50 protein-coding genes (1 of these 50 cut by a window edge) are annotated in these 57671 nt (G+C 45.8%); all 50 read left to right on the forward strand.

Features of this window, described 5'->3' with window-relative positions; genetic code table 11:
• On the forward strand, positions 1-581 hold a 581-nt coding region (locus QZL64_RS04690), incomplete at its 5' end, for an ABC transporter permease (protein WP_296309327.1).
• The gene (locus tag QZL64_RS04695; RefSeq protein WP_021840841.1) at positions 578-1708 is read left to right on the forward strand and encodes an ABC transporter ATP-binding protein; all 1131 of its coding nucleotides are present in this window, start codon (positions 578-580) and stop codon (positions 1706-1708) included. The genes QZL64_RS04690 and QZL64_RS04695, both read left to right, overlap by 4 nt.
• Positions 1705-2664 carry an ABC transporter ATP-binding protein gene (locus QZL64_RS04700; RefSeq protein ID WP_021840842.1) on the forward strand — a complete coding sequence of 320 codons (960 nt, stop codon included), beginning with the start codon at positions 1705-1707 and terminating at the stop codon, positions 2662-2664. The genes QZL64_RS04695 and QZL64_RS04700 overlap by 4 nt, the downstream gene beginning before the upstream one ends.
• A gap of 12 nt (positions 2665-2676) precedes the next feature.
• On the forward strand, positions 2677-3495 hold the full coding sequence (locus tag QZL64_RS04705; protein ID WP_021840843.1) for a serine hydrolase: 819 nt from the start codon (positions 2677-2679) through the stop codon (positions 3493-3495).
• Between the two features lie 21 nt (positions 3496-3516).
• Complete coding sequence (locus QZL64_RS04710) at positions 3517-5115, forward strand: peptide ABC transporter substrate-binding protein (protein ID WP_021840844.1); 1599 nt, start codon at positions 3517-3519, stop codon at positions 5113-5115.
• Positions 5116-5193: 78 nt separating this feature from the next.
• The gene (locus QZL64_RS04715) at positions 5194-7443 is read left to right on the forward strand and encodes an LD-carboxypeptidase (protein WP_021840845.1); all 2250 of its coding nucleotides are present in this window, start codon (positions 5194-5196) and stop codon (positions 7441-7443) included.
• A gap of 84 nt (positions 7444-7527) precedes the next feature.
• On the forward strand, positions 7528-9084 hold the full coding sequence (locus tag QZL64_RS04720; RefSeq protein WP_021840846.1) for an ABC-F family ATP-binding cassette domain-containing protein: 1557 nt from the start codon (positions 7528-7530) through the stop codon (positions 9082-9084).
• Positions 9085-9095: 11 nt separating this feature from the next.
• Positions 9096-9677: a GTP cyclohydrolase I gene (folE, locus tag QZL64_RS04725; protein ID WP_021840847.1), complete on the forward strand. Its 582-nt coding sequence runs from the start codon at positions 9096-9098 to the stop codon at positions 9675-9677.
• Positions 9655-10494: a dihydropteroate synthase gene (gene folP, locus QZL64_RS04730; RefSeq protein ID WP_021840848.1), complete on the forward strand. Its 840-nt coding sequence runs from the start codon at positions 9655-9657 to the stop codon at positions 10492-10494. Before folE ends, folP begins: the two co-directional genes overlap by 23 nt.
• Positions 10494-10856: a dihydroneopterin aldolase gene (gene folB / locus QZL64_RS04735; protein WP_021840849.1), complete on the forward strand. Its 363-nt coding sequence runs from the start codon at positions 10494-10496 to the stop codon at positions 10854-10856. The genes folP and folB overlap by 1 nt, the downstream gene beginning before the upstream one ends.
• Positions 10857-10869: 13 nt before the next feature.
• A complete protein-coding gene (gene folK / locus QZL64_RS04740; RefSeq protein WP_021840850.1) occupies positions 10870-11346 on the forward strand; it encodes a 2-amino-4-hydroxy-6-hydroxymethyldihydropteridine diphosphokinase in 477 nt (158 codons plus the stop codon).
• A 166-nt stretch (positions 11347-11512) separates the two neighbouring features.
• Complete coding sequence (locus QZL64_RS04745) at positions 11513-11821, forward strand: FtsB family cell division protein (RefSeq protein WP_021840851.1); 309 nt, start codon at positions 11513-11515, stop codon at positions 11819-11821.
• Between the two features lie 189 nt (positions 11822-12010).
• The gene (locus QZL64_RS04750; protein ID WP_021840852.1) at positions 12011-12502 is read left to right on the forward strand and encodes a S1 domain-containing RNA-binding protein; all 492 of its coding nucleotides are present in this window, start codon (positions 12011-12013) and stop codon (positions 12500-12502) included.
• Between the two features lie 170 nt (positions 12503-12672).
• On the forward strand, positions 12673-13569 hold the full coding sequence (locus QZL64_RS04755) for a Ppx/GppA phosphatase family protein (RefSeq protein WP_021840853.1): 897 nt from the start codon (positions 12673-12675) through the stop codon (positions 13567-13569).
• Positions 13570-13610: 41 nt separating this feature from the next.
• A complete protein-coding gene (tilS, locus tag QZL64_RS04760) occupies positions 13611-15023 on the forward strand; it encodes a tRNA lysidine(34) synthetase TilS (RefSeq protein WP_021840854.1) in 1413 nt (470 codons plus the stop codon).
• Positions 15024-15566, forward strand: coding sequence for a hypoxanthine phosphoribosyltransferase (gene hpt / locus QZL64_RS04765; RefSeq protein WP_021840855.1), 543 nt, complete (start codon positions 15024-15026; stop codon positions 15564-15566).
• Positions 15567-15716: 150 nt separating this feature from the next.
• Positions 15717-17642: an ATP-dependent zinc metalloprotease FtsH gene (ftsH, locus tag QZL64_RS04770; RefSeq protein ID WP_021840856.1), complete on the forward strand. Its 1926-nt coding sequence runs from the start codon at positions 15717-15719 to the stop codon at positions 17640-17642.
• 73 nt (positions 17643-17715) lie between these two features.
• A complete protein-coding gene (locus QZL64_RS04775; protein ID WP_021840857.1) occupies positions 17716-18702 on the forward strand; it encodes a biotin--[acetyl-CoA-carboxylase] ligase in 987 nt (328 codons plus the stop codon).
• Between the two features lie 7 nt (positions 18703-18709).
• The gene (locus QZL64_RS04780; protein ID WP_021840858.1) at positions 18710-19477 is read left to right on the forward strand and encodes a type III pantothenate kinase; all 768 of its coding nucleotides are present in this window, start codon (positions 18710-18712) and stop codon (positions 19475-19477) included.
• Positions 19461-20456 (forward strand): tRNA dihydrouridine synthase DusB, encoded by a 996-nt coding sequence (gene dusB, locus QZL64_RS04785; protein ID WP_021840859.1) that lies wholly within the window; start codon positions 19461-19463, stop codon positions 20454-20456. The genes QZL64_RS04780 and dusB overlap by 17 nt, the downstream gene beginning before the upstream one ends.
• Positions 20457-20613: 157 nt before the next feature.
• Positions 20614-21087 carry a transcription elongation factor GreA gene (gene greA / locus QZL64_RS04790; protein ID WP_021840860.1) on the forward strand — a complete coding sequence of 158 codons (474 nt, stop codon included), beginning with the start codon at positions 20614-20616 and terminating at the stop codon, positions 21085-21087.
• Between the two features lie 117 nt (positions 21088-21204).
• On the forward strand, positions 21205-22743 hold the full coding sequence (gene lysS, locus QZL64_RS04795) for a lysine--tRNA ligase (RefSeq protein WP_021840861.1): 1539 nt from the start codon (positions 21205-21207) through the stop codon (positions 22741-22743).
• A gap of 157 nt (positions 22744-22900) precedes the next feature.
• Positions 22901-24181, forward strand: a complete 1281-nt coding sequence (serS, locus tag QZL64_RS04800) for a serine--tRNA ligase (RefSeq protein WP_021840862.1) — start codon at positions 22901-22903, stop codon at positions 24179-24181.
• Between the two features lie 158 nt (positions 24182-24339).
• Positions 24340-24984, forward strand: coding sequence for a fructose-6-phosphate aldolase (fsa, locus tag QZL64_RS04805; RefSeq protein ID WP_021840863.1), 645 nt, complete (start codon positions 24340-24342; stop codon positions 24982-24984).
• 55 nt (positions 24985-25039) lie between these two features.
• A complete protein-coding gene (glpX, locus tag QZL64_RS04810; protein WP_021840864.1) occupies positions 25040-26005 on the forward strand; it encodes a class II fructose-bisphosphatase in 966 nt (321 codons plus the stop codon).
• A 380-nt stretch (positions 26006-26385) separates the two neighbouring features.
• Positions 26386-27648 carry a UDP-N-acetylglucosamine 1-carboxyvinyltransferase gene (murA, locus tag QZL64_RS04815; RefSeq protein ID WP_127058437.1) on the forward strand — a complete coding sequence of 421 codons (1263 nt, stop codon included), beginning with the start codon at positions 26386-26388 and terminating at the stop codon, positions 27646-27648.
• Positions 27620-28798 carry a rod shape-determining protein gene (locus tag QZL64_RS04820; protein WP_021840866.1) on the forward strand — a complete coding sequence of 393 codons (1179 nt, stop codon included), beginning with the start codon at positions 27620-27622 and terminating at the stop codon, positions 28796-28798. The genes murA and QZL64_RS04820 overlap by 29 nt, the downstream gene beginning before the upstream one ends.
• Before the next feature lie 241 nt (positions 28799-29039).
• Positions 29040-30437 (forward strand): AMIN domain-containing protein, encoded by a 1398-nt coding sequence (locus QZL64_RS04825; protein WP_021840867.1) that lies wholly within the window; start codon positions 29040-29042, stop codon positions 30435-30437.
• 111 nt (positions 30438-30548) lie between these two features.
• A complete protein-coding gene (locus tag QZL64_RS04830) occupies positions 30549-30851 on the forward strand; it encodes a hypothetical protein (RefSeq protein ID WP_021840868.1) in 303 nt (100 codons plus the stop codon).
• A gap of 66 nt (positions 30852-30917) precedes the next feature.
• On the forward strand, positions 30918-32801 hold the full coding sequence (locus QZL64_RS04835; RefSeq protein ID WP_021840869.1) for a SpoIVB peptidase S55 domain-containing protein: 1884 nt from the start codon (positions 30918-30920) through the stop codon (positions 32799-32801).
• Positions 32802-33047: 246 nt separating this feature from the next.
• Complete coding sequence (locus QZL64_RS04840; RefSeq protein ID WP_021840870.1) at positions 33048-33809, forward strand: MlaE family ABC transporter permease; 762 nt, start codon at positions 33048-33050, stop codon at positions 33807-33809.
• A gap of 181 nt (positions 33810-33990) precedes the next feature.
• Positions 33991-34758: an ABC transporter ATP-binding protein gene (locus tag QZL64_RS04845; RefSeq protein ID WP_021840871.1), complete on the forward strand. Its 768-nt coding sequence runs from the start codon at positions 33991-33993 to the stop codon at positions 34756-34758.
• Positions 34748-36052 carry an MlaD family protein gene (locus tag QZL64_RS04850; RefSeq protein ID WP_021840872.1) on the forward strand — a complete coding sequence of 435 codons (1305 nt, stop codon included), beginning with the start codon at positions 34748-34750 and terminating at the stop codon, positions 36050-36052. Before QZL64_RS04845 ends, QZL64_RS04850 begins: the two co-directional genes overlap by 11 nt.
• Before the next feature lie 53 nt (positions 36053-36105).
• The gene (locus tag QZL64_RS04855; protein ID WP_441351088.1) at positions 36106-37509 is read left to right on the forward strand and encodes a TolC family protein; all 1404 of its coding nucleotides are present in this window, start codon (positions 36106-36108) and stop codon (positions 37507-37509) included.
• A gap of 137 nt (positions 37510-37646) precedes the next feature.
• On the forward strand, positions 37647-41957 hold the full coding sequence (locus QZL64_RS04860; RefSeq protein ID WP_021840874.1) for a translocation/assembly module TamB domain-containing protein: 4311 nt from the start codon (positions 37647-37649) through the stop codon (positions 41955-41957).
• Positions 41958-41976: 19 nt separating this feature from the next.
• The gene (locus QZL64_RS04865; RefSeq protein WP_021840875.1) at positions 41977-42609 is read left to right on the forward strand and encodes a sigma-70 family RNA polymerase sigma factor; all 633 of its coding nucleotides are present in this window, start codon (positions 41977-41979) and stop codon (positions 42607-42609) included.
• A 397-nt stretch (positions 42610-43006) separates the two neighbouring features.
• Positions 43007-43633 carry a hypothetical protein gene (locus tag QZL64_RS04870; protein ID WP_021840876.1) on the forward strand — a complete coding sequence of 209 codons (627 nt, stop codon included), beginning with the start codon at positions 43007-43009 and terminating at the stop codon, positions 43631-43633.
• 138 nt (positions 43634-43771) lie between these two features.
• Complete coding sequence (locus tag QZL64_RS04875) at positions 43772-45898, forward strand: BamA/OMP85 family outer membrane protein (protein WP_021840877.1); 2127 nt, start codon at positions 43772-43774, stop codon at positions 45896-45898.
• A 2-nt stretch (positions 45899-45900) separates the two neighbouring features.
• Positions 45901-47175: a hypothetical protein gene (locus QZL64_RS04880; protein WP_021840878.1), complete on the forward strand. Its 1275-nt coding sequence runs from the start codon at positions 45901-45903 to the stop codon at positions 47173-47175.
• A gap of 82 nt (positions 47176-47257) precedes the next feature.
• Positions 47258-47767 (forward strand): OmpH family outer membrane protein, encoded by a 510-nt coding sequence (locus QZL64_RS04885; RefSeq protein ID WP_021840879.1) that lies wholly within the window; start codon positions 47258-47260, stop codon positions 47765-47767.
• 43 nt (positions 47768-47810) lie between these two features.
• Positions 47811-48794 (forward strand): hypothetical protein, encoded by a 984-nt coding sequence (locus QZL64_RS04890; protein ID WP_021840880.1) that lies wholly within the window; start codon positions 47811-47813, stop codon positions 48792-48794.
• A gap of 15 nt (positions 48795-48809) precedes the next feature.
• The gene (locus QZL64_RS04895; RefSeq protein ID WP_021840881.1) at positions 48810-49331 is read left to right on the forward strand and encodes an OmpH family outer membrane protein; all 522 of its coding nucleotides are present in this window, start codon (positions 48810-48812) and stop codon (positions 49329-49331) included.
• A 37-nt stretch (positions 49332-49368) separates the two neighbouring features.
• Entirely contained in the window at positions 49369-50400 is a 1032-nt protein-coding gene (gene lpxD / locus QZL64_RS04900; protein ID WP_021840882.1) for a UDP-3-O-(3-hydroxymyristoyl)glucosamine N-acyltransferase, read from the forward strand.
• Between the two features lie 8 nt (positions 50401-50408).
• Positions 50409-51314: a lysophospholipid acyltransferase family protein gene (locus tag QZL64_RS04905; RefSeq protein ID WP_021840883.1), complete on the forward strand. Its 906-nt coding sequence runs from the start codon at positions 50409-50411 to the stop codon at positions 51312-51314.
• A gap of 141 nt (positions 51315-51455) precedes the next feature.
• A complete protein-coding gene (lpxC, locus tag QZL64_RS04910; RefSeq protein WP_021840884.1) occupies positions 51456-52289 on the forward strand; it encodes a UDP-3-O-acyl-N-acetylglucosamine deacetylase in 834 nt (277 codons plus the stop codon).
• A gap of 1 nt (position 52290) precedes the next feature.
• Positions 52291-52722: a 3-hydroxyacyl-ACP dehydratase FabZ gene (fabZ, locus tag QZL64_RS04915; protein WP_021840885.1), complete on the forward strand. Its 432-nt coding sequence runs from the start codon at positions 52291-52293 to the stop codon at positions 52720-52722.
• 190 nt (positions 52723-52912) lie between these two features.
• The gene (gene lpxA, locus QZL64_RS04920) at positions 52913-53725 is read left to right on the forward strand and encodes an acyl-ACP--UDP-N-acetylglucosamine O-acyltransferase (protein WP_021840886.1); all 813 of its coding nucleotides are present in this window, start codon (positions 52913-52915) and stop codon (positions 53723-53725) included.
• A 138-nt stretch (positions 53726-53863) separates the two neighbouring features.
• Positions 53864-54685 (forward strand): LpxI family protein, encoded by an 822-nt coding sequence (locus QZL64_RS04925; protein WP_021840887.1) that lies wholly within the window; start codon positions 53864-53866, stop codon positions 54683-54685.
• Between the two features lie 87 nt (positions 54686-54772).
• Entirely contained in the window at positions 54773-56014 is a 1242-nt protein-coding gene (gene lpxB, locus QZL64_RS04930) for a lipid-A-disaccharide synthase (RefSeq protein WP_021840888.1), read from the forward strand.
• Between the two features lie 18 nt (positions 56015-56032).
• Positions 56033-57671: the 5' portion of a lipid A export permease/ATP-binding protein MsbA gene (msbA, locus tag QZL64_RS04935; protein ID WP_021840889.1), read on the forward strand. The gene runs 92 nt beyond the window's last position; the window shows 1639 of its 1731 coding nt (coding positions 1-1639); it begins with the start codon at positions 56033-56035; its stop codon lies off the right edge, out of view.

Here is a 57671-nt window from a genome sequence, read left to right on the forward strand (position 1 = left end):
CTATTACCCTCGCTATCGGCGTTATTTACGGCGGCGTAGCGGGCTTCTTCGGCGGCAAAGTAGACAGACTCATGATGAGTTTTGTAGATATTTTGTACGGTATTCCGCTGTTATTATATGTAATTTTGCTCATGGTGGTCTTATCGCCGGGTTTAACCTCCATATTTATCGCCCTTGGTATCGCGTATTGGCTCACTATGGCGCGTATTGTGCGCAGCCGCATTGTGACGCTAAAGAATGAAGAATATGTGCTCGCAGCGCGTTCTATGGGCGTGCCGGCATCGCGTATTTTATTCCGTCATATGTTGCCGAACTGTGTGGGACCGATCATCATTACTATGACCTTGGCCATTCCGGAAGCCATTTTTACGGAAGCCTTTTTAAGCTTTATCGGTCTCGGTGTCAGTGCCCCTATGGCGAGCTGGGGGGGGCTTGCGGCGGAAGGGATTAACTCCATTCGTTCCTATCCGTTCCAATTGGTGGCGCCGGCCTTGGCCATTGCCATTACCATGCTTGGCTTTACATTCTTTGGGGACGGCCTTCGTAATGCCTTGGATCCGAAAGGAGAGGTGAAACGATGAGTTTAGTTACTATGGAAAATTTACGCGTAACCTTTCATACCTTTGCCGGTGATGTAGAGGTTGTACGCGATGTATCGCTTAAGTTAGAGGCCGGGGAAGTGCTGGGCATCGTAGGTGAATCGGGGTGCGGTAAGTCTGTTACGGTACAGGCTTTAATGGGCTTATTGCCGCGAGATATTACTACGGTGAAGGCCGAGGCGCTTCAAGTGGCCGATACGGATTGTAAAGATTTCGGTGAAGCGTCATGGCGCCATTTGCGTGGCTCTTCTGTAGCTATGGTGTTTCAAGATCCTATGACGGCGCTGAATCCTATTTTATCTGTCGGCACGCAGCTGATTGAATCTATTAAGTTACGGGCCAAACGAAGCGGGGAAACTTTGGGCGATGTGAAGGCGGAAGCGGCAGCATTACTCCAAAAAGTAGGCATTTCCGATCCGGACCGCCGTTTAGCACAGTATCCCCATGAACTTAGTGGCGGCATGCGGCAACGTGTTGTCATTGCCATGGCCTTAGCGGGCAAGCCGCGCCTATTACTGGCCGATGAGCCGACGACGGCCCTCGATGTGACGACGGAGGCACAAATTTTATTGCTTCTAAAAGAGTTAATAAAAACGGAACACATGGGGCTTATTATTATTTCCCATAATTTGCGGGTCATTGCTCAAATGTGTGACCGTATGGCCGTTATGTATGCCGGTCAGATTGTGGAAGAAGGTACGGTGGAAGCTTTATTGGGAAATCCGCGTCATCCGTATTTACAAGGCCTTTTACAATCACTGCCGACTATGGCCACGACTAAATTGCAGGCTATCGGCGGTCAGCCGCCGGATTTATACAGTTTGCCGATGGGGTGTTCTTTCCATCCCCGTTGTCCTAAAGCAATGCGAATTTGCGCCCGGGAAATGCCACGATTGGAAAATAATTTACGCTGTTGGCTGGCTAAGGCTAAAATTACGCCGTGTCCTACGGTGTCGGGCGAATTACTGGAGAAATGTGATGCTTATTGTAATCGCTTAGCCGCTGCGAATGATGCCGAAGGGCAATCAGTTGAGGGCGAGCCGGCGACTGCAACGGCGCCTCTTGGGGCGACAAATAATACCAACGCAGAAGGGACGGTGAAGTCATGAATATTTGGGAAACCCATGATTTAACGAAGCATTTTACCGTTCGACGCGGTTTTTTAAAACAAAATAGTCAATTGGTGCGCGCGTTGGAAGGTGTGTCGCTGTCACAGGCTGAAGGCGAAACATTAGGCCTGGTAGGGGAATCGGGCTGCGGTAAATCCACTTTCGGGCGTACGCTCATGGGCCTCTATCCGAAAACATCGGGCCGCATTGTTGTGGCGGGCCGTGAAATTGAGAGTCCCGCCGATCAAGAACATGTATTGCAGCATATTCAAATGGTGTTCCAGGATCCCTATGCGTCCTTGAATCCGCGTATGACGGTGCGGCAAAGCCTCTTGGAACCGTTAACGGTGCGGACTACCGGTCATGTGTCGCTCAGTGAAGCCGACAAATTAGCGAAAGTGGATGCCGTCTTGGAACAGGTGGGACTCACAAAGGCGCAGGGCGAACGATATCCGCACGAATTCAGTGGCGGCCAGCGTCAGCGTATCGGCATCGGTCGAGCCCTTATCAGTGAGCCGCAGTGTATAATCTGCGATGAACCGATTTCCGCCTTGGACGTGTCTATTCAGGTACAAATTGTGTCGCTTCTGGAGCACTTGCAGGCGGAGCGCCGTATCAGTTACGTATTCATTTCCCATGATTTGAACATGGTTCGTTATATCAGTCAGCGGATTGCGGTTATGTATTTGGGCGCTGTGGTGGAAGAAGGGCCGACGAAGGCCGTTTATGAAAACCCGCTCCACCCGTATACACAGGCCTTGATTCAGTTAAATGCGCCGTTGGCGCCGCATATGAGTATCGGACCGGTGCTGGCCGGTGAAGTACCGAGCCCGCTGGCTAATATTACAGGCTGTCCTTTTGCATCGCGTTGCCCGGAAGTGACAAGTCAATGCAAGGAAGCCAAACCGCCGCTCGTTATGCGTGAAGGGCGCAAGGTAGCCTGTTGGCGGCGTTAGGAGGTTTTTAGTATGGAAAAAATTCTTGCCGGCAAAGGGCTTGGCATAGAGTTGGATGAATTAATTCAGGACATGGCACCGGACGGGGAAATTTCCTATTTGGTGGCCCGTCTTGATGATGAAAAAGATATGGCTGAAATTGCCGGTCGCGGTATTACGATGGTTCATGCCAGCGCCAGTATGATTAAAGTGCTTATTATGGCCGCTTTGTTTAAAAAAGTGGCAGACGGCGATTTAGCTTTGGATATGACCATGAGTCTTAAAGAGTCGCCACGCGTTTTGGGTGGCGGGGCCCTGCAGGAACTCGATTTAAACCATCGTTTTTCCTATTTGGAACTGTGCCGACTCATGATGGTACTTAGCGATAATTGGGCGACCAATTTGTTGATTAAAAAACTCGGCATGGCGACGGTTAACGAATTCGCTGAGTCTATAGGCCTACAGGCTACGCGTCTTAAGCGCTATATGATGGACAGCAAGGCACGAGCGGAGGGCCGTGAAAATGTTATGACCGTCTTGGACCTCATGACTTTATATGAGTACATTTACGTTCAGCGTGAATCGGGGCCTTTAGGTCACGAAATGTGGCAACTACTGGGCCGTCAGCAGTTTCGCGATAAGCTGCCGTTTTACTGGGGAGAAGACGTGGTGTTTCACCATAAAACGGGCGTTCTCGACGATGTGGAACATGATGGCGGTTTGTTGCCCCTCGTTAAAGGTACCTTCGGTATCATTGTGTTTATTTCGAAGGTGCCCAACACGGAAGGCATACTGTTGGGGGCACGAATGGGCCGCTGTATTAAAGAGTTTTTAGAAAATAAATTGCCTTAATCGGCACATAAGGAGTCGCGTATGAAACGATATGTGATGTACAGTGTATTGCTTATACTAATAATGGGGCTGGTACTCATGACGGGGTGCAGTCGCAGCGGCGAGGCGATTCCGCCGGACACCTTGCGCTATGCCTTGGAGCAGGAACCGTCCACTTTGGACCCGGCTAAATCGTCAACCTTGCCGGAGTCTTCCGTGGAGCTGGCCGTGTTTGAAGGCCTTACCCGATTAAATGCTAAAGATGTACCGGAACCGGCGGTGGCCAAGTCGTGGACAATTTCACCGGATGGGTTGACCTATATTTTCTATCTTCGTCCCGAAGCTACCTGGTCCGATGGCAAGCCCGTAACGGCTCATGATTTTGAGTATGCGTGGAAACGGGCGTTAAATCCCGAAGTAGCGGCTAACAATGCGTTTATGCTCTATGTTTTGAAAAACGGCGAAGCTTATAATACGGAAAAAGCGAAGGCCGAAGATGTAGGCGTTAAGGCTGTTGACGATCATACCTTGTTGGTGACCTTGGAATCGCCGACACCGTATTTCTTGGGGTTGACGGCTTTTCACGCGTACTATCCGGTACGTGAAGACATCGTATCGCAGGCACCTGATACTTGGGCTACGTCGGCGGCTACGCTTATCGGCAACGGACCGTTTAAACTGGTGAAATGGCAACACAGTGCAGAATTGCAGTTTGTTAAAAACGATAAATATTGGGATGCTGCTTCCGTTAAGTTAAAAGGCATGGAATGGCCTATCAGTGAATCTCAAAGCACCCGTCTTACCCTTGCTGAAGGGGGCGCCGTAGATATCATGGTAGAGCCGCCCGTGGCCGATCAGGAGCGTTTGACGAAGCTTGGTCTTTTCAAAGTGGCGCCGTCCTTGGGGACCTATTATTATGTGTTTAACGTAACGGCTCCGCCGTTTGATAATCCATTGGTGCGCAAGGCGTTTTCCGTGGTCATCGACCGCAAAGTAATTGTAGATACCATTGTGCATGGCGGTAAAACGCCGGCTTACGCTTTTGTGCCGCCGGGACTGACTGATGAAGCGACGAATCAGGATTTTAGAGCCGAAGGGGGCAATTTGGTAGCCTATAATGTGGCGGAAGCGAAGAAACTTTTGGCCGAAGCCGGTTACGGACCGAATAAACCGTTGCCACCGGTGACGATTTTGTATAATACTAATGAAATGCATAAGGCCATTGCCGAAGCGGTACAGGCTATTTGGAAAAATGAGCTGGGGGCTACCGTAGAACTTCAGAATCAGGAAACGAAGGTATTCATGGCGAACCGTGAAGAAGGGCATTATCAGGTGGCGCGGGCGTCGTGGATTGGTGACTATGCGGATCCGCAGACGTTCCTCGATGTGTTCTATGATTCCGCCAATGATGCGCAATATCACAGTGAAGCGTATAATGCTTTGATAGAACGAATTCATAACACGACGGATGTGAAACTGCGTAACGAACTTATGCATGAAGCGGAAGCTATGATTTTTGATGACACTGTGGTTATGCCGATTTACTTCACTACCACACCGTATGTGGCGCGTGATACGGTGGACGGCTATTACTGGTCAAGTTTGGGTACCATAGAGTTTAAGCACGCCTTTCGTAAATAAGTGAAAGTGTATAGATAACGAGTATAGCCAATGAGTACATTGGCTATATTCAATGAGTAGTGGATAGGAGAAGTAGTGATGGATTGGATTTTGCCAAAACGGTTACAACCGGGCATGACATTGGCCTTTACGGCGCCGGCCTCGGCAACGGAAGAAAATCTGGACGCGTTGAAGGCTTTGGTTGAAGCCAGGGGGTATAAGGCTGTATTCGGGGCGTCCTGTTATCGTCACGGTCTCTATGGCGGTACGCCGGAGGAACAGGCCGCGGAATTTAATACCTTTATGACGGACTCCGATTGTGATGCGGTAATTGCCTTGCGTGGCGGTTACGGCACAGTGCGTTATTTGGATTTATTGGATTATGAAGGCATTCGCAAGGGGCAAAAGCCTTTTGTGGGGTATAGCGATTGTACGGCGTTACATACGGCCATCGGTCGCTACAGCCGTTTGGTCACCTATCACGGACCGATGGGCGTAGATTGGTTAAAACCGGGGCGTGAAAACGATGTAGCTCACTTATTTGATTTGCTTGAGGGTAAAACTTCCGTAATCGAGCCCTTATTGGCGCCGCCACGGGGCTTTATCGGTGCCAATATGGAAGAAGGCAGGCTCATGGGTGGTAATTTAGCCATTCTTTGCAGCTTAGGCGGTACTCCTTATGCACCGGCCCTTGAAGATTGGGACGATGCCATTTTACTGTTGGAGGATATTGGTGAACCGCCTTATAAAATAGATAGAATGCTCCAGCAATTGCGCCGTCAAGGCGTTCTGAGTCGCGTTAAAGGGGTGGCTCTCGGTACGTTTACAAACTGTGAAGACGAAGACGAGCCGGATTATGAAATCGGCGCTCATGTATTGGATTACATGATGGCTGAACGATCGCAAGATGCACCGGAACCTTTTGTCTGCTATGTACCAACCGGTCACGGCACGCCTCATCAGGCTTTGCCGCTGGGAAGCTATGTAAGTTTCAGAGCTATTTCCAATACATTGGTGCTGTTTCCTTATTGTGAGGGGCATTCGTTTGTAAAGGATCCGATGACGGAGCCAACCGACTCTGTTGATGCATTGTCGGAGGGGAATCCTATTGCCAATTTAACGGAGGGGAACCATATTGCTGATTCAAAGGTTGCTAACGCTGTGGCGGAGCTGCCTAATGATGGTTCTTTGGCAGCTCGTGAAGCTTGCCTTCACGAAGCCATTCAGAACATAGAGCAGGCGCTTATCGATTTGTCCGCTTATTTACATGCCAATCCCGAAGTAGGTCTTACGGAACATAAAGCGGTGGCTGCTATTACGAAGTTTTTGGCTGACCGGAATTTCAGAGTAAAGACGGACGTCAGTGACGGCCGCATTCCGGAGCTTGCCACATCCCTTAAAGCGGATAAAGGGAATTCGGACAGTGCCTATAAAATGGCTTTTCTCGGTGAATATGATGCCTTGCCGGGGCTTGGTCACGGCTGCGGTCATAATTTGATTGCGGCCATGAGCATCGGGGCGGCCATCGGTTTTGCGGCGGCTGTACCGGAAGCATTGACCACCTTCTTCGGTTGTCCCGCCGAAGAGACCGTAGGGGGCAAAGTCTTTATGGCCGATGCAGGCGTATTTAACGGCTATGCCGGTGCTTTGTTGACACATCCGGCGGATGTAAATGAGCTGGGCGGTTCTTCTTTGGCCAGTCACCCGTTGGAAGTGAAATTTATCGGTCGTTCCGCTCATGTGGCGGATTTAGAAGACAGGGGTATTAATGCCTTGGATTGTGCGGTTGCTTTATATGCTGCGGTGAATGAGCTAAAAGCGCAGTGGGGCGATGAAGTGGTTATCGGTCAAATCTTCACCGAAGCGGGTGAAGCGCCGAACATGATTCCCGCTGAAGCTGTATTACACATGACCGTCAGAGCCCATACGGTGGAGTTTTTAGAAGAGATTGTTTTGCCAACCGTAAAAGCTAAGGCCCTTGAAATTGCCAAAGCGAAAGGTGCCGAAGTTAAGCTTCGCCACTATGAACCGCTGTTTAAAGACTTGCGCGAAGACCGAACTTGGCGTGATTTAGCGCAACAGGTCATGACGGAGTGGGGCGCCACACCGACGATGCTTCCCAATGATGTGGCGGAAGGAAGCACCGACATGGGCAATGTGTCCCATGTGGCACCGACGGTACAATTGACTTTGGCCATCGGTGAAAACATGGGTCTTCATACACCGGAATTTGCGGCCCGCGCCGGTTCACCGGAGGGGCTCGCTATGATTCAAAAAGGGGCGCATATTATGGCGCTTACCGCACTACGCCATTGGTGGCAGTATGGTCGCGATTTGACAGAGCTGTAAAATAAGGGTAAAATATATATGATTAAATTAAGCCGTCTTTTTAGAGACGGCTTTTACATTAGATGAGCGGTTGGGAGATGACTGATGAGTGTACTAACGGTGTCACATGTGACGCATGGCTTCGGCGCCCGTCAAATTTTGGATGATGCGTCGTTTCGACTATTAAAAGGTGAACATGTTGGCTTAATCGGCGCTAATGGCGAAGGTAAGTCTACGTTTTTAAATATTATAACCGGTAAAATTTTGCCTGATGAAGGCACGGTGCAATGGTCCAATAAGGGTACCGTAGGTTATTTGGATCAGCATAGCGTATTGGCCGAAGGGCAGACTATACGCGACGTGCTACGCGATGCGTTCAGCGATTTATTTGAATTGGATAAAGAGTTACAGGCCGCTTACATGGAGATGACGGACTGTGACGAAGCGCGCATGAATGAGCTCTTGGAGAAAACCGGTGAGTGGCAGGAAGAGTTGGAGCACCGCGGTTTTTACGAAATCGATGCCACCATCGAGCGCACGGCGCAGGGCCTCGGGCTTGTAGACATCGGTCTCGACCGTCTCGTTAACGAATTGAGCGGCGGTCAGCGTACGAAGGTATTATTGACGAAGCTCTTATTGCAAAAACCGACCATATTGCTCTTGGATGAACCGACCAACTATTTGGACGTGGAGCATATTGAGTGGCTTAAGAATTATTTGCAAAATTATGAAAACGCCTTTATCCTCATCTCTCATGATATGGAGTTCTTAAATTCCGTAGTCAATGTGATTTATCACATCGAACAGGCGCAGTTGACGCGTTATACGGGGAACTACGAACAGTTCCTTGCAGCTTATGAAGTGCAGCGTGCGCAAGCGGTGAAAGCCTATGAGCGGCAGCAACAGGAAATTGCCCGCATGGAAGACTTCATTCAGCGTAATAAGGCTCGCGTGGCGACGCGCGGCATGGCCAATTCCAGGGCTAAGCGCTTAGAGAAAATGGAGATTTTGGACAAACCGAAGGTTCATTTGGAAGTGTCCTTTGGTTTTAAAGAAGGCCGTACGCCTAGCCGCTTCGTAGTAAGCGCCAAAGATTTGGTGCTTGGTTATGATTCGGCCTTGACTAAACCGGTGGATGTGGTGCTTGAACGAAACCAGAAAATTGCCGTACGCGGTGTGAATGGTCTCGGCAAAACAACGCTTCTCAAAACATTGTTGGGGTTAATCAAACCCTTTGCCGGTGAGGTGGAACGAGGCGACTTTTTACAAGTGGGCTATTTTGAACAGGAAGACAGTGCTCATAATGATATGACAGCACTTGATTATATTTGGAATGCATATCCGGCCATGACGAATGCGGAAGTACGGGCAGCATTGGCTCGTTGCGGGCTAACCAACGAGCACATTACAAGTCAGATGCGCGTCTTGTCGGGCGGTGAAAATGCAAAAGTACGACTCTGCAAATTGATGCAGGAGCCGTACAATGTGTTGGTTTTGGACGAACCGACGAATCATTTGGACGTAGCCGCCAAGGAAGAATTGGCCGATGCGTTACGTCGTTTTAAAGGAACGATTTTGGTAGTCAGCCATGAGCCGGAGTTTTATCGCTCTTGGATTACCGATGAGTGGAACGTGGAATCGTGGACGACTAAAATCGTATAGGAGGTCTTGTCATGAAAGAACAGGCCAGCGAGGGTGTTGCACAGTTTTTAACAGCCTTGGGCATTGATTTAAAAGCGGCTGATATGGAGAAAACGCCGCAACGGGTGGCCGGTTTATATGAAGAGTTGTTTGCCGGCATGAATAAGTCCAGCGCTGAGATTTGGGGCGATATTTTCCCTACCGAGTACAAAGGCTTGGTAGCGGTAACGAATATTCCTTTCTATTCTGTATGTGAACATCATTTGATGCCTTTTTTCGGCACTGCCGATATTATTTACCAACCGAAGGATGGTCGTGTAGCAGGGCTCAGTAAGCTCAGTGATTTGGTGAACTTGTTTGCCCATCGGCCGCAGCTCCAGGAGCGCATGACTCGTGAGATTGCGACGGCTTTGGAGACGGATTTGGAAGCGGAAGGCGTGATGGTACGCATTAAAGCAACACATTTGTGTATGCTTATTAAAGGCGAGTTGCAACAAGAAACGGCCGTTGTAACCATGGAATGTCGCGGCGTGTTAAGCCGGACGGGACAGCTTCGGGAAGAAGCTTTGACTATTTTAGGAGGTTCAACGGATGTTCAAACGACGCAGTTATAAATGGGACGACGGTAGAACGTTGGTGCTCAATAACAGTACCTTGATTATGGGAATTTTAAACGGAACCCCCGATTCATTCTCCGACGGTGGCAAATATAATACACCGACAGCGGCTATCGCGCATGCTCGTGAAATGGAAATGCAGGGCGCCGATTTAATCGACCTTGGCGTAGAATCGACCGGTCCCGGTCATACGCATATTTCGGTGGCAGAAGAAATCAGCCGTATGGAGGCGCTCTTGGGTCCTGTATTGGAAGCCACCAAGGTGCCGATTTCCATTGATACCTATCGGGCGGAAACGGCGGATTATGCACTGTCCCATGGGGCTCATATCCTCAACGATATTTGGGGTCTTCGTTACGACCCCGATATTGCGGCCGTAGCGGCTAAACACAAGGTGCCGGTTATCATCATGCACAACCAGAACGATACGAATTACGGCGATATCATCGAAGACATGAAAGCCTTTTTCTTTGCGTCTGTGGACATTGCCTTAAAAGAAGGAATTTTACCGCAGAACATTTGGCTTGATCCGGGCATCGGTCGTTTTTGCAAAACGGGCGAGCAGAATATTGAGGTTATGCAGCGTCTCGGCGAATTGACGGCCTATGAATACCCTGTTTTGTTGGCGCCGAGTCGTAAGCGTTTTATCGGGGCCATGCTCAATGATTGCCCGCCGGATCAACGTGACGAGGGCACTGTGGCCGCTTGTATTACGGGCTTAATTCAGGGGATAGATATGGTGCGCGTGCACAATGTAGATATGCACAAAAAAGCATTGACCGTAGCGGATGCCTTGCTGAGAGGAGAGTTCTAATGGATAAGATTGTTTTAAAAAATATGGGCTTTTTCGGGTATCATGGGAACTTGGAATCGGAAAACAGTCAGGGCCAGCGTTTTTTTGTGGATGTAACGATTTTAATCGATTTGACTAAAGCCGGTCAGTCCGACGATTTGGCGGATTCCATTAATTATGTAGAGGTATATAATACGGTGGAACGTGTCGTGACGGGGGAACCGCAGAAATTATTGGAAAAAGTGGGTACTTTGATTGCCGATGAATTATGGAATAATTATCGCGGCATTATCGGTCTCGCTGTGGCCATTCGTAAACCGGCCGTGCCGATTCCGGGCATGCTGGATTATGCGGAAATTACCATTACGCGAGGTCAAATGTAGGTGAGACTTTTTGATGAAATATATCTATTATCTCAGTTTGGGATCTAATTTAGGTGACCGTGAGCAATATTTGGCCAATGCCATTGAGGGTTTGCGGCGTCATGAAAATATTGAGTCGGTGACGCCATCCAAATGGCTGGAAACGGCGCCTTGGGGTAACACGAATCAGGGGCCGTTTTTAAACGGAGCCTGTAAAGTTGTGACTACTTTGGTGCCGGAAGCCATGCTGCAGGTGATGCAGGCGCTTGAAAAAGCGGCCGGCCGAGAACGATTGGTTCATTGGGGGCCCCGTACACTTGATCTCGATATCGTGTGGGCTGAAAAAGAAGACGGACGCCTCATAGAGGTGCAAAGTGAAACACTGACGATTCCTCATCCTTATTTGTGGGACAGGGCGTTTGTTTTAGTGCCGCTCAGTGAATTGTATCCCAACTTTATTTTTCAGGGGCAGGCTATTGGGGACAGAATAAAAGAATTGGACGAAGCATAATTGTAAGGAATATGGGCATACTCAAGCGGTGAAATCACTAGACCACGGCAGCGAATAAATGGGTAAATTTATTTGGCTGACATGAAGGTAATGATTCATTGATGAGTTTCGATATTGATGTTATAATAGGCTCATTCAAGCAGTACGTGACGATGAGGACTAGAATATGGCAGAGGAGATAAAAAAAGGCCCTCGTGCGGGCCATAGGGAACGACCGAAACGTAATAAAATTATAATGTGGGCACAAATCATTATACTTGCGTTGGGTCTTATCTTTATTTTGCGCACGATGTATGATATTTATGTTATCAAACAACAGCAGCATCAGTTACAACTTCAAATCGAAGAATTGAAGAAGAGCAATGAAGCACTGGAACAGGATAAACAGCGTCTTCAGGATCCAAAAGAGATTGAAGGAGTAGCACGGGATGAATTGGGTTTGGTAAAACCGGGCGAAGTACCGTATGTGAAATAGGAAACTGAAAAATCGGTACGCGAGCAGTGTATTTACGGCATTTTTACGGGGCTATAATTTATTCTTATGTAAGTTGTACATTCGTTAAATATCAGTTGACAAGGTTTTTCAAAGCCCTATATAATTAAACTAGTGTGCATGTATTACGGCACAACGTTTTTAGTAATTTTAGGAGGACATTGGGTTAGCATGGCCATTGAAGTAGGTAGTGTTCTTGAAGGCACTGTTACGGGGATCACGAAATTTGGTGCGTTTGTGGACTTAGGTAACAAACAAACGGGTTTGGTGCACATTTCAGAAGTTGCGAATGAATATGTGGAAAATATTTCGGATTTTATTAAAGAAGCAGACACAGTTAAGGTTAAAGTTTTGAGTGTGGATGAAAAAGGTAAGATTAGCTTATCGATTAAGCAAACATCACCTAAACCGGAAGCTGCGCCAAGAGCGCCAAAGACTGAGAATCGTGAACCTAGAGAACGCGAGTTCCGCCCACGCCAGCATGACGGGCATGCTCGCAGTGCTCACGATGGTAATCGCCGTAATTCTTTTGAACGCAAAAGCGGCGGTATGTCCTTTGAAGATAAAATGAGTCGTTTCTTAAAAGACAGCGAAGAACGATTGACGGATTTAAAACGAAATACCGAATCCAAACGTGGCGGTCGTGGAGGTCGCAGAGATTAAACAGTGAGATGATGCGAAGCTTCGCATCATCTTTTTATTTATAGCCGGTTGGCATTATATTTTAATTGTGATTGTGATTTTAATTGTGATTGTGATTGTGATTGTGATTGTGATTGATGATTGATGATTGATGATTAACTTATAGTTCCGGTATATTTTGGAGGAAAACTATGGCAGATACAACAGTAAAAGCGGCAATCGTTGATTTAGGCTCCAATTCGTTACGTTTGTTGCTCGGCACCTATGACGGTAAAGAGTGGCACAATGAGCCGAAACGCCTTTGGACTACGCGCCTCGGTAAAAGAGCGGCAGATGGTCAATTGACCGAAGAGGCTATGACGCGTAGTTTGGATGCGTTAAAAGAAATCCAAGGGCTAATCGGAAGTTATGGCGCTACTCGTGTAGTAGGGGTGGCCACCAGTGCCGTGCGTGAAGCTTCTAACGGTGAGGCATTCATGGCAGAGGCGGTTAAAGTTTGTCCGATGGAGCCGAATGTGATTACCGGTGAAGAAGAGGCGGCTCTCGGATTTGCCGGCGCTATAAGCTCATTCCCCGGTGATGAACGCCATTTCGGTTTAATCGATATCGGCGGGGGCAGTACGGAAATCGCGCTCGGTACAGCCGAAGGGGCCTACTGGAATCGTTCTTACCCGATTGGAGCGGTACGTCTCAAAGAACGTTCCGATGAAGGTCCTCAGGAAGTGTGGCAGGAGACGCGGCCTTGGTTTGATCCGTTGCCAATCGAAGGACCTTTTGGCGAGTTCATTGCTGTAGGCGGCACGGCTACGACCTTGGCGGCTATGCATCTTAAAATGACGGAATATAATCCGGGCCTCATTCAGGGGCATCAGTTGACGCGTGCCGTTATTGAAGGCATGATTTTGGAACTTCGTTATATGACGCCGGAAGAGCGGTTACAGGTACCGGGCTTACCGGCTACCAGAGCGGATATTATTGTGGCCGGCGCCGAAATTTTAACATCCTTCATGGATTGGCACGAAATTCCTCATGTTATCGTGAGTGAACGAGACGGCATGGAAGGAATGCAACAACATTTGGTGAAATAAATATATAGTGCTGAAAAGATAGTGAGAAGGGAGGTGGACACATGGTTAACATTGAAAAGAAGGAGCTTATTATTGCATCCTTTGAAAATAAAGTAGCAGCCTTTGCCCAAAAGCATGGTACGGTGCCACCAGACAGTAAAGTACTGGTAGCTTGTTCCGGCGGGCCCGATTCGATGGCGCTTTTGCATTGGCTTATGGCTACTAAAGGTGAGGGCACTGAGGCGGCTCTCGCAATCGGTGTGGCCTGTGTAGACCATTCCTTGCGAGTTGAAAGTAAAGCCGAGCTGGCTATGGTAGCGCATTATGCGAAGGCCCATGACTTACCGTTCTATCCCCTCACTATTGATGCAGTCGCGGCGGCCGAGCAATCCGGTGAATCTGTCGAAACGACCGGTCGCCGTTTGCGCTATGAGTTTTTCAGAAGCATTTGCCAAGCTGAAGGTTACGATTATATTGCCACGGCTCATCATGAAAACGACCAGGCGGAAACTATTTTGGCTCATCTCATTCGCGGCAGCGGTACGGCCGGGCTCACCGGCATGCAAGTAATCGCGGACGATCTTTGGCGCCCCTTCTTAGGCGTTACGAAAGAAGAGATTTTAGCGTATGTGAAGGCATTGGTGTTGCCCTTTGCTCACGACAAGACAAATGACGAGCCTATTTATATGCGCAACCGTTTGAGACTGGAAGTGCTGCCTTTATTAAAAGAGTTTAATCCTAATATTGTGGCAACATTGGCTCGGTTAGGTGAGCATATGGGGCAGGATGAGGCTTTTTTGACCGCTGAAGCAAAGCGAAAATTTAACGAATTGTGCATTGTGTGTACCAAAAAAGAATCGGGCACGCCGTATATAGAGTTAAAGCGAAATGAAGTGGCCGCTTTGCCGGATGCTTTATTTTATCGTTTGTGGCGATATGTGTTTGGTCTTTTTGACATAAAAAATACTTTCTCCGGTGCTCATGTAGCCGAACTCAGACAAGTGGTAAAGGGCAAAAAAAGAAAACAATTTATGTGTTCACAGGTGAAGGTTGCGGCGCAATATGATATAATACAAATTGGACGTTTAGTAGCATTTGATTTGAAAATGACTCAATATCGCATAAGGGAATTACGAGCACTTACATGGGCAGGGCCGGCGGTGGAGCCGATGCCTTTAAAAAACGGAGAGAATCTGTTAATTCCGCGCCGATTGGCAGCTAAGGGCCCTGAAATTCGACAGCGTAAGGCCGGTGACCGTATAGTGTTGACGCGTCGCGACGGTCGTATATGGGGCCATAAAAAGCTGAAAGACTGGCTCATAGATCGTAAAGTGCCGACTGAGGAGCGGGATGCTTTATGGTTTGTATGCGGTGATAAGGTAGTTTTTTCAAAAGTGCAGCCGAAGACGACCACAATTGTGTGGGATGAGCAAACGAGTGAATATTGGGCTTGTTCTATCGAGGAGGAAAAGTAAATGTTAGATTCCATTAAGGAAGTATTAATCACTGAAGAAGCCTTGCGGGAACGGGTTGCCGAACTGGGCAAACAGATTTCTGCTGATTATAAAGGCGAGGACGTAGTTCTCGTGTGCGTATTAAAAGGGGCCGTAGTATTCTTTGCCGATTTGGCACGTGCCATTGAAGGCAATGTAGCATTAGATTTTATCTCTTGCTCCAGCTATGGCAACAGCACCGTAAGCAGCGGTGTAGTGCGCATTATGAAAGACTTGGACAAACCGGTAGAAGGCAAGCATGTCATTGTTGTTGAAGATATTGTAGATACAGGCAATACACTTCACTATTTATTGGAAAACTTAAAATCCCGTAACGCTAAAAGCGTTCGTTTGGTAGCGTTACTGAACAAACCGGATCGCCGCACGGTAGACGTGCACGTAGATTATCAGGGCTTTGTGATTCCTGATTATTTCGTAGTCGGTTACGGCTTGGATTACGCTGAAAGATTCCGTAATTTGCCATATATCGGCGTACTTAAAGAAGAAGTATACACATCAAAATAAATATAGACAATAATCAATATAAATTACAAATGCATTGTATGTTAACCTAAAATATGGTAATATGTTTATCAGAATATATTTTTTCGATATAGTGATGATAAATAAATCATATTGAGACATTTTGAAAGGGGTAATAGATTGGGTCGTTTTATGAAAAATGCACTGTTGTACATTTTGATTATTGTGGCAGCGGCTACAGTTATCAATTCGTTTTCCAGTACAAATACGGCAAAGTCAGAGATTAGTTACACCAGCTTTTTACAGTATGTAACGCAGAAGAAAGTAGACAGTATTACCATTACGGATAACCATGCCATTGTTGGTAAGCTTAAGAACGGTACGGAGTTCAGTACCTATGCTCCGACTGATCCTACTTTAATGAATCAGCTGACTACAAATGAAGTACAAATCACTGCAAAACCACCGGAACAACCTTCCTGGTGGATGGGCTTATTGAGCTCTGTATTGCCAATCTTCTTGTTGATTGGTGTTTGGTTCTTTATCATGCAGCAGACGCAGGGCAGTGGCGGTCGCGTTATGAACTTTGGCAAAAGTCGTGCTAAAATGCAGGGCGAAGGCAAGGTTAACGTAACCTTCAAAGATGTAGCCGGTGCGGATGAAGCTAAACAGGAATTGGAAGAAGTTGTAGAATTCTTGCGCAATCCGGGCAAATTTAATGCTATCGGCGCGAAAATCCCTAAAGGTGTTCTTTTATTCGGACCTCCGGGCACAGGTAAAACTTTATTGGCTCGTGCCGTAGCCGGGGAAGCGGGCGTACCGTTCTTCAGCATCAGTGGTTCCGACTTCGTAGAGATGTTCGTTGGTGTCGGTGCCTCTCGTGTACGTGACCTTTTCGGACAAGCTAAGAAGAATGCGCCTTGTATCATTTTCATCGACGAAATTGATGCGGTAGGTCGTCAACGTGGTGCCGGTCTCGGCGGCGGTCATGATGAACGTGAACAGACGTTGAACCAGTTACTCGTTGAAATGGACGGTTTCGGTGCTAACGAAGGTATTATTACCATTGCCGCTACCAACCGACCTGATATCTTGGATCCGGCTTTACTTCGTCCGGGTCGTTTCGACCGTCAGGTAACCGTAGATAAACCTGATTTACGCGGTCGTGAAGCTATCTTAAAAGTACATGCTCGCAACAAACCGTTGGCAGAGGATGTGGATTTACGCACAATTGCCAAAAAGACTCCGGGCTTTACCGGTGCCGATTTGAGCAACTTGTTGAATGAAGCTGCTTTGTTGGCTGCTCGTCAGAATCGTAAACAAGTTACTATGGCCGATTTGGAAGAAGCCAGTGAAAAAGTAAGTTACGGTCCGGAACGTCGCAGTCATGTAGTAAGCGACAAAGAACGTCGTTTGACGGCATATCATGAATCCGGTCATGCCATCGTGGCTCATTTGTTGCCTGATGCCGATCCGGTTCACAAAGTAACAATTATTCCGCGCGGTCGTGCCGGCGGTTACACCATGATGTTACCTGTGGAAGAACAGAATTATATGACAAAATCCCAGATGCTCGCACGTATCCGTGTAGCCTTGGGCGGTCGTTGTGCGGAAGCACTCGTATTGAAAGAAATCAGTAGCGGTGCGTCCGGCGATTTACAGCAAGTTACCAACATCGTTCGTCATATGATTACGCGCCTCGGTATGAGTGATGAATTGGGACCACTCGTATTCGGCGAACATCAGGAACAGGTGTTCTTAGGCCGCAGCCTTGGCCATGAACGCAACTATGGTGAAGCGGTAGCCGAAAAAATTGATGCGGAAATGCATAAAATTGTTTCGGAAGCCTATAATGACGTAATGCAGTTGTTATCCGATAATATCGAGTTCTTGCACAATATGGCGAATGTGCTCTTGGAAGAAGAAACAATTGACCATACTCAAATCGAGAACTTGTATAAATACGGAACTATTACGGACCCAAATACAGTGGAAGTAAATGGCGCTAAGAGTGCCTTGGAAGCAGCGGGAATTATCGTTCCTGATGCTATTGCCACCGAATCTGAAGGGGCAAATTCCGGTACAACTAACGGCGACACATCTGACACAAACAAATAATAATCGGTATACACCGATTGGCATAGGGCCGCCGGTAAGGCGGCCCTTTTTCATAAAGGAGGCATCAATTAGGATGAGAGATGCAATATTAGAGCTGCTTCGTGAGAATAAAGGTGAATTTGTATCAGGCCAACGCATGTCGGAACGGTGCAAAGTTTCGCGTACGGCTATTTGGAAACATATTGAAGCTTTGCGTAAAAAAGGGTATACTATTGAATCATTCACTAAAAAAGGTTATCGCTTGGTGGATGAGCCCGATTTAATGAGTCCCCTTGAAATGGAATCGGTTTTGACGACAAAAACATTCGGACGCAATTATCACTATGTACCAAGTCTTGAATCCAGTAACGCAGCAGCCCGTCAATTGGCCACGGAAGGTGCGCCGGAGGGCACTGTAGTAGTAGCGGAAGAACAGGTAGCCGGTCGCGGTCGTCTAAATCGCGGATGGTTTTCACCATATGGCAAAGGCCTTTGGTTCAGTATCGTATTGCGCCCTTCTTTCTTGCCGATTGAAGCTCCAAAATGTACGCTCATGGCGGCGGTGGCGCTCATTAAAGCATTCCGCCGTTTAGGCCTCAATACAGCAGGGATTAAATGGCCGAATGATATTTTGGTAAACGGCCGTAAATTAGTGGGTATTTTAACTGAAATGAACGGTACCATGGAAGCCATCTCGTATATTGTCATGGGTATCGGCATTAATACGGGCAGTACACAGGATGAATTGCCTGAATTTATTAAAGATGTAGCGACATCGTTTGCCATGGAAGGCGTTGAAGTTGATCGCCGACAGGCATTAAATATTATTTTACAAGAGATGGAAATGCAGTATAATAAAGTGTTGGCTGAAGGGTTTGACAGCACTTTGGCAGAATGGAAGGAATTCAGTATTACTTTGGGGCAGGACGTAGAAGTACGTGCTCCGGGCAATACGTATGAAGGTAAAGCCATCGACCTTGATCGCGATGGCAATCTTATGATAGAACGTGCTGATGGCTCCGTAGAACGAGTGGTGGCCGGTGACGTGTCCATACGACCAGCACATAAAGTAGGAGGCTGACATAAACATGTTATTAGTGGTTGATGTAGGTAACACCAATATTGTACTCGGCGTATATAAAAAGAAAGAATTGGTCGGTCATTGGCGAATTTCCACGGACCGCGTCCGTACGACCGACGAATATGGCGTATTGTTGATGAACTTGTTTTTTCACGATCGCCAAGTCAATATCAACGACATTGAGGCAATTATTATTTCATCGGTAGTTCCACCGTTGATGCCTACATTGGAGCGCGTTTGCCTGCGCTATTTTAATGTTAAACCGATTATTGTAGGGCCCGGCACCAAAACCGGCATGGCCATTAAATACGATAATCCCCGCGAAGTGGGGGCAGACCGCATTGTTAATGCTGTGTCGGCTTATGAAAAGTACGGCGGTCCGTTAATCGTTATCGATTTTGGTACGGCCACAACTTATTGCGCCATTTTGGCAAACGGCGATTATATCGGCGGTGCTATCTCACCGGGCGTGCAGATTTCGGCGGAAGCCCTCTTCCAGCGTGCCGCTAAATTGCCTCGTATTGAAGTGAAAAATCCGGGTCAGGTTATTTGTAAAAGCACGGTAACCTCCATGCAATCCGGTGTTCTCTTCGGTTATGTGGGTCAGGTGGAAGGCATCGTGGCGCGCATGAAAAAAGAAATGCCGGAAGGTGTAAAGGTCATTGCCACCGGCGGTTTGGCTCATTTAATCGATGCGGAAACGGACGTTATCGATTATATCGAGCCTATGTTGACCCTAGAAGGATTACGATTGTTGTATGAACGAAATAAATAATTCGACCTGGTATATCGGCAATGTGCCGATTACCGGTCGGGCTGTGCTGGCTCCCATGGCGGGGGTCAGCGATATTGCGTATCGGCTCCTTGCAAAAGAGCACGGCGCCGCTTTGGTGTGCACCGAAATGGTGAGCGCCATGGGCATTAAATACGAAAATGAGCATACGAAAGATTTACTCTTTATGGAGGATGTGGAACATCCCGTATCGATGCAAATTTTCGGCTCCGACCCGGAAGCGATTGCTTTGGCGTCGCAAGTGGTGGAGCGCGCTGGTGCCGATATTGTGGATATCAATATGGGCTGTCCGGTTAAAAAAGTAGTATCATCCGGCGACGGTTCAGCTCTTATGAAAACACCGGATTTGGCAGCCCGTGTGGCGGAAGCCGCCGTTAAGGCTGTTTCGGTGCCTGTGACTGTTAAGATGCGTCTCGGTTGGGATGATACATCCAAGAATGTACTCGATTTTGCAAAGCGTATTGAATCGGTTGGCGTTGCCGCCGTAGCTGTTCACGGCCGTACGCGGGAGCAGATGTACATGGGGCATGCCGATTGGTCCTATATTAAAGAAGTAAAAGAGGCGTTGCAGATTCCCGTAATGGGGAACGGTGACGTGGTGGATGCTTTATCCGCTAAAGCGCTACTTGATGAAACAGGTTGCGACGCGGTACTCATCGGTCGCGGTGCCCAGGGGAACCCATGGATTTTTAACGAAGTGAATCAGTATTTGGCTAACGGTACTTTGTTGCCGAAACCAACAGCTCATGAACGTTTGAACATGTTATTGCGTCATTTTGAACTCTTGTGTAAATACAAGGGCACGGCTCTTGGTGTCCGTGAAATTCGTACCCATGCAGGCTGGTATATTAAAGGCCTGCCGGAGTCGGCTAAATGGCGTAATCGAATCAATACATTATATACGGAAGCAGCCTTTAAAGAGGCCATTGCCACGTATGCTGCCGAATTGACAAGGCAGTAAAATTGCACTGTAGTAAAATTGACAATGCAGTAAAATTATTGTTATAATATTACGTAAATTACGTAAAAAGCGTAAAAATATGTGATGTAAAGCAAAGGTGTCAGTGTATGACACTTTTTCTTTATAGCTAAACAACTATTGGAAGAGGAGTCCTATTATGGCAGAAGTTAAAGAAACACTGTTAACCGCAGAAGGTCTTAAGAAACTTGAAGAAGAATTAGCTCATTACAAATCTGTTCGTCGTATTGAAGTAGCACAGCGTATTAAAACAGCTATCGAATATGGCGACATCAGTGAAAACTCTGAATATGATGATGCAAAAAATGAACAGGCTTTTATCGAAGGTCATATCATTGAATTAGAAAATAAAATCAACACGGCTAAAATTATTGACGAAAAAACTCGCAAAAACGTAGTATCCGTGGGCAGTAAAGTTAAATTATTAGACGAAGAATTTAACGAAGAATTGGATTATGTAATTGTAGGTTCCTCCGAAGCGGATCCTTTCAACAATCGTATTTCCAATGAATCGCCGGTAGGCAGCGCTATTCTCGGTAAGAAAAAAGGTGCTACCGTTGAAGTAAATACACCGGATGGTGTAGCGACTTTCAAAATTTTAGCAATCAGCTAATACGGCAGTAGCCAGCTAATAAGGTGGCAGCCAATAAAATATACCAAAAATGGGCTCAAAACTGTTATACTATAAGTAATACCGTATTTGAGCAGATGAAGTTAGGAGGCCATGTAAGTGAGCGAAGAAAAAGCGACTACAGTACAAGAACAACAGCAGGAATTAAATGATCAAATGTTAATTCGTCGCGATAAGCTTGCGCAATACGAGGCAGACGGAGTGTATCCTTTTGGCCAGCGTTTTGTAGTACAGCAGCATGCGGCAACAATAAAAGACAACTTCCGTGATTTTGAAGATCAGCCGGTAACCGTAGCCGGTCGTCTTATGACGATTCGATCCCACGGTAAAACGGCGTTTGCCAATATTCGTGATTTAACCGGTGATATTCAGATCTACTTGCGTAAAGATATTTTAGGTGAAGATGTTTATAAACATGTGAAAATGCTCGACATGGGCGATATCGTAGGTATCGAAGGCCATGTATTCCGCACACACATGGGCGAAATCACCATTAAAGTTAACAAACTTACATTGCTTTCCAAATCTTTGCGTCCGTTACCTGAAAAATGGCATGGCTTAAAAGATACGGAACTTCGCTATCGTCAACGCTATGTGGATTTGATTGTAAATCCGGAAGTGCGCGATACTTTTATTAAACGCACCCAAATCGTGGCTAAAATGCGCCAGTACATGAACGCTCATCAGTTCATGGAAGTGGAAACACCAATGCTCCACGCTATTCCGGGTGGTGCGGCGGCGCGTCCGTTCATTACCCATCACAATGCGCTTGATATCGACATTTACATGCGTATTTCCCCTGAATTGCACTTAAAACGCCTTATCGTAGGCGGTTTGGAACGCGTATTCGAAATTAACCGTTCCTTCCGTAACGAAGGTATCGACAATCGCCATAACCCTGAATTCACCATGATGGAATCTTACCAGGCTTACGGCAACTTCGAAGATGCCATTATGTTGACTGAAAACATCGTGGCTTACTGTGCACAGGAAGTTCTCGGTACAACTAAAATCAACTACCAGGGCACTGAAATTGATTTGACGCCGCCTTGGAACCGTATTACGATGCAGGAAGGCATCAAGAAGTACACCGGTGAAGACTTTGACGCCGTTGAAACCTTGGAAGAAGCGCGCGCTATTGCGGACCGCTTGAATGTAGAATACACGGACCGCGACGGTATCGGCAAGATCATCAATCTTTGCTTCGAAGACTATGTAGAAGAAAACTTGATTGAGCCAACCATCGTTTACGGTCATCCTTTGGAAATTTCTCCATTGGCTAAACAGAACCGTGAAAAACCATTGACTACCGAACGTTTCGAAGCCTTCGTATACGGTCGTGAATTGGCAAACGGTTATTCCGAGTTGAACGACCCAATCGATCAGCGTCAACGTTTTGAAAAACAGTTACAGGAACGTGCCGCCGGTGACGATGAAGCTCACCGTATGGATGAAGACTTCGTAACTGCTTTGGAATACGGTTTACCGCCAACAGCCGGACTCGGTATCGGTATCGACCGTCTCGTTACGTTCTTAACTGATTCCGCTTCTATCCGTGACGTATTGTTATTCCCACTTATGAAACCGGAAACGGAAGCTAAAGCTGTTGAAGCTGAAGAAGCTGACAAAGCTGAATAAGTAAGATATAATTTTATACTGAAACACTGTATGGTGGTCACGTAATATGCGTGGCCACTTTTTTTCATGGCAAAAACTATTCAGATGTGGTATGATTAAGTGTAATTAATAATACATTGTGCCATTGGGCACGCATTTTAAGTAAGAGGTTATGGATATGTTAGATTTACGTTTCGTAAGAGAAAATCTGGAAGCAGTACAGCAAAACTTGGACAATCGCCATACTACCGGCGATTTGGAAAACTTTGCCAAATTGTATGATTTGCGCAAGGATTTAATTCAAGAAGTAGAACAATTAAAAGCACAGCGCAACTCAGTAACCGCAGAAATCAGCGCGTTAAAACGCAATAAAGAAAATGCGGACGATAAAATTGCGGAAATGCAGAAAGTGGGCGACAAAATTGCTGAGCTTGACGGCAAAATTCGTGAAACTGAATCTTCACTCCAAAACATTGCCCTCATGTTGCCAAATATGTGCGATGCCTCCGTACCGGTAGGGGAAGATGAAAATGACAACCCTGAAATGCGTCGTTGGGGCAAACCTCGTGAATTCGATTTCCCTATCCAGGCTCACTGGGATTTAGGCGAAAGCCTCGATATTTTAGACTGGGAACGTGCCGCTAAAGAAAGTGGTGCCCGTTTCACATTCTACAAAGGCCTCGGTGCTCGTTTGGAACGTGCTTTAATCAACTTCATGCTCGACCTTCATACGGAACAGCAGGGTTACACTGAAATGATGACACCGTACATGGTAACACGTCAGACTTTGACTAACACCGGGCAATTACCTAAGTTCGCTGAAGATATGTATAAAGTAGAAAATACGGAATACTTCCTCATTCCGACCGCTGAAGTTACCCTTACTAACTTCCATGCGGGCGAAATTTTGAGCATCGATGAATTGCCTAAATACTACACGGCCTTCACTGCTTGTTTCCGTGCGGAAGCCGGTTCGGCCGGTCGCGATACACGCGGTCTCATTCGTCAGCATCAGTTCAACAAAGTTGAAATGGTAAAATTCGCTACCCCTGAAACATCTTATCAGGAACTCGAATCCTTGACGGATAATGCGGAAGAAGTATTGCGTTTATTGGAATTACCGCATCGCGTAATCACCCTTTGCACCGGTGATATCGGCTTCGGTTCCGCTAAAACCTATGACGTAGAAGTTTGGATGCCGGCTCAGGATTGCTACCGTGAAATTTCGTCCTGCTCCAACATGACCGATTTCCAAGCACGCCGCGGTAACATCAAATTCCGTCGTGATGCGAAGAGCAAACCTGAATTCGTTCATACTTTAAACGGTTCCGGTTTGGCTGTAGGTCGTACCGTAGCTGCTATTTTGGAAAACTTCCAAGAAGCTGACGGCTCCGTTCGCATTCCTAAAGTTTTACAGCCATATATGGGTGGCGCAGAAGTAATTAAACCTGTAAAATAGAAGTATAAGGCATAAGGTCTGACGTACGTCAGACCTTCACCTATGCAATTTCGGAAACCGCCGATGTAGTTGCAACGACTTGTTTCGGCTAAACTGAGGCAAATCTTCCGGAGTGTATATAATTCAACGGTCTACAGTGTTTTTAAAAAGGAGTTCCTATGAAAATTTTTATTGATACTGCCAATTTTGATGAAATTAAAGCCGCTTATGAAATGGGCTTCGTTGCCGGTGTAACGACTAACCCTTCTTTGATTGTTAAAGAAAAACGCGATCTTAAAGAAGTAATCAAACAGATTGCCGAACTCGTTGACGGCCCTGTAAGTGCTGAAGTTATTGCTACCGAAGCACCTGAAATGGTTAAAGAAGCTCATGAGCTCGTAAAATTGGGCAAAAACGTTGTCATCAAAGTTCCTATGACGGAAGAAGGTCTCAAAGCCGTTTCCATTCTTTCTAAAGAAGGCATCAAAACCAACGTTACTTTGATCTTCTCCGCTAACCAGGCTCTCTTGGCCGCTCGTGCCGGTGCTACCTTCGTTAGTCCTTTCGTAGGCCGTATCGATGATATGAGCATGGATGGCATTACTTTGATTGAAGATATTGCCGAAATCTTTATTATGCATGACATTAAGGCTGAAATTATTGCCGCCTCCGTTCGTACACCAATGCATATGACGCAGTGTGCGAAAGCGGGCGCTCATATTGCCACGGTGCCATACAAGGTGTTAACTGCCTCGATGAAACATCCTTTAACGGATGCAGGTCTTGCCAGATTCTTAGCAGATTGGGAAGCAGCCAACAAATAATTAAGGAATCGTGTTGCCCTGCTACGTAAGAGGGCATTTTAAGGAGGTAAAAACTGTGGATAGAACATTAGCTTTGGAATTTGTACGTGTAACGGAAGCGGCAGCGCTTCGCAGTGGTCGTTTGCTTGGTCGCGGTGAGAAAGACGGCGCCGATCAACTCGCTGTAGATGCTATGCGTCAAACCTTTGATACAGTACCTATTTCGGGTACCGTTGTTATCGGGGAAGGGGAAATCGATGAAGCCCCTATGCTTTACATCGGTGAAGAAGTGGGTGCCGGCGGTGAAGCTGTGGACATCGCGGTGGATCCGATTGAAGGTACGAATCTGATTGCTAAAGGTCAAAATGGTGCTATCGCAGTATTGGCCATCGCTCCTAAAGGCGGTTTGTTGCATGCTCCTGATATGTACATGCAGAAACTTTGCGTAGGTCCTCGTGCCAAAGGCGTTATCGATTTGAATGCCAGTGTTACTGAAAACTTGCGCCGTGTGGCTGAAAAAATGGAACGCGGTATCGATGATATGACCATCGTTATGCTTGATCGTCCGCGTCATGAAGCGATTATGCGCGAAGCTCGTGAAGCGGGTGCCCGTATTCGTTTAATCACCGACGGTGACGTAAATCCGGCTATGGAATGTGGTCTTGAAGGTTCCGGTATTCACATGGTTATCGGTACCGGCGGGGCTCCGGAAGGCGTTTTGGCAGCGGCTGCTTTAAAATGTACAGGCGGCGATATGCAAGCGCGCTTGTTGCCTGAAAATGACGAAGAAGTTCGTCGTTGTCATGCTATGGGCATTACCGATTTAAATAAAGTATTGACTATTGATGACCTCGTACATGGGGAAGATGTAATTTTCTCCGCAACGGCTATTACGGAAGGCAATATCTTATCCGGTATTAAATACTTTGCCGGCGGTGCTCGTACGGAATCCGTTGTAATGCGTTATAAGACAGGAACGGTTCGCTTTGTTGATACTATTCATCGTTTGGACCGCAAGTTAAAATCTATGAAAGCAAAATAAGCGGTAATCTGCATGTAACGGTTAATTGCTATAAAGTGCTCAGTTACCATAAAGCGGGCAGTTTCAATAAAACGCTTAATGGCATAATTAGAAAAAGTATAATAAAACGGCTCTATATCGTAAGATATGGAGCCGTCTTTTTCTGTTTTACTATAGATTTGACCGAATTTTCTTCATTTTGCTAGACGTGAATCAAACGGTGCATTTTGGCTTGAAATAATTGCCTTAAATAGGCAATCCGTGCCGGTCGGGTACTTGATGAACCGCCTGTTTTAAAGTATACTATAAGGTAGAATTTAAAGAAGAACTATAAGACTATAGAATAATAGAGTGCATTAAAGACTATAGATTAATAGATTGCATTATGGGAGGAAGTATTGTTGGAAAAGCTCGTCATTAACGGTGGTAAACCGTTGAATGGTCGCGTTCGTGTAAGTAGCGCAAAAAATGCGGTGTTGCCGATTATTGCGGCCACCATGTTGGCATCGACGCCAAGTCGATTAGTAGAAGTGCCTCATTTGGAGGATGTACATACGATTTGTGAGGTAATTTCAGCATTAGGCGTTAAAGTTACCAAGGATGAAGCTAATCAGGAAATCCGGTTTGATGCTTCGGAAATTACGGCTACAGAAGCTCCCTATGAATTAGTTCGTCGCATGCGTGCGTCGTTTTTAGTTATGGGACCTTTATTGGCACGCCGTCGTGAAGCCCGTATTTCTTTACCCGGTGGTTGTGCCATCGGCTCGCGTCCTATTGATTTACACTTAAAAGCGTTTGAAGCTTTAGGTGCCACTATCGAAATGGGGGACGGTTATGTATTGGCATCCGCTCCGGAAGGCCTTAAAGGTAATCAGATTTATCTCGACTTCCCAAGCGTTGGCGCTACGGAAAACGTAATTATGGCGGCTTCCATGGCGGAAGGTAAAACGATTATCGAAAACGCTGCGGAAGAACCTGAAATTGTAGATTTAGTAACTTACTTAAATAGTATGGGAGCCGATATTCGCGGCGCCGGCACGAATGTAATTCGTATCCAAGGCGTTAAAGAATTAAAAGGCGCTACTCATACGGTAATTCCTGACCGTATCGAAGCTGGTACGTATCTCATCGCAGCGGCGATGGCCGGCGGTGACGTGTATGTTGAAAATGCTTTATCCGAGCATTTAAAACCGGTTGTGGCGAAATTGAAAGAAGCCGGCGTAACCGTGCAGGAAGATGTGGACGGTATTCGCGTTATTTCCGACGGCAATGTAAAAGCCGTAGATATTAAGACATTACCATACCCGGGCTTCCCGACGGATATGCAGGCTCAATTCATGGCCTTTACGACCATTGCCAAGGGAACCAGTACGGTTATGGAAACGGTTTTTGAAAACCGCTTTATGCATGTCGATGAATTGAAGAAAATGGGTGCTCAGATTCGCATTGAAGAGCGTCGTGCTATTGTTGACGGTGTACCTAAATTGAAGGGCACCGAAGTACGGGCTACCGATTTGCGTGCCGGAGCTGCTTTAGTGTGTGCCGGATTGGCGGCGGAAGGTGTTACGAAAGTAACCCAGCTGTCGCATATTGACCGAGGTTATGACAACTTGGTAGGCAAATTAAAAGGGTTAGGTGCTGACATTGTTCGGGTGGACGAGTAAGAAAAAGGTAAGCCGTGCCGAAGTTTTGCAAAAGCGTGAAGAGCGACGCAAACGAAGCACGCAACCCATTGCGACGACCACGCCTAAAACAGTAGCCAAGAAAGCAGATAAATGGGTATCTCCTTTTGAAAAATTGGCGCTGTGGTGGGCCTATGACGTAGGCATTGACTTGGGCACGACGAATGTATTGATTTACATTAAAGGCAAAGGCGTTGTGCTTGATGAACCGGCCTATGTAGCTTGGAATATTCACACTCATGAAGTGGTGGCTGTCGGTGAAGACGCGCGCATTATGCTGGGGCGCACGCCGGCGGATATTGAAGTCATTCGCCCCCTTCAGGACGGTGTTATTAATAACTATGACATGACGGAGTTCATGCTTCGTTACTATATTAAGAGCGTGTTACCGGCCTCGACTTTATTCAAACCGCGCATCGTTATATGCGTGCCGTCCGGCATTACGCCGGTTGAAAAGAGGGCTGTTATCGAAGCGGTACTTCAAACGGGTGCCCGTAAGACGGTGCTCATCGAAGAGCCGTTGGCGGCCGCTTTGGGGACGGGCCTTGATAAAGCAGCGTCTGCCGGAGCTATTGTGGTTGACGTAGGCGGCGGCACTACGGATATTGCGGTGCTTTGCACCACCGGTGTCGTAGTGAGTAAGTCTTTGCGCATGGGCGGTGATAAGTTTGATGAAGCCATTATCAGCTATATCAAACGACGTCGTAAGCTATTAATCGGTCGGCGTACGGCAGAAGAAGTAAAAATTGCTGTCGGTACGGTGGATCGTAAAGCGCCGGTAGAAGAAATAACCGTGCGCGGTCGCGATATTGTGAGCGGCTTGCCGCAGGCTATTAAAGTAAGTTCCAAGGAAGTGCAGATGGCATTGGAAAAACCGGTGAATGTTATCTTGGAAGGTATCAAAGATATTTTGGAAAAAACGCCACCTGAGTTGGTAGCGGAAATCTGTGATCATGGTATCATTCTAACCGGAGGCGGAGCGTTAATCAGCGGTTTTGACCGCCTTATTACGCGGGCTATCGGGGTAGCGGCCTATTTAGTGGACAATCCTCGTTATTCGGTTATCGTCGGAACCGGTCGTGCTTTGCGTGAAATGGATCGCTTGCAGGACAGTTTGGAAGAATTGCAGTAGGCCCAATAGCCCGTCTTGTTTCAACAAACCGGACCGGATATGGTGAAGCGTAGTTATATTGGCTTAAGCAATTTAGCCATTGAATAATAAATACAAAGAAGATTGTGAGCGGCAAGGTCGCTTGCAATCTTTTTTATTTTCACATAATATTTCAAGTAGTTAGCGGGTATATATGTTATAATAGATAAAATGGTACTAAAATGACGATAATAGTTTATAGATTTTTTCAAAGGAGGGAACTATGAAAGCCTGTAAGAAGAAGCTTAGTGCAGTCTTAATGGCAGGGATAATGAGTTGGCTCGTAGGCGGCGCTGCGGATGCGGCGGATTTGACAGCCGTACGTGCTACCAATGAAGTGGGGCACACCCGCATTGTCCTTGACATGAAGGGATTACCGGATGGCTGGAGTTCTATTTATAATGAAAAAGCACAGCAGGTACGAATCCATTTTGCCGGTACTGCGAATCGCACGAGTGGTCCGGTTCAGTATAACAATCGCAATAGCGGTGTTTTGCAAGGCGTAGGCTTGGCGAGCACAGATACAGGCCTCGACTTATCGCTCAGTGTAAATCAGCCGATTCGCTACCACATGTTTACTTTGCAAAATCCGGACCGCATAGTATTGGATTTGTTTAATAATTATGATCAGCGAACTACAAAGCCCTTGAAGGACGGTGTGGTATATACTAAATGGGATACCAGTACCGATACGGGGCGCGTAAAAGTAGATGCCCTTATGGTGGCGCCCACAGAGCCGGCCGTGATTAAAGCGGACGGCGATAAGGCGGAGACCTTGGCTGAGGTGACGCCGACCGGTGCCATTTCGGTGGGGCTTGTCAATGCGGCTGATGTCGCGGCCGGGCTCAACGGTGAAGGGCTAGCGGAAGGAACGGTACAGCTTGCTTCCGGTGAAAAAATCCCCGTTGTACCGGGCTATCAAATTACGCCGGTAGGGGTACTTCGTTATATTCCTAATCAGGGGTATACGATTAGTGTGGAAACGCCTAAATTGCAATTGAAAGAAGGGGACAAAATTTATATCGTAAGCGGTGTTAATCGCACGCGCGGTGCGGATGAGCTCATCGCCTATAATGCGGCTTACGGCTCATCGACGCACACCAATGTGTACGGCAAAGAGGTTACGTTACGGCGCAATGTGGTTATAGCTAAAGGTACGAACGACTCTAAATTGGCTGATGCCGATATCGTGTTGTCGGCTCACGGTGCCATGGTGCCGGTGATTGATGCATTACGCATCGGCGATATTGTGAACTTACAAGTGGTTCCTACGATTGTTAAAATCAGTGCGGCCGGTACGACTTTGGCTCAAAGTAAGCGAATCGTGTTGGCTAATGGTATGGTGACGGATTTTGACGACGACAATTATCGTGGTCATACCTTATTAGGGGTGCGACCTGACGGTACATTGATTGTCCTTTTGGCATCCGGCAATTATCGAGCATCTTCCGGCATAACCTTGGAACAAGGAGGCCGTATGCTGTCAGAGTTTGGGGCGGTTACGGGCATTGATGCGGGTTATCAGCGGGATAATGATCTATATGCCAACGGTACCTACCTCCATCGCGATGAGACCAGTTTTGGCACAGCGCGCTATGGGGAAATCATAATTTTCCCTTAATGGGTCCGTTGCCGATACTGTGAATTTTTAATGATAGAAGGCGGATTTAGTAATAAATTTGCTTATCCGTGATATAATATATGTAGACGTTAGTCAAAGGAGGATTTACGTATGAAAAAATATATGAAATTTTTAGTAATGGCTGCTGTTGGCGTAAGCCTGGCGACCGGCTTTGTTTTCACGGCCTCCGCAGCCAATGTCAACCAGGAATCCGTATTAACCGGTCAGGTTGTATCGGTTGTACCGGTAGGTACAGTTGTTAAAGAAGGGGACGTATTGGTTACAGTACAATCCTTAACGGGCCCAATGCCGGCTGCTCGTTCCACTGTTAACGGTGTAGTAACGAATGTAACGGTTAAAAACGGCGACCAAGTAAACCGCGCACAAGTTGTAGCCGTGGTTGACGGTAAATAATCAAAGCAATTCCGCTGAAGTATTCAGTTAAAACAGTTGACATATAGTTTTAGAGAGGAGCTATGAATGAAGCCATTTCGTTCATCACGCCGGTATATGAAAGGTGTACTGGCGCTTTTCTTTTGTTGCACTGTAGCCGCTTCGGCACAGGCAGTTGATTTTCTGCCCGTAACCGATGTGCATACAGGCATGGAAGGACACGTTGATACAGTAGTAACGGGAGATGATATCTCCAGTTTTAATATGAAAGTTTTAGGCGTCATGAAAGACCGTGGTCCGTCGGGCGATTTAATTTTAGCTAAATTTTCCGGCCCCGTTATTGATGAAACGGGCGGCATCGTACACGGTATGAGCGGCAGCCCCGCGTATATTGACGGCAAGTTGGTAGGCGCCGTTGCCTACGGTTGGGGCTTTGCGGATGGCACTATCGGTATGATTACGCCAATCGAAGATATGGTTAAGCTTTGGAATATTCCCTATGAAAAGAACTTAGCCAATCCTTGGCGCGACAGTCAGTTGATTCCCCTTGGCACGCCGCTTATGGCTTATGGCTTCGACCCATCGGCTCTTAAGTTTATGAAGGAAAAGTTGCCGGAATATGAGTACAGCACATATGATACGGCAGCGGCCGACGGTGATGATGTGGCTAAACCGCTTAAAGCGGGCGGTTCCGTAGCGGCTTTGCTCGTTGACGGTGATTTGAAACTGGGGGCAATCGGTACGGTAACCTATGTGGATCAGGATAAAGTCGTAGCATTCGGTCATCCGTTTTTAAAACGCGGCTCCGTAGGCTACTTCATGCATAATGCGTCTATTTTTACCGTTGTAAAAAGCTTGGATTCCGGTTTTAAGCTCGGCTCGATGGGCGCTGAAGTAGGGACTGTAACGGAAGACCGCGGTGCCGGTATTGCCGGTACATCGGGCAAGATTACGAGCGGTATTCCTATGGCGATTACCGTGCGTGATCTCGATATGAACCGAACTCGTCAAGCGGGTGTTAAAGTGGTGGAAGCCGATGAGTTGACACCCACATTAAGTACTACGGCGGTTTATAATTTTATCAGTAAAACATTAGATCGCAATGGTGAAGGTACATCCACCTTAACACTTAAAATCCAACCGCGTGATATTAATATTCCACCGTTGGAACGGACAAATATGTTCTATTCCAATGATTCCATCGGCATCAAGAGTGTTGATGAATTCTACAATATTATCGACGTGCTTATGAATAACCGTTTTATCAATTATGAAATTGCGGGGATTCAAGTGGATGCATCCTTAACGAAGGAAAAGAAAACCGCTGTAATTGGTGATGCCACGTTATCACCGGCTGTTGCATCGCCGGGGGATACAGTGGTAATTAATGTGAAATTACAACCGTTCCGTGAAGAACCGATAACGAAGGAAATCTTCTTTACCGTGCCGAAGGATCAACCGTATGGGGAAGTAACTTTGGAAGTTCGCGGTGGCGGCGTGGTACCATTGCCATACCTTTTGGAAAAACAAAAGTACAATTTAACCGATGAAATTATTCGTCGTTTGAAAACGTATAAAGATTTTGACGAGTTCTACAAAGAACTGCGCAATACGGATACGAATAATCAGATTGTGGTTGAAATCTTGGAAGATGGCGTCAGCATGGTAGAAGACGGTGAAAAAGCCGATACGAAAGGCGCTAAAATTGATGTGGCCGATGAGACTAAAATTCCGGGTGCTGTACCGAAGGGCAAAGCGAAGGAAAACATTCCGGGCATTGACGACAAAGATGACAAAGAACCGTATAAGGCTAAAATCGATACGGAATACGTTATCCGCGGCGACGGTCAATTCGTATTGAAAGTTATGTCACCGGCCGACCGTGATAAAGAAAAGGCTCGACTTGCTCGTGAAAATGCGAAGAAGTTGAAAAAAGCGGCGGACGATTCCGGCGAAACTGTAAGTCAATAAGAATAAACTGAATAGTAAGCAATGAAGGCGATGGACAGTGATGTTCATCGCCTTTTTATATTGTGGGACCGCTGTTTGCCGGAAAATAGAATTTTTTTCAAAAAGATTGTAAAATTTAGATATATTCATCGTTGGTACTGATGACAATGACTAAAGTTTTGTGATAAAATGAGGGGTAGTAATCATACTCAATTATAAGCAGATGTGATGAACTTCAATAGATGTGATGTAAGAGGAGGAGAACTTTTGCAGTGGTTAGAAGCGCTTGGCCGTGAAGTGATACGTTGGTTGGCACGTTGCGGTGAAGCTGTAATATTAATCGGCCAAACCATTAAACAATTACCAAAGGCCAATTGGCGCCATGTTATATTTCAAATGGCTCATTTGGGAGTAGATTCGTTGCCGATTATCAGTTTAACTTTATTGTTTGCCGGGGCTGTAATGACCTTGCAAATTGCCGATATTTTGATTCGCTACGGTGCACAAGGTACGGTTGGCGGCATCATGGCCATTGCCATGGGGCGTGAATTGGGACCGGTACTGGTAGGTGTTGTGTTATCGGGGCGTGTCGGGGCAGCGATTACCGCCGAGATTGGTACCATGAAGGTAACCGAGCAAATCGATGCCCTCAAAGTAATGGCCGTTAATCCTATCGGCTACTTGGTAGTGCCGCGCGTGATTGCGTGCATGATTATGGTGCCGATTCTGGCATTTTACGGTGTTATTATCGGTATCGGCGGCGGCTATGTGGTAGCGACGCTGTTTAAAGGTATGGCGGGTATGACTTATACCGATTCCATTCAACTTTTTGCCGTTACCAGTGATTTAACTTACGGTTTAATCAAAGCCAGTGTATTTGGCGCTGTAATTGCTCTTGTTGGTTCGTACAAGGGCATGTATACTAAAATGGGGGCCGAAGCGGTAGGTAATGCAACTACCAGCTCCGTGGTGACCAGTATTATTTTAGTATTCGTATTAAATTATTTCTTATCCATGGCGTTATTCTAGTTATTAGTTTGATAAGTCGGTTGATTTTAGTATTATTTTCATGAAAAATATTGCCCCGTTGCTTAAAAGGCGGGCGTTTTATCATTGAATTTTGAAACAGATATTTTATAATTATAGTAGCAGCTATAGGTTCGGTTAAAAATCGGACTTATAGTTTGAGATTAATTGAGGCCGGAGATTCATGATTGAATTACAGGATGTGGTCGTTGCCTACGGCGATAGGGTTATCCTCGACCACGTAGATTTGACAATAGAAGATGGCGAAACCTTGGTTGTCCTGGGCGGCAGTGGCGCCGGTAAGAGTACGATTCTGCGTCTCATAATCGGCTTGCAACGACCGAACAGCGGACGTATTCTGGTGGACGGCGTCGATGTAGTCGGCTTAAGCGAAGACGAATTTAACAAAGTTCGTGAAAAAATGGGTATGGTGTTCCAATACTCGGCGCTTTTCGACTCCATGACAGTGGCTGAAAATGTAGCTTTCGGGCTAAGACAGCATACGGAATTAACCAATACTCAAATTAAGGAAATTGTGCAGGAAAAATTGGATTTGGTGGAGCTGCCTAATACGGGCGACTACATGCCGAATGAATTGTCCGGGGGCATGAAGAAACGTATCAGTTTGGCCCGGGCCATTGCTTTAAATCCTCGCATTATTTTATATGATGAACCGACGTCGGGACTTGATCCTATAACATCGGGGACAATCAGTAAACTTATTCGGAGCATGCAAAAGCATCTTCACTGCACTTCGATTGTAGTAACTCATGATATGCAATCGGCTTTTTATGTGGCCAATCGCATTGCCTTATTGGATAAGGGCAAGTTTATAGAAGTTTCGAGTCCGACTGAATTTAGGAAATCTAAAAACAAGTTGGTTCAGCAGTTTATACATGGCGGCGATATTATGGAAGACGCCGGTGAGGGGGAGAAAACAGATGAAGTTTAATACAGAGGCTAAGGTGGGCTTGTTTACCATTATCGGCCTTTGCTTATTTGCGGCGGCGATCATTTTTGTCGGTCGTTTGGAATTATTTGAACCGCCGCGGATGCATATTACCGGCGATTTTCAGTCGGTTACGGGCCTTAAGACCGGTAACCAGGTTAAATATTCCGGCGTTACGGTGGGCCGGGTGAGTTCTATGGAAGTTACCGCCAAAGGGGTAACGCTTACCATGGATATTGATAAAGATACGGAAATCCCGATTGACTCCGAGTTTGCCTTGGCCAATGATGGTATTTTGGGCGATAAATTCATTCAAATTACGCCGGGACGATCCCAAGTCTTTTTAAAAGACGGTGACATGATTCGCGGTGACGGTCATAGCGATATTGATAAAACTATGCAGCAAGCTACCATATTGATGGAAGAAGCCAATAAAACCTTGGGCTCCATTAACAATATTATCGGCGATGCGCAGACCCAGACATCACTTCGCAATGCCCTTCGCTCTACGGAAATCATCGCCAATAATACGGCGGAACTTACGGCTCGTTTTAATCAAATGGCTCTGGATAATCAGGGTAACATTAATGAAATTACAGCCAACATGACTGATATTACACGTAATATGACGGCGATTACGGGTCAGCTTGATACATCCTTACAAAATTTGGATGGCGACGGCCAGGCCTCTCGCGATATGCGTACTATTTTAGATAATTTGAAAACAACAACTGACAGCTTGAATTCCATGGCCGCTTCTATGCAGGGCATCGTAACGGACCCGCAGAGCAGTCAGGATATTAAGGAAACTTTGCATAATACGGCGCAGTTGACTACTAAGTTAAATCGTCTCACCGGTGGCGACGTAGATAGTCGTGAATCCGGAAAAAAGTACCCTTTTAAGGCAAGCGCCAATATGGAGCTCTTATATAATACAACGAAGAATAAATATAATCCGAATGCGGATTTTCGTTTGCAATTCGGTCAAAATTTATTCACCTTGGGAGCGAATAATATTGGTGATGGCAGCCGCTTGGAACTTACGTATGGTAAATATGTGGCGGATCAATTCTCGGTTCGCGGTGGTATATTTGACGGCGACGTAGGTGTCGGTGTCGATTACGGCATGGGCGGTCCGTTTACAATATCCGCGGCCGTTATGGATTTAAATGATGTGCGCTATCGGATTCGCAGTGAAGTGAGATTGTTTGATGATGTATATGCCATCGCTCAATTCATTCGTCCGTTTAGCGAAGAAAATGGTGGTAATTTCTACGGCATTCGATATGTCTTTTAATTTTGGGAGGTAATACCATGTTAAATAAAAAAGCTCTTTCTTTAGCCATTGCAATGTCTTTGACAGCAACCGGCGTATTGGCCGCCGGTTCTAATGATGATGCTAAAATTGCCAAATATCAGCAGGCAGCATTAGTGATTACACAGCAAACTTTGGCAGATAGAATCGTTAAAGACGAAGTGGTAGGCGACAAAGTGTCCTTAACATTACCTCATACGGTGGAATTGGCTTTGGCTAATAACCGTGATGTAAGACAATCCGAATGGCAGTATGAAGCAGCTCGTGCTCAGGTAAGCGTAGCGGCAGCGGCTAAAAACCCAACCGTAAGTTATGCCTATAGTGGCGGTCGCGGTAGCAGCACGACTCAGACAGGTGGTACCGCTATTGCTGATTCTGCCAGCAATACATTCCGTTTAGCCGTACCTATTTATACAGGCGGTAAAGCGGAAGCGGCTATTGAATCGGCTCGTTATTCCCGTGAAGGTTATAATGCAGCCTTGGAAGCCGCTCGTCAAACAGCCAAATTGAACGCAGCCAGCAATTATTATTCTTTGATTCAGGCCCGCAATAAGGTGGATATTGCCCAACAATCGGTTCGCGATTATGAAGGTCATTTAACAAATGTAAATCAGCAATATAATGTAGGTATCGTGGCCAAATCCGATGTATTGGCATCCCAAACATCATTGGCCAATGCTCAGACTTCCCTGGTAGAAGCACAAAATGCGGCTAATTTGGCGGAAGCAACCCTTAATAACTCTATCGGCTTACCGGTTAATACGAGCGTAGAAACGGCGGATAATTCACTCGGTTATACACCGTATCCCGTAACTTTGGCCGATGCCCAGGCGTATGCACTCTTGCATCGTGCGGAACTCGTTCAGAGCACCATGGCGGTAAAAGCGGCAGAAGAAGCGATTAAATCAGCTAAATCCGGTTATTTACCGACTTTGAGTGCTACTGCTTCGCAGGCTTGGAGCGGTGATGACTGGGGCGGTACGTCCAATGATAATTGGTCTATCGGTGCTGCTGTATCTTGGAGCCTCTGGGATGGCGGTGCTACCAGCGAAAGTATTAAAGTGCAGGAAGCTAATTTAGAACGCTATAAAGAAGCTAATTACCAGGTTATGGACAGCATTAATTTGGCTGTTCGTAAGGCTTATTTAAATATGAAATCCGCTGAACAGACAATCGACAGCACGCGTGTGGCCGTAGAACAAGGTCAGGAAAACTTCCGTATTGCCTCCTTGCGTTATCGTGCCGGCGTTGGTACCAACCTTGATGTACTTGATGCGGAAACAGAATTGGAAACAGCTCGTAACAATTATGTAGATGCTTTATTTAACTACAATATTGCTGTTGCTACTTTGGAAAACGCTATGGGCGTGCCTTTGGAAACTCCAATCGGTGGTGCGGCAGCACTCGTTAATGAAGCCAATCCNNNNAGCACTCGTTAATGAAGCCAATCCGACTCAGGCTTTGAATACTTTAGTTGCGGACCAAGCGGCTAAAACGAATAAATAATAAATCCTTGTAAGTGTGTGATGTGAATTAAATTTGTTTGTAAGCTACTGTTTTGTGCGAGGAGTTTTAAATGAAAAAGGGACAGCGTAAATGGCTTGCCGGTGCGGTTGTGTTGGCCGTAGCCTTTGGCGGAGCACAACTATTGCGCCCTGTTGGGGAGCAGATAGTGGGACCTATCGTACAAGAACAATTGAATACAGCAATTAATGGGCAGGCGGATTATTCATCCTTTAACATCGGGTGGGATGGTACCGTTCATATTGGCGACTTGTCAATTAAGGACACTGAAGGCAAAGTAGTGGCCGATGTGCCGAGTACGGAAGTGTCGCTGGATATGTTGGAAGCGGTAAAATTGCCGTTTGGTCAGTCGGCTCCGCTTCGACTGATAAAATCGGTTACTCTTAATAACCCAACCGTGCATGCCGTAGAGAAGGCAGACCGTTCGTGGAACATTACGTCCCTCATCAAAAAGAGTGACAGTGAAGAACCGCTGCAGTTTAGAGGCAATGTCATAATCAATGACGGCATAGCTAGTCTTGATTGGCTAAACGGTCGCCACACAGCGGTTGAAGCTATTAACGGGGCCGTTAAGTTTGCAGACTATCCTAAGTTGGACGGCGCTTTGTCGGCTAATGTGGATAAGCAGGCTGTAACGCTTAAGGGATCCTATACTAATGATGATTCTGCTGACTTTACCCTTTTTGTTAAAGCAGACAGCTTGCGTTTAGATTATGTGAATGACTTGATTCCGAGCGATATTAATGCCAAAGTGATTGGCGGTACCGCTAAGAATATAGCGTTAACCGTCAGTCGCAATGACAATCAATTTGATTTTGAAGGGGCCGTGGATATTAATAATTTGGCGGCCGATTATCAGAATGATTCTATAAGTCCTAAGCCGTATGAAATTCGCCAAGGAGCTGCTCATGTTACCTTTAACGGCACAGATATTATGGTTGCGGATGGTCGTGTGGCCATTAACGATCAGCAATTCTTTGCTCACGGCAATGTTGACATTACCGACTTGGCGGAACCAAACTTTAACCTTACTTTGCGTGGTCAGGATATTCAAATTGAGTCTTTGATTGATAAGGGCATTACCGGTTCAATAGGCACGGTTGCTCATGTGTATGGCACAGCGACGGCACCGATTGTAAATGCTACGGTTGAAGCATCTAATGTCAATTACGAAGGCTATATTTTAGAAAAAGGCTTGGCAACCTTAGCGTATCAGAATGACATTGTCGATATATCCGATATTCGACTTAGTTTAAATGGCGGTGAGGCCGGTGGTCGCGGTACTTTTAATACGAAAACGCAAGAGTACGAGGCATCACTGGAAGGTACCGATATTCCGTTGGCCTTAGTCGGTCAGGCTGTGGATCAGCCGTTATTCGGTACTGTTAACGGTAAAGCTTATGTTAAGGGTATCGGTACGGATTCCTTACCGGCTATTACGGCTACTTTTGAAGGTAACGGTATTGGCTATGATTCGATTGCGACCGATTCTTTATCCGGTCAAATTGCCGGCGCCAATGGCAATTATTTTATTAACTATCTCAACGGGACAATCGGTTCCGGATCTTTTAGCGCCTATGGCAATGTAAGTCAGGATGCCCTCGACATAGCTTTCGATGCCAAAGATGTTCCGCTTAATTTGTTTAGTGATTATGCTAAACAGGAACTTGACGGTAAAGCTACCGTTACCGGTCGTGTGACGGGACCAATGGATAATCCGAATGTTATGGCTATTGTCGCATCCGACGGTGGTCATGTAGGTCGGATTCGTTTCGATAACGCCTATGCGGAAGCAACTGTAAGTAATAAATTGGTAACGGTTAACAATGGTTTTATCCAAGACGGTCACGGTTATTACAGCTTAAACGGTACTATTGATATGGGACCGTCGAAGGCTTTACAGCTACAGGCGAATGCCAATACGGTTCGTATTGAAAATATAGCCGGCATGGTTGACCCTGACTTACAGGTTACCGGTTGGCTTGATGTGCGTACAGACATAGGCGGTACTTTAGATAATCCTCAAATTCGGGGTTTTGTCCATGCCTGGGACGGTTCGGTACAGGGCAAATTATACAGTGATGTTCGTTTCGGGTTCCGTTACGCTAATGACTTCCTCGGCGTTCGTGATTTGGTAGCGCAGGCCTATGGGGCTACTTTTTATGCTGTCGGTCGTTATCAAAACGGCGGCTTAGACTTTAAGTTCTTTGGCGATACGATTTATTTACGACCATGGCTTAAAGACTATGCCGATGTGGAAGGCTATATGACGCTTGAAGGGACGCTCACCGGTACGATTGATAAGCCGATTGTACAAGGACGATTAGGTTCCAATGATGTAGTCGTTAATGACATGGCTTTGAAAAATATCTCCGGTAATGTATATGCAGACCCGACGGTAGTTCATTTGCAAAATGTGTCCTTTGAAGAAGGGGAACATGGTAAATTCAACATCGATGGCGGCATGACATTAAACGGCGAGCAACGATTATTCGGCTATGCCACCATCAGTAATGGTGAGTTGGTTAATTTCATGAAACTGGCCAAACTTGATGTGCCTGAATCGGATGGACATATTAACGGTCGTCTCGATTTAGGTGGTACACTTAAGAATCCGGATCTCCGCTTAATCGGCACTATCGATGATATCGTTATGGGCGGTAAGCCATGGGGCACTGCCAATGTGGACGTGGCTTTGCAAAACCGCAAACTAACGATTCATAAAGGAGAGTTACCAATCGGCGACGGTATGTTGGCCGCTTTGGGTACGGCTGATTTGGATGGTCAAAGTGACATTCAGATTGCGGCCAATAATGTAGCTATCGACTCCTTAATGCCGCTGTTTAAAACGTCTGTTCCGGCCTCCGGCAATATTCATTTAATTGCCAATGTGACCGGCGAAACGTTAAATCCGCATGTTGAATTATCCACAGAGTTGACAAATGCCAGTCTTAACGGCGTACAAATCGATCGCCTCTACGCCATGGCGACGATGGAGGACAAAGTTATTCATCTGCAGCAATTGGTAGGTCAACGAGGTGAGTATAAAGCGAAACTTCGCGGTGATGTACCGTTAGCCGCTTTTTATAAATCCGGTTATTTGCCACCGGGCGATAAATCGGCTATGGATTTGACCTTTGATGTAAATGAAGCGGATCTTGGCGTATTACCGCTTTTATTCCCGGCTGTTACGGAGGGGACGGGGCCGTTAAAAGGTGCCCTTCATATTACCGGTACCTATGATCAACCAATGGTTAACGGCACTCTTAGTGTGGACCATGGTTTGGTACATTTTAAAGATGTTAAAAAAGATTTATCTGATATATCGGCGCAACTTATTTTTAAAGGGCAAAAAGCCGAGTTAATCGGCGGTGCGTCCATGGGTAAAGGCAATGCGGGCCTTTCCGGTGAATTCAGCTGGAATGGTACAACCTTGACGAATTACGCCGGTGTTATCCAAATGAACGACCTTGAAGTGAAACATGAATTCTTCAAAGGACCGTTGAACGGTGAAGTTGGCGTTATGCTCAAAGACGGTTTACCGACGGTGTTAGGTCATCTCGATCTGGAAAATGATACCATGACGATTCCGTTATCCCTCACCAGTGAGGAAGGCGGTTCTCCGATAGGTCTTGATTTCACTGTGAATGTGGGCAAAAAAGTGCGCCTCTACAGCGGTGGTCTTTATGACTTCACCCTCGGCGGTGGGGCTCATATCGGCGGTACTACGACGGATCCGTTTATTGACGGCGAATTTCATGTCGTAGAAGGTAATTTGAAGTATCTTAACAATACGTTTAAGATTACGGAAGGTAAAACCGATTTTATACGCGGGTCCTTCTTGCCGATTTTAAGTGTCAAAGCGGAATCGCGGGTTCGTTCCTACCGTGTATATCTTGAAGTAAACGGTCCGGTGGAACAGATGGATTTAAAATTGACATCCGATCCGCATCTGGAACAACGTCAAATTGTATCGCTCTTAACATTCGGTTACAGCTCCGGCAATGACAGCAGTGTATCGTCCGATGATGTAAACGCCTTGTTTGCAGCCGGTGTACGGTCTGCTTTAATGGGTTATATTGAAGGAGCCTTCAAGGATACCTTAGGCCTGGATTTGATCAATATTACTACGGGCTCGTTGGATCCGAATGAACCGGTAAATGAAGATACAAACAGTTACTATAATATTGAAATCGGCAAATATTTATTGCCGGACTTAATGGTAACCTTTAGTACGGGTATTAATAATGATACCCAAGCTTATGGGATTATGTATGATATTAACAGCCACTATAGCGTTAACGGGTGGATGAACAGTAATGGCCATTCATACTTTGGCGGTCAGTGGACCACTCAGTTTTAATTAAGAAAGGAGGGTCGGCGTGCTTGACTCATATTTAGCGGAATTAGAGAAAATTAAATTATTGTCGCCTGAAGAAGAGCGTGCTTTATGGCAGGCATACAAAGAGCATGATGATGAGTCGGCACGTACGGCCCTTATTGAACATTATCAGCCCCTTGTTTTCCGTGAAGCCATGGCGTATTATCGCGTTGTACCGGATGTGATGGACTGTGTCCAGGAAGGTACGGTAGGCCTCATTGAAGCAGTGGAACGTTTTGATTATGCGAAGGGGGTAGCCTTTTCGTTATATGCGGTCCATCGCGTACGCGGGCGTATCTTGGATTACCTTCGTAAAGAAGGTAAGGGCGGCACCGTGTTAGCCGGTTCTGCCGATGATGATGAATATTGGTGGGAACAGCTTCCTGATGAAGGGCCGTCCATTGAATCGGCGGTAGAAACGAAAGCCTTTCAGCAGGTAGTGGTGGAAGCATTGGAACGTTTGCCGGGCAAAGAACGGCATGTCATGGAGCAAGTGTATTTGGCGGATCGTTCCATTGCGTCTGTAGCCGGTGAATTGGATACGAGCAACAGCTATATCCATCGTTTGCATCGCCAGGGCATTAAGCGCTTGCGGGGGATGCTCAGTCGTACGCGAAAATTCTGGAATGATTAATAAGTTCAATTAAAATTGCATTAAGAGATGAAGGTTGTAATCTGTTGCAGCAAGGTCACACAATGGCCAAGCTGAACGGGTTGCAACCTTTTTTGTTTTGAAAAGCTTTTGTTCCCAGCCTCTTATTTTGTTCTGGACGCTACTCATATTTTTCACCATCTAATCGATTTATTTTTGAATTGTAAGCTATCATTTCGGACGTTATAGATTTTTGTTCATTGGTTTTCTATACGAATCGTTTAAAATATAAGGACTGATTCCGGTAAAAAGGGCGAAGATTGCAATAAATTGTTAATAAATAAGCGTAAATATGATATAATAATTTCGATTAATGTGATATAAATGGTTCACAAAATCATCCTTTCTTACGAATATAAATGTATGAAAGGAGGCCGTTATGAATAAGACTGGCGACAATATGGAGAAACGAATCCGCTCCGTTAAGACTTGGCTGGATAAAGCTGAGCAGGCTTATGCGGATGATTCTGCCACTAAAGGTCAATTACAATTGATGCTGGCTCAGGCGGAGATGCAACATCTTAACGAAAAACGAGCACCCGCTTTATGGCAACGCTTAGGTTATTGGTCCATTGCCGTAGGTTTGGCTTTGCTGGTGGGCGGCGGTTATTATGCGTGGCAACATCAAGGTGATGTCAAAAATACAGCACCGGTGATGGAAGAGCAGAGCCAACCGATGTCTGAAACGCCTCATAGCAATATGCCGGCCGTTTCACAAACCCCGACAAATTCTGTTGATGCGCCTAATAGCACAACGAATACAACGGGCGGCACAGTCAATGCTTCAGCTGAAACAGCTACTGCTGATACGAATCAAAATGTGGAAGCGGTAACGACACAAGCGGACAATGCTGTGGCAACACCACAAGCTACGGAAGAAGCTGTTCAGACGGCAACACCTGAATCACAAACTAGCGAATCAGTAGCGGCACCGGTAATCAGTACAACTCAGATTCAAGAAGCCGTACGTGAAGGGGGACGAAGTCTGCGCGGACAAGAACAATAGAGAATCAGGATGTATAAGCTGACCATAGTTCAGTGAAAATAATGGAATGAGAACATTAAAAACATTAAAGGTATTAATAAAGCATTAAAAGCAATGTGTTTATAAATATGAAGGCATTATTTTAGGAGGATGTAGTAAATGATGAATAAGAGAGCCTATAAAAACATGTTGGCTGTAGCAGTGGTAGCCGCGTTGAGCGGTACTACCGTATGGGCTGCGGATGAAACGAGTACAGCAACTACGCAGAATTCAACTGCCGCAGTTACAGCGGTAAGTGCTCAAGACCAAGCGGCCCAAGACGCTATTACAGCGGCTCGTGGCGGGATTGAAGAAGCACAGAAATCTGACGAACAAGAAGCCAAACGTATCGAGTTGGACAATTCATCGTTAGCTACTACCGATTCAGCGGTTTTGACCGTTGCCAAAGGTGAAGGCGCCCGTTTAGAAGAACAACAGGCGGCCGGCGTACAGACGGCTATTACCACCCCGGATGCACGCTATTTCTCCAGTGTTACGGATGAACAATTACAGCCATATGAAGACAAAGTAATGACCGGTTTTTCCATTGAAGGCTTACCGGCTGAAGTACAGGATGAATACATGGCCTTGTTAAAGAGCCATATCGGTGATACTTTAACGCCGGCGGCTATTAAAGCGGATATTTCCGCGTTAGGTTCCAGCGGCTATTTATCTGAAATCAATCCGGTAATCACCGTTGTGCCGGAAGGTGTTAAAGTTGCTTACAAAGTAACGGTTAACCCAGTTGTAAAATCCGTACAGTTCGAAGGCAATACTGTTTACAGCAATGAAATGCTTGTTAACTATTTGAACGTACAACCGAATACCGTTCTTAATACGGTTCAAGTAGGCGAACGTATCCAAGGTATCAACGCCGCTTATAACCGTGACGGTTATATTTTGGCCCGCGTTAACGATATGGCCGTTGACCAAGACGGTGTCCTTCATATTTCCATTACAGAAGGTATCGTAGAAGATATCGTGCCACATGGTAATAAAAAGACTAAAGATTATGTAATTCTTCGTGAATTCAACCAGAAAAAAGGCCAACCATTCAATAAATTCCTCGTTCGTCGTTCTGTTGAAAAAGTATACAACTTAGGTTACTTCGATGACGTTAACGTACGTTTGTTGGAAGGTTCCACACCTGACAAAGTAGTCATCGAAATCGACGTATTGGAACATAAAACAGGTACCATTACCTTAGGTGCCGGTTACTCTGATTCCGACGGTTTCGTTGGTATCGTAGAAGTTGGGGAAGATAACTTGCGCGGTACCGGTGACAAGATTAAAGTTCACTGGGAGTTCGGCGGTACGGCCGGTTATAAAAACTACTCCGTATCCTACTTGCGTCCTTGGATTGACAGCAAGGGTACATCCCTCGGCTTAACTATTTTCGACCGTGAAGATACTTATACCGACTATAACTCTGACGGGGATGAAATTTCTCAATATGTAAAAACGCAAAAAGGGATTAACGTGTCCTTAGGTCGTCAGACCGGCGAATATACGCGTGATTATGTAACATTAGAAACACGTAAAGACGGTTGGAAATTTGACGAAGATGAAAACAGCGGTTATAACTATGCTGCCGGCCCGGGAACCGGGACTGCGGAAGAAAAAGCAGCATATCCGGGTTACTCTTGGGACAATGGTGACTATGACTTTGCCGGCAAAAACTACATTGAAAACAACTTCGGCCGTACAAACAGTGTATCTTGGCAGAAAGTTTATGACTCACGTGATAACATCTACGATCCTAAGCGCGGTAAACGTGTATCCGCTACCGTTCAATGGGCGGGCCACGGCTTAGGCGGTGACTTCGATTACTACAAATTCACCGGTGAATATCGTAACTACAAAGCTATCGGTAACAATCAGGTAATCGCGTTCCGTGCTCGTTTAGGTTGGGCTCAGGGTGATGTACCGTATAGCGCTCTCTACACCTTAGGTGGTGCCGATACCTTGCGTGGTTTTGAAGACGATCAGTTCCGCGGTAAGAAAATGTACAATGCTACCTTGGAATACCGCGTACCTATTTTCAATAAAGTAACCGGTGTACTCTTCACTGATATGGGTGATGCCTGGGATGCACCGAATGTAACTTGGTACGATGGTGATAAATCCTTTAACATCTCCGTCGGTGCCGGTGTTCGTATTTCTACACCAATCGGACCTATCCGTCTTGACTATGGTGTAAGCAAAGATGACAACAAATTCCACTTCAGCTTTGGTGGACAGTTCTAGTTATGAAACAAAAGGGCTTACGAGTTGTAGTCGCCGGCTGTATGCTAGCGGCTATAACGGCAGTTGCTCAGGCTGAGCCCGTTGAATCGGTAACGGTTAGTCTTTCAGGCAGTCGGCAACCGTTGCCGCCCGTATTGGCCAAGCGCATGACCGCTGCCGTGCAAACGGCGGCGGATAAGCTTTATGTAGGTGCTGACACGGATGCAGTGGCAGCCGGGCATGCTACCTATCAGAAAGTGACGACCGACATTATCGATCGAATTTTATACGGCTATACGGTAGAATCATTAGAAATTACACCGGGTGTTAACAGTCGGTTGGATGTACGTTTACGGCCTTACGGTCAAACGATACAAGCGGTAGATGTTTCGGTGGAATACGGCAACTTAACGCCGGTGGCCCAAGAATTGGTAGCTCGTGATGTGGCTTTTGTAGAGCCGCGGATTGAACAAATTCTTTTGGGAGCACCTCTTGATTCCTTGGATTGGGCGACGGCCGTTACGAGTCAGTTGGTTCGTAATGAGCTGGAAGGGGCCTTGCCGGAATTTATTCCGCAAGTAGACATCATCCCGGGCGTTCAAACGAAGGTTAAGGTTTACTTAATTCCACAAGGCACGGTAGTGCGCCACGGTAGTACGGAAATATCTTCCAATACGTTGCCGAGTACTGTTTTTTACGCTACTAAACGCTACTATGATGAGTATTTAGTCGGTTTAGAAGGTGTACCGGTTGCCTTTGTGGCAAGGCATGAAAATGATTTGCTCAGCTTTATTCAACAGGGACTCGATAATAGTCGGGCCAGTCAGCGCTTCGGCATTTCTATGAAGCCGACGTTGCAGTTGGGGACTGATTTACTCCTCAAGATTCAAGTCGATTCATCGCGCTATATTGTACGTGCTGAAGGATACTTGGATATGGGGACGGAAACGGATCACAATGTAGGTATTAAGTTATTTACCGGCATTAAGCAAGGCAAGGGAGATTGGTATTTGGAAACAAATTTCTTCCCCGATGATTATAAATGGGCGTTTTATCCGTCCTATGCGTATCACTTTACGCAAGATACTACCTTGGCTTACCAATATAACTTGTCCGATAAATATAGTCGTGTGTGGCTCCGCCAGGATATCGGCAGTCGTTGGCATGTGAGAGCTCAGCGAGATTTTGAAATCAAGCGTAATGAGTTCGGTTTAGCCTATGATTTGAATAATTATTTGACCTTGGAATACGTGGTCAATGATGACGATAATTGGTTACGCCTGATCGGCTATATTTAATGTTAAAATAAGAATCTTGACATATAAAGTTTAAGTCGATTATGCATAGATTTTTTCAAAAAAGAAAGAAGGTATATTACCTATGATGCGGTTAATTAATAACCAAAAGAACAAGAAGTTTGTATCCTTATTTGTTGCCGTTATATTCCTCTTAGGTATCGGCGCCATCGCGTACACACAAATGGCTACGCCAACCATGGCATCCGATGCGGACAGCAACATTGGCGTTATCGATACGACTAAAGTATTGAATGCTGCTTCACCGGCAGTCATTGAAGCCAATAAAGAATTGGATGATTATAAGAAACAGTTAAGCGATGAATTTAATACTAAATCCGCTAATATGGACGATAACCAAAAAGCAGCACTTGCTTCTGAATACCAAGGCAAAGTTCAGGATAAAATGATGGAAATCCAGAAGAAAATTCAGAGTCAGGTAAGTGATGCGTCCAAAGCTGTTGCCGATGCTAAAGGTTTATCCATTGTTATGGATAAACGTACTGTTTTATACGGCGGTGTAGATATTACCGACCAGGTACAGCGTAAATTGAGCGGTAACTCTGATGCTACCGATTCAAGCAGCCAGAAATAATCGGACAGATGATTCGTTTGTTGAATAGAGAGGAGGCGGTACAATGAAGCCGCAGTATCGTTGGATTTCTGTTGTTGTCGTTGTAATTGCCGCCTTACTCGCGGGCTTGTTTATTCATAATCGTTTGGATGATAAAAAAACGACTTCAACTCCTAATATGCCGAAAATCGGCATTGTTAAAATGGAAAAGGTCATCAAATTTAACCCATCCTATGATGAATATACGCAAGCTAAAAAAGAATTAGATGATTTGCAGGCTCAATATAAAAATGAGCAGCAAAGCTTAACGCAAAAATCGCAGCAACAGTCTTTAGCACTTCAGGCCTTAGGCTCCGACAAGGAAATCACCGATTTACTGAATACGGAATTAATTACTAAGGTAAAAGCTAAAGAACAGGAACTGAATGTAGCTTATCAAAAACAGCGTATCGCTTTAATCAATAAGTATCGCGGTGAAGTTAAAACGGAAATGACCGAAGCGGATTTACGAATTGTTAATTTGCAATTGGAATTAAGTGCCAATACGGCACCTATAGCAGTAACGGAAGAACAAAAAACGGCTATTGAAGCTGAACGGGCTGCCAAAGAGAAAGAGTTACAAGAACTCTTGGCATCGCGCAGTCAATCCGTACAGGGGAATTTGCAAGATTTAGAGCAGAAGGTCGATGCCGAGTTGGCACCGATTCGTGCGTCCGGTCAAAAAGAACTGGATGACTATGCGGCTAATCTTCAAAAAGAATTACTCGCCCGTCGTGATATAATGGTAAAAGCTAAAGCGGAATCTATTATGGCAACCAATAATCTGCCAAATCCGGTAGAGTGGAATACGGCCTGGGATTCACGCATGAAAGCAAAACAAAGTGAAGTAGAAGCCCTTCATGACGCCATTTTGGAAGATGTACGCATGCGCGCCATGGTGGTGGCAAAGGAAAAGAACCTCGATTTAATAGTTATTGATGAAGTTTCAAATGTTAATGCAACTGATGTGACCGATGCTATTATTGCATCCTATTCGGTTGCTCAATAAAAGGAGTTTTTTACAATGAATAAGAATGTAAAACGTATTTTGGCCGGTTTAACTATGATGGTATCCGTAGGCTTAGTTGCCGGTTGCGGTACTACTGAACAGGTTGGTTATGTAGATATGCAAAAAATCATGACTGACAGCCAAAAAGGTCAGGATACGAATAATAAATTACAGGCTAAATTTACTGAAATTAATGCTCGTTTAGCTCAGGATCAAAGTGCCGGTCAAGATGCCAACACTATGATGCAGAATCAACAGAAAGCTCAGCAGGAATTCCAGGCTTATCAGCAGGCTATGATTAATGATTTCCGCAACGCTGTAGATACGAATGTACAGGCTATTGCGAAAGAAAAAAATATTACTGCCGTAGTTGAAAAGAATGCTTTAATCAGCGGTGGCGTTGATTTGACTGAAGAAGTATTGAACAAAATGGGTAAAGCGGCTAATGCAAGCGATGCCAATGCCAATCAGGCAGCGAGTGGTGACGCTAACGCACAGAGCACAGCAACATCCGGCAGCACTGAAAGTAACAAATAATAACGATTAATTCGATCAGCGAGAGGAGACTTTCACGGTGAAGTATACAGTTGAGGAACTGGCAAAGAGTGTAGAAGGTAAAGTAGTAGGTGACGGCAGCGTTGAGATTACGGAAACCCGTGGTCTCGATCAAGCGGCACCGCAGGCAATTTCATTTGCCATAGGTGAATATTGTGAACATGTAGGGCAAAGTAAAGCAGGCGCTGTCATTGTAGAAGCACCGTTGGCCGATGTGAGCATTCCTCAAATTGTAGTTCATAATGCTAAGGCCGCTTTTGCACAGATTTTACAGATTTTCCATCCGCCGGTAGTATTTCCTACCGGTATTCATGAAACAGCGATTATCGGCAACAATGTAACATTAGGCAAGAATGTTACGGTAGGACCATACTGCATTATTTATGATAATGCGGTTATCGGTGACAATGTAGTATTACATCCTTATGTTTACGTAGGTCATAATGTACGCATTGGCGACGACTCTACTTTATACAGCGGTGCCATTGTTCATGAAAATTGTATTTTAGGTAAACGCGTAATTCTTAGAGCTAAAGCCGTTATTGGCGGTGAAGGCTTCGGTTTTGCTACCGAAGCGGGGAAACATACGCATATCCCGCAAGTTGGCAATGTAATCCTTGAAGATGATGTGGAAGTAGGCTCTTGTTCCTGTATTGATAATGCAACTATGGGTTCCACCTTGGTAAGAAGAGGCACTAAGATTGACAATTTGGTGCATTTAGGGCACAATGTTGAAATCGGTGAAGATTGCTTCCTCATTGCGCAGGTTGGGATTGCAGGCAGTACTAAATGCGGCAATCATGTAATTTTTGCCGGTCAGACCGGTTGTACCGGTCACATCACCATCGGTGACAATGTTACCTTTGCAGGGAAGACAGGCATTGTCGGTAATGTTTCGGCCAATGGGACCTATGCCGGCTATCCGCATCGACCTCATAAGGAATGGCTTAAATTGGCTGCTTATGAAAATCGTTTGCCGGATATGGCCAAAACAATTAAGCGTTTAGAAAAAGAACTGGCTGCCTTAAAAGAAGAATTGGCGGCGAAATAGGAGAGTATATGTATAGGTTTATGAAGCTCTTTAGTGCTTTTATCTGTATGATGCCTCATAGTATACAATATGGTATCGGCTATTTGCTGGGCGAGATTTTTTGGCTGTTTTTACCGCCGAAACGCCGCAAATTGGCTATAGGGCAGATTTTATTCTGCAATATTACAGACGATCCTAAAGAAGCAAGACGAATAGCTAAAAAGAGTACAACCCGCTTCGGACGTATGATTATCGATGTATTGCGTTATCCGGAAATTAAGGATGGCAAATATAAAGAAATGTTCGAATGGGTTGACCGTGAATATTTGGATGATGCCCAAGAAGGCGGTAAGGGAGCTGTGCTCATGGCGATTCACAGCAGCAACTGGGAACTTCTGGGCGGTATTTTAGCATCCGAAGGCTATCCGTTAATATCGGTTGCCATGAGACAAAATGGGGACGCCGATAAATTTATCAATGAATATAGAGCGCTCATGCATCAGCATGTGACGTATAAAACCGGTGTACGCGAAATGATCAGAGAGCTTCAAAAAGGCTCTATGATTGGTCTTATTATGGACCAGGATCCGGCTGCCCAAGGGCAATTGGTGCCGTTCTTCGGCTATGAAACCTTGACCCCGGTAGGACCGGCCGTAATGGGTCGTATGCAAGATGTTCCGATTATACCGGTAACCATTCGCTACGATGAATTTGAAGAAAAATACATCGTTACCGCCCATCCGCCGTTCTATGCGGAGCATACGGATGATAAAAAACGAGACACCGCAGTTACGTTGACTCGTTTAAATGAATGGATTGAAGACTATATCAGACGCTATCCGGAAGACTGGTTCTGGCTTCACAATCGTTGGAAGTGGACACGCCGTTATTATGCAGGTAAAATGGAAGTACCACCGGATCCAATGAAGGACTGAGACCATACTTGCCATGTCTTTTGAGAATGGTATATAATAAAAGACAGTGTATTGAAGAGTGACCTTTCGCAATGTATGTGCAATCGAATAGTAGGGTCACTCTTATCGTTCCCAGGTTATGACAAGGAAAGGAGGAGTCTGATGGTACTTAAGCAAAAGACCCTCGTTAAAGAAATTGCCTATGAAGGCACAGGACTCCATAGCGGTCTGCCGGTGACCATGACATTACGTCCGGCAACAGCTGATACAGGGATTGTGTTTGTGCGCACTGATTTACCGGGGAATCCTTCAGTTAAAGCAACTCCGGCCAATGTTACCAATACAAACCGGGCTACCACCTTGGAATCGGGTGAAGCCAAAGTATTTACGGTAGAACATTTATTGGCGGCTTTTTATGGATTGGGCATAGATAATTGCTATGTAGAATTGAATTCGCCGGAACCACCGATTGGTGACGGCAGTGCAGCTGTGTTTGTAGATTTGATGCAAACCGCAGGGGTTAAAGAATTGGCTGCGGAGCGTAAGGTATATGCAGTAAAACAGGCTCATACTGTATATGACGGCGATCGTTATATTTTAATCGTACCTTATGATGGTTTACGTGTAACTTTTACTTCGGTCAACAATCATCCGCTACTGGGGACACAACAGGTGGATATTGACATAAATTCTGACGTGTTTGTCAGTGAAATCTCACCGGCGCGAACTATCGGTTTTATGAGTGAATTAAAACAGTTGCAAGCAATGGGACTCGCTAAGGGCGGCAATGTGGATAATGTTTTGGTTTATGATGATACCAAATGTTTATCGGTGCCGCGTTTTGATGATGAATTGGTTCGACACAAAATATTGGACATTCTTGGGGATTTATTCCTCCTCGGACCGATTAAGGGACATATTATTGCGTTGAAGTCCAGTCATGAATTGAATTCCCGTTTGGCCCGTGAAATTTTGCAAGAAATGAAGGAGGATTAAGATGATTCTTACAGTTGAAGACATTATGGAAATTTTACCGCATCGATACCCACTATTATTGGTTGATCGTATTATTGAATTGGAACCTATGAAGCGTGCCGTAGGCATTAAAAATGCTACAATGAATGAATTGTTCTTCCAAGGTCATTTCCCGGGAAACCCGGTAATGCCCGGCGTATTGTTAACGGAAGCGATCGCTCAAGTTGGCGGCATTGCCCTTCTGTATCCGGAAGAAAACCGTGGTCTTACACCTATGTTTACAGGCATTGATAAAGTACGTTTCCGTCATCCTGTAAAACCGGGCGACCAAGTTCGCATGGAAGCGGATGTTGTAAAAATTAAAGGCATGATGGGTAAGGTAGAAGGCAGAGCCTACGTTGGCGATAAATTGGTAGCCAGTGGCGAGTACATGTTTGCACTTGTAAAGAAGTAAAACTTTAAAAACTCGAGATAAAATGTGATAAAAGCATATTTTCTCATAATTATTATAAAATTTCTCTGTTCCTGATTGTAAAACTTTCTAAAATGAAAGTTCACTAATTTAAGTTTATTACGATTATGTTATTAATAAAGCAACATTTAGCGTAATAGTCGCAATCTCAACAGAGCAAGGAGTGACATAGATGATAGTAGTAGGCATGGAGAATGCTACCTCTAATATACATAGCACCGCGGTGGTACATCCGGACGCTAAGATTGGCCAAGGGGTAATTATCGGCCCCGGTGCCGTAATCGGTGAAAATGTATCCATCGGAGACGGAACCAAAATCGGTGCCAATGTAGTCGTAGGCGGTTGGACTACCATTGGACAACGTTGTGAACTTTACCCGGGGTCGGCTGTAGGGTTAGAACCTCAAGATCTAAAGTTTAAAGGTGAAAAGAGCTTTTGCAATATTGGTGATGAAACAGTCATTCGTGAATGCGTTACCATCAGTCGTGCTACCGGTGAAGGTGAAGAAACTCGCATAGGCAATAACTGCCTATTCCAGGCATGCACTCATGTTGCCCATAACTGCATCGTAGGCAACAATGTAATTATGAGTAACTGTGCCGGTCTCGCCGGTCATGTTATCGTCGAAGATCGAGTAGTTATCGGCGGTATTGCGGGCATTCATCAGTTTGTAAAAATCGGTCGTAACGCCATGGTCGGCGGTATGGCTAAAGTAGTGCAGGATATTCCGCCTTACGTAATTGCCGACGGCCAGCCGGCTCGTGTAATCGGCCTTAATTCCGTAGGTTTATCCCGTGCCGGAATTTCTGAAGAAGTACGCCATGATTTGAAACAGGCATTCCGCATCATTTATCGCTCCGGTTTTAGCTTATCCAGAGCGATTGAAGAAATGGAAATGCAATTAAACTCTTCCGTAGAAATTGAGAACTTATTGCGTTTTTTGCGCAATGCAGACCGTGGCATTATGCGTCTTCGCCGCGATTAAAAAGTAAGAGTCTTGCCTTGACGGGTCAAAAGAGTGGTTTGACCCTGAAAGGGAAGGCTCTTTTTGTTCAAAAATGAGGTAAAATTTGATATAATATTATATATTATGTCTTTAAATACAAAGAACTGGGAGGAAACGATGGCAAAAGTCGGATTACTGGCCGGCGTAGGTAAATTGCCGGTGGAATTTTTACGAGCAGCGCAATCGGAAGGCTATGAAGTAGTCGTTATTGCTGTTATTCCCGACACGGAACCTGAGCTAAAAGCGGAAGCTGATTCATTCTATGAAATCAATGTGGCAAAGATAGATAAAATTTTTAAAACACTTCATAAAGAAGGCATCACGGAAGTGACCATGCTCGGCAAAGTAACCAAAGAGATTTTATTTAAAGGGTTGGTTATGCCTGATTTGCGGACCATTAAGTTACTCACTAAACTTCGCAATCGCAAGGATGACACGATTATGCTGACTATCGTGGAGGAACTGGCTAAAGAAGGTATTCAGGTGGTGGACCAAACCGTTTATATGAAACCTCTTATGCCTAAGGCGGGTGTCTTGACGAAGGCTAAACCGTCCAAAGAACAAATGGCCGATATCCTCTTCGGTTTTGATGTGGCCAAACAAATGGGCGGACTCGACATCGGTCAAACCGTTGTGGTCAAAGATATGGCTGTTATGGCCATTGAAGCGATTGAAGGGACCGATGCATGCATTAAGCGCGGCGGTGCTTTAGGGCGTGGCAATGCGGTTGTGGTTAAAACAGCCAAACCACGACAGGATGTGCGTTTTGACGTGCCCGCTGTGGGCCTTACAACGATTCAATCTATGCTGGATAGTGATTGCAAAATTCTTGCTATGGAAGCGGAGCGCACTATCTTTGTAGAGCAGGCCGAAGTTATTAAATTGGCTAACGAAAAAGGCCTTATTATCTGTGCCGTTGACGGTCCGGAAGAAGAATAATTCTGATAAAGAATGGGTTGCATTTCATAGGGCAAAAGCCTTTGAAGTGCATTTTGATAAAGCGTAATTACTATCTTGGAGGTTCTGATGAAAGTCATGTTTTCCGCCGGAGAAGCATCGGGCGATACGCATGCGGCCAGTGTTGCCGGCGCGTTAAAAACCTTATATCCCGAGGTAACCATGCTTGGCATGGGCGGTTCGCGCATGGCTGCTGCGGGCGTTAATATTGTGTACGATATTAAACAGCTCGGCTACATCGGCATCGTGGAAATTGTTAAGGCATTGCCTTCTTTTTTCAAACTGAGAGCCTATTTAAAAGATATTATGATGCGGGAAAAGCCGGATGTTTTGGTTTGTGTCGATTATCCCGGCTTTAATATGAAACTGGCTAAAGTCGCTCATGACCTGGGGATTCCCGTTGTCTATTATATTGCCCCTACTATATGGGCCTGGCATCGCAGTCGCGGCAAGGATATTGCCAAGACGGTGACCAAAGTGGCGTCCATATTTCCTTTTGAAGCGGCGGCGTATCGTGAATTCGGCGTAGATGTGGAATTTGTGGGCAATCCGTTGGTGGATATTGTGAAACCGACTATGACGAAGGCTGAAGCGATGACCTATTTCCATATGGATCCTGACACTAAGCGGGTGTTGCTCATGCCCGGAAGCCGTAAGCAGGAAGTGTTGGGACTCCTCGACCGTATGCTTAAAGGGGCGGAAATTGTCATGCAAAAACATAGCAATTTGGCTTTTTACTTGCCGCGAGCGCATACGATTGATAAAGAAGAATTAGAAGCTATTGTTACTAACTATAAGGTGCCCGTTACAATTACAGAAGACCATACCTATGATTTAATGCAAAGCTGTGATGTGTGTCTCGCTGCATCAGGAACGGCCACGCTGGAGACTGCGTTGATGGGTTTACCCACAATTTTATTGTACCGTCTGTCGCCGGTTACCTTTATGTTAGGCAAACTATTGGTGAATTTAACCCATGTGGGCTTGCCGAATATTGTGGCGGGGCGCGAAGTGATTCCCGAATTATTGCAAGGGCAGGTAACTCCTGTGAATATTGCTAAGGAATTGACCTCTTTATTGGAGGATTCAGTTAGACGAAATACCATGATTGATGATTTGCATGCCGTTAAAGAAGCCTTAGGCGGTGAAGGTGCGGTTAAGCGTGTAGCTCAAGTGGTAGCTAATGTGGCCGGCGCTGCTAACAGCTCAAATTACGGCGACACTGACAGTGCCAATATTAGCGCACCCGACGGCGATATTGACCATGCGAAGGTCAGTGTCGATGAGAGTACCCCTGGTGATGCAAATTAATGGTTCCGGAGGATATGAATGGGAAGTTATAAACGATTATTAGTATATATTAAACCGTATATCGGACGTTTGATTTTCGGTTTAATTTGTATGATTATAGCGGCAGCCGCTTATTTAGTGGTGCCTTGGCTCATCAAAAATGTAGTGGATGATGTGCTGCAGGCGAAAGATATGCAGATGTTAAATCTCATCGTGGTTGCCATTTTGTTGGTCTTTCTGGTGCGCGGTTTTGCCACTTACGGTCAGACCTATACCATGAGTTATGTAGGTCAGCGAGTTATCATCGATATTCGTGAAGCCTTGTTTAAAAAGTTACAGCGCCTCGATCAGGCTTATTTTGATCGCCGTAAAACGGGCGTAGTCATGAGTAATTTAACCAATGACGTTGGTGCTTTGCAGACGGCCATCGTCGATAATTTGATCTCCTTCATTACGGAAGGGGTTACCTTAATCGGTTCCTTGGTTTCCATGATTCTCATCGATTGGAAATTAACTTTGGTAACCTTCATTATCGTACCGGTCGTGCTTGGCCTTATCAATGTTTTCGGCAAGCGACTTCGCTTGGCCGGTCATGATGTGCAGGGCCGTATTGCGGATATTACATCCCTTTTGCAGGAAGTTATTTCCGGTATTCGCGTAGTTCGCTCCTTTGCCCGTGAAGATTATGAAGTGGTGCGTTTTGAGAAGGAAAATAAGCGTAACTTTTTAGCCGCTATGAAAGCCACTAAGTTATCCGCCTTATTGAGTCCGCTCGTTGAATTTTCCGCAGCCATTGCGGTGACGGTCATTCTCTGGTATGGCGGTTATAATGTAGTAACAGGCGCTATTTCCGCCGGTTCCTTAATCGCCTTCTTAATCTATGCGATTAACTTATCTAATCCGGTAAAACGCTTGAGCCAAGTATACGGCAATATTCAAAAAGCCATGGCTGCGGGCGACCGTGTTTTTGAAATCTTGGACACCGAGCCACAGGTTAAGGAAAAGCCGAATGCGATTGCCTTACCGGAACTCTCTGGTCAAGTTGAATTTGACCATGTGTCCTTCTCCTATGATGGTGAAAAACCGGCTTTAACGGATGTATCCATTACCGTACCGGCCGGTCGTGTAGTGGCCATTGTTGGTCCATCCGGTGCAGGCAAGACAACCATTGCCAATTTGTTGCCGCGTTTTTATGATGTAACGGCGGGGGCACTCCGTATCGACGGCATTGATGTGCGCGATGTGACGTTTAACTCCTTGCGTGAACAGGTAGGCTTGGTACCGCAGGAAACAATGCTCTTTAACGCCACCATTCGCGATAACATCTTATACGGTCGTTTAGACGGTACGGAAGAGGAAGTGTATGCCGCAGCGAAAGCGGCTAACGCCCTCGAATTTATCGAAAAATTACCGCACGGCTTTGACACCTTGGTAGGCGAGCGGGGCAGCTCCTTATCCGGCGGTCAGCGTCAACGCATTGCCATCGCCCGTGCGATTTTGAAAAATCCGAAAATCTTGATTTTGGACGAAGCTACGTCGGCCCTCGATACGGAAAGCGAAAAGCTCGTGCAGGAAGCGTTGGAGCGATTGATGAAAGGCCGTACGGCGTTCGTTATTGCTCACCGTCTCAGCACAATCAAGAATGCAGACCAAATTATTGTGTTGCGTCAGGGTCATA

This window comes from Veillonella sp. CAG:933, assembly GCF_000431435.1.
Classification (GTDB): domain Bacteria; phylum Bacillota; class Negativicutes; order Veillonellales; family Veillonellaceae; genus Veillonella_A.

Bases quoted from the DNA above. Each gene is read 5' to 3' on its own strand.
- QZL64_RS04695 (WP_021840841.1), top strand. From the start codon at position 578: ATGAGTTTAGTTACTATGGAAAATTTACGCGTAACCTTTCATACCTTT.
- QZL64_RS04700 (WP_021840842.1), top strand. From the start codon at position 1,705: ATGAATATTTGGGAAACCCATGATTTAACGAAGCATTTTACCGTTCGA.
- QZL64_RS04705 (WP_021840843.1), top strand. From the start codon at position 2,677: ATGGAAAAAATTCTTGCCGGCAAAGGGCTTGGCATAGAGTTGGATGAA.
- QZL64_RS04710 (WP_021840844.1), top strand. From the start codon at position 3,517: ATGAAACGATATGTGATGTACAGTGTATTGCTTATACTAATAATGGGG.
- QZL64_RS04715 (WP_021840845.1), top strand. From the start codon at position 5,194: ATGGATTGGATTTTGCCAAAACGGTTACAACCGGGCATGACATTGGCC.
- QZL64_RS04720 (WP_021840846.1), top strand. From the start codon at position 7,528: ATGAGTGTACTAACGGTGTCACATGTGACGCATGGCTTCGGCGCCCGT.
- folE (WP_021840847.1), top strand. From the start codon at position 9,096: ATGAAAGAACAGGCCAGCGAGGGTGTTGCACAGTTTTTAACAGCCTTG.
- folP (WP_021840848.1), top strand. From the start codon at position 9,655: ATGTTCAAACGACGCAGTTATAAATGGGACGACGGTAGAACGTTGGTG.
- folB (WP_021840849.1), top strand. From the start codon at position 10,494: ATGGATAAGATTGTTTTAAAAAATATGGGCTTTTTCGGGTATCATGGG.
- folK (WP_021840850.1), top strand. From the start codon at position 10,870: ATGAAATATATCTATTATCTCAGTTTGGGATCTAATTTAGGTGACCGT.
- QZL64_RS04745 (WP_021840851.1), top strand. From the start codon at position 11,513: ATGGCAGAGGAGATAAAAAAAGGCCCTCGTGCGGGCCATAGGGAACGA.
- QZL64_RS04750 (WP_021840852.1), top strand. From the start codon at position 12,011: ATGGCCATTGAAGTAGGTAGTGTTCTTGAAGGCACTGTTACGGGGATC.
- QZL64_RS04755 (WP_021840853.1), top strand. From the start codon at position 12,673: ATGGCAGATACAACAGTAAAAGCGGCAATCGTTGATTTAGGCTCCAAT.
- tilS (WP_021840854.1), top strand. From the start codon at position 13,611: ATGGTTAACATTGAAAAGAAGGAGCTTATTATTGCATCCTTTGAAAAT.
- hpt (WP_021840855.1), top strand. From the start codon at position 15,024: ATGTTAGATTCCATTAAGGAAGTATTAATCACTGAAGAAGCCTTGCGG.
- ftsH (WP_021840856.1), top strand. From the start codon at position 15,717: ATGAAAAATGCACTGTTGTACATTTTGATTATTGTGGCAGCGGCTACA.
- QZL64_RS04775 (WP_021840857.1), top strand. From the start codon at position 17,716: ATGAGAGATGCAATATTAGAGCTGCTTCGTGAGAATAAAGGTGAATTT.
- QZL64_RS04780 (WP_021840858.1), top strand. From the start codon at position 18,710: ATGTTATTAGTGGTTGATGTAGGTAACACCAATATTGTACTCGGCGTA.
- dusB (WP_021840859.1), top strand. From the start codon at position 19,461: ATGAACGAAATAAATAATTCGACCTGGTATATCGGCAATGTGCCGATT.
- greA (WP_021840860.1), top strand. From the start codon at position 20,614: ATGGCAGAAGTTAAAGAAACACTGTTAACCGCAGAAGGTCTTAAGAAA.
- serS (WP_021840862.1), top strand. From the start codon at position 22,901: ATGTTAGATTTACGTTTCGTAAGAGAAAATCTGGAAGCAGTACAGCAA.
- fsa (WP_021840863.1), top strand. From the start codon at position 24,340: ATGAAAATTTTTATTGATACTGCCAATTTTGATGAAATTAAAGCCGCT.
- QZL64_RS04825 (WP_021840867.1), top strand. From the start codon at position 29,040: ATGAAAGCCTGTAAGAAGAAGCTTAGTGCAGTCTTAATGGCAGGGATA.
- QZL64_RS04830 (WP_021840868.1), top strand. From the start codon at position 30,549: ATGAAAAAATATATGAAATTTTTAGTAATGGCTGCTGTTGGCGTAAGC.
- QZL64_RS04835 (WP_021840869.1), top strand. From the start codon at position 30,918: ATGAAGCCATTTCGTTCATCACGCCGGTATATGAAAGGTGTACTGGCG.
- QZL64_RS04845 (WP_021840871.1), top strand. From the start codon at position 33,991: ATGATTGAATTACAGGATGTGGTCGTTGCCTACGGCGATAGGGTTATC.
- QZL64_RS04850 (WP_021840872.1), top strand. From the start codon at position 34,748: ATGAAGTTTAATACAGAGGCTAAGGTGGGCTTGTTTACCATTATCGGC.
- QZL64_RS04860 (WP_021840874.1), top strand. From the start codon at position 37,647: ATGAAAAAGGGACAGCGTAAATGGCTTGCCGGTGCGGTTGTGTTGGCC.
- QZL64_RS04870 (WP_021840876.1), top strand. From the start codon at position 43,007: ATGAATAAGACTGGCGACAATATGGAGAAACGAATCCGCTCCGTTAAG.
- QZL64_RS04875 (WP_021840877.1), top strand. From the start codon at position 43,772: ATGATGAATAAGAGAGCCTATAAAAACATGTTGGCTGTAGCAGTGGTA.
- QZL64_RS04880 (WP_021840878.1), top strand. From the start codon at position 45,901: ATGAAACAAAAGGGCTTACGAGTTGTAGTCGCCGGCTGTATGCTAGCG.
- QZL64_RS04885 (WP_021840879.1), top strand. From the start codon at position 47,258: ATGATGCGGTTAATTAATAACCAAAAGAACAAGAAGTTTGTATCCTTA.
- QZL64_RS04890 (WP_021840880.1), top strand. From the start codon at position 47,811: ATGAAGCCGCAGTATCGTTGGATTTCTGTTGTTGTCGTTGTAATTGCC.
- QZL64_RS04895 (WP_021840881.1), top strand. From the start codon at position 48,810: ATGAATAAGAATGTAAAACGTATTTTGGCCGGTTTAACTATGATGGTA.
- QZL64_RS04905 (WP_021840883.1), top strand. From the start codon at position 50,409: ATGTATAGGTTTATGAAGCTCTTTAGTGCTTTTATCTGTATGATGCCT.
- lpxC (WP_021840884.1), top strand. From the start codon at position 51,456: ATGGTACTTAAGCAAAAGACCCTCGTTAAAGAAATTGCCTATGAAGGC.
- fabZ (WP_021840885.1), top strand. From the start codon at position 52,291: ATGATTCTTACAGTTGAAGACATTATGGAAATTTTACCGCATCGATAC.
- lpxA (WP_021840886.1), top strand. From the start codon at position 52,913: ATGATAGTAGTAGGCATGGAGAATGCTACCTCTAATATACATAGCACC.
- QZL64_RS04925 (WP_021840887.1), top strand. From the start codon at position 53,864: ATGGCAAAAGTCGGATTACTGGCCGGCGTAGGTAAATTGCCGGTGGAA.
- lpxB (WP_021840888.1), top strand. From the start codon at position 54,773: ATGAAAGTCATGTTTTCCGCCGGAGAAGCATCGGGCGATACGCATGCG.